The organism is Paenibacillus sp. FSL P4-0176, assembly GCF_037975265.1.
Lineage (GTDB): Bacteria > Bacillota > Bacilli > Paenibacillales > Paenibacillaceae > Paenibacillus > Paenibacillus amylolyticus.
The window spans coordinates 2,076,178-2,133,848 of sequence record NZ_CP150242.1; the positions used below are offsets into that span (position 1 = coordinate 2,076,178).

The window sequence follows — 57,671 nt, forward strand, 5'->3', positions numbered from 1 at the left end:
TCTGATTCGGTTATATCCATGCGGAATGACCGGGCGGTTAGCTATTGATCCCGAATACAGCAAGAGACAAGGCTTAGAAGAATCGAATCATTCTTTTAAGCCTTGTCTCTTGTTATTTCGAGGATGAAGCAATAGAAAAAGCCTCTCCGGAGAGAGGCTTGGCCTTTACAAGCCTTTTGTTTTGTCATTGTTGTAGGATGAAGTGAGAATGCCTGTAATGAAGAGAGTCAATACGATTGCAATAATCCAGAATGTCAGTGAAAATGACATGCCCTTCGCACCTCCTGCACAAGCTCATTTTCTTCTATTATAACCATTATAGGTAGAAAAGAAATGCTTCACCCTATTATTTGTAAAATAAAAAGTGTGTGGGCACCGGTCTGAGGCTGCCATCTGAAGGGTTATTTACAACCCGATTATTCAGAATAAGCGAGGATGATCCACCGCCATCCAGATTATAGGCGTCAATCACCCCAAGCTTGTACAACCGTCCTTGCAACTCTTCAAGGGTAGCACCGGAACTTCCGCCCTCATTATATCCGTCGACCACAATGATTAATAACTGATCATCCTTATAATTGCCAATGACTGTACGTGGTGCTCGTTTGGGTGATACTTTCCATTTGGCAGGAATTGTGGTTTTACGCCCATTCTGTAGCAGCACCGGAACAAACGTAGCCCCAAATTGTGGTTGCAGGCGATCCAGTGAGTTTTTGTCGGAGAACTTGCCTCCGACCAGTTTACCGGCATCGTTAAGTCCTACAAAAAAGAGATCTTTGAAACTGGCCTGGAAACCGTTCACGTACTTCCCGTCCATGACGGTTGTGCTAAGTGGATAACGTTTGCCGCCACTGTCAGCAAATCCACCTGCGTTAATCCCGGCAATTGCGCCGTTACGCTTCACAGCCTGCATGGTCGTCTCAGAACGCCCAGGTTCACTGTCTAGAGCCATCTGCATGGCAGTAGGGTCTTTTAGCTTGATCTTCATGGCATAGCCCTTATAGCTGCCAGGATTCACTCTGTACATTTCAATCGTTAGCCGGTCACTGTCTACCCGTTCAAATGGAACGCCAAGCTTGGATGAAATCCGTTTGTTGTAGATCGTTTCCGGACGATCCGCCTGGGTGGAAGCCTTCTGCACAAGTGTAGACATCGTACTAGTTGTTTTATTATAGAGCTGTGTCGTTCTTTTAATAGAAGAAGAAGTCTGGACAGCAGCATCTTTTGCCCCCGCAAGCTCTTGGCTAATTGCTTGGGTCCGGGGTGTAATCGTATCCTCTGACAGTTCGGTAGGCATCAAACCTCCGGGTTCAAGTGGAGGACGAAGCAGCAGCAGGCATAATATCAATCCAACAAAAGGAGCGAGTGCAAGCATAAAAAAACGATTAACCTGTTTGACGGGTGTAATCATTTGAGCAGGTCCATCTTTTTCTGGAGTGTCTCCAGTTGTTTTTTGACTTCGCTCAGCTGGGTATACAGTTTGTTGCTGTTATCCGTTTTGTCACTTGCATTATCCTTGGTGAAAGTCAGCAATTCATTGAAGGATTGAACCTGTCCCTGCAGGTCTTCTACTTCCTTTGATATCGTTGTTAGCTGATTTTCATAGTCGGTTTTTAGCGCTGCAATCTGCTGCTGATTATGGGCTTGAAGCTGGTTAATCATCTGTTGCTGGAGATGGTTACTATAATAGTAGGTTCCAACGACTCCTAGTGCAATGAGAACAATCCACATTACCAGAAACAGTTTGATTGAAGATCCAGCCTTGCCTTTGGCGCTCCGGGTGTGATGGATGTCAGAGGACGGGTCAGATGGTTTCATATCATCACTCCTGGTCATTTATAGGTACAAAAAAATTTCCAGTCCTCATTCTATCATGCCCCTATTGATTACGCAAAAATGAAATTCTTTACTTAATAGAGTAAAAAGAGATTGCATCGGAAGGAAGTCCTAGGATACAATTTCTTATAGATGCAATAAGTAGGAACTTTGGGCAGGTTTTTCGACTTTTTTAGATAGAAATGCAGGAAATTTATACTATATTTTGACCTTTCCGGGGATGGAAAGATGGACGTCATGGTGTTTTTATAACAAAATACAGTGGAAATAGAGCTTTTTTATCGGCTTCCTCCTGTATTTTTCTGTTTTTCGACATAATCCGACCTATGCTTCTTCTATACTCGGATTGTCGCATAGACGATGAAATCATCATGACAGAATTTAAAAGTTATTTGTCCAATACATAACAGGGGGAACAACAATGAAAAAAGTATGGCAGGTGGTCATCATAGATATCCACCCCACCAGCATGCTCGGTACAAAATTGATTTTGGAAGAGCAGCAAGATCTGACGGTACGTGGCATGACTTCGACCGGAACAGAAGGGCTCGATCTGGTGAATATTCACCAGCCTGATCTGATTCTGATGGATTATCGTCTTCCGGAGGGTCAGGCAGATCAATATATTGCCCAGATGAAGAATCTGTCAGCTCACAGTCACATCATTATTTTGACGGATGAAGACAATGTGAAGCTGTTTCGTCATCTGATGAGCCTTGGTGCAAGCGGCATGTTATCCAAACAGGCTTCCCCTAGCCAGCTGATTCATCTGATCTCTGGATTGCGTGAGGGCCATGTGTCCATTCCATTGTCGTGGTTAAACAGTGCGGAGTGGGCGCAACCTGTGGAGTCTCCGACAGAAGCACGTGTCATTGAATTAACAGAAACCGAAACTTTTATCATGGAAAGAATTGTTCAGGGTGTAACCTATGATAAAATAGCGAATGAGATCAACGTTAGCAGACGTTCCATTGATAATTACCTGCGTAAAATATACGTGAAGCTGGAAGTGAGCAGTAGAGCACAGGCCATTGAACGTTATGCCTTGCATGCAAGACAAGTGAAGACGGGATCCTGACGAAACAGGTCTGTTCTTCCCATGATCACAACAGTTCGGTATGCATCCGGTCATATTCGATGGCGAGCAGGAATAGGTTGTAGGGCTGCGGACTGCGAGTACAGTTTCGGAATAGGGACGAAAGGGGAACGGATCGATGAAATATTTCTTTGCTTCCCGTACCAACAGGCTTTTGTCATCACCACTGAGGGATATACGTGAGATGTCTGGCAGGGATTATTTCATTTCTCTGGCGGAAGAATTGCCTGCGGAGGAGTTGTTTCCTTTCAAATTGTTGGAAGAAGCAGCGGTGTCTGTCTTTAGTTCAGGCCCCTCCGCATTGCAATATGGAGAGCCAGCAGGCTACACACCCCTAAGAGAGTGGTTGAACAAAGACTGGAATGCACGCAAAGGCATACGAACGGTACCCGAGCAGATTCTGTTGACTACTGGTACCCAGCAGGCCATCGATCTGGTGATGCGTCTATTGCTTGAGCCAGGAGATTCTGTACTGGTTGAACATCCCACATCTCCAGGCTGTCTTGAGGTTCTGGAGATGCAAGGAGCCAAGATTGTGCCCGTAATGGGTGATCGGGACGGCATACTGCCAGACCTTTTAGAGCATCACATGCAGCAGGTTAGACCGAAGCTGCTTTTTGCTGCACCCAGTTTCTCGAATCCGACCGGTGCTTTGTGGAGTATGGAGCGGCGGGAGGCAGTCCTTGAGCTGTGTTCGCGCTATGGTGTACTGCTTGTGGAAGATGATTCTTACGGAGAGCTCCATTTCGATGGCCTTGAGCCAACGGAATTCTATCGTAAATATCCTTCACTCTTTGCACTGGATACTGCCGATCAGGGTGGACATGTTCTCTACATTGGTTCATTCAGCAAAACGGTAGCGCCCGCTCTTCGAACCGGATGGGCCGCTGGACATCCTGCGCTGATTCAGGCAATGGCCTCGGTTAAACGAATTGCAGATGGTCAGTCCAGTCCGATGAATCAGCGGCTGTTGTATCAATTGCTTGCCCATTCCCCATTTCGTTGGAGTGATCACCTATCGATGTTGAATCGGGAGTATAAGACAAGACTCAAACTGATGCTTGAACTGTTGAAGAGGCCGGGCTGGAAAGGGTGTCAGTACAACATCCCTGAGGGCGGAATGTATCTGTGGGTACAGTTGCCGGAAGGATTGGATAGTGGCGCTCTGCTTAAGGCGGCTTTGCCCAAAGGTGTATCCTTTCTTCCTGGATCACTATGCTCCACAGGTGTACAGGATCAACGTTACATCCGATTGAACTTTAGCCACCCGGGCCGGGATGAATTGCTGCTTGGCATGAACCTGATCAGTGAAGCCATTTCCGAATTTACGGCTCGTAGCTAAGTCAGATCAAAAATAGATTTTGTAGCAAAAATTAAAATTGGTTCATGACCAAAGTGATTACGTTATTGCATCCACTAACATTTTTATATATAATATGAATTAATGAGTTGTTGGTTTCTTTATATAAGCTACAATGGTGGCCAGTTCAGGAAAAGCACTCATATATTTTATTTAACGGGGGAAAATTCAACATGTCTAATATTTTATTTGTTAAAGCAAATGACCGTCCTGCAGATCAAGCAGTCAGCGTTAAATTGTACGATGCATTCTTGAGCGCATACAAAGAGTCCCACCCAGGTGACACAGTTACTGAGTTGGATCTCTACAATACAGAATTCCCATTCTATGGTAACACTGCTATCACAGGTACTTACAAAGCAGCAAACGGTTTTGAACTGACAGCTGACGAGCAAAAAGCAGCTTCACTTGCAGCACAATTGCAAGATCAATTCCTGGCAGCTGACAAAGTTGTATTTGCATTCCCACTGTGGAACTTCACTGTTCCAGCTCCATTGGTAAACTACATTGCTTACCTGAGCCAAGCTGGTAAAACATTCAAATACACTGCTGAAGGTCCTGTAGGACTTGCTGGCGACAAAAAAGTAGCTTTGCTTAACGCACGTGGTGGCGTTTATTCCGAAGGCCCAATGGCAGCTGCTGAAATGTCCCTGAACTTCCTGAAAACAGTTCTCGGCTTGTGGGGCATTCAAAACCCTGAAGTGGTTATCGTTGAAGGACATAATGCTTCTGCTGATCGTGCTGAAGAAATCGTTACTGCAGGTCTGAAATTGGCTTCCGAAGTAGCAGTAAAATTCTAATAACAATCTTCTATATAGAACACATCAAAACACCTGTAGTCTCCAGTGGAGATTACAGGTGTTTTTTTGCCTTCTCATTTTTTTTCACATCCGTTACTTCAGATGATTCCATATCAGATATGGCCTGTATTTTTTAAGTACTGCTCCGCTGTTTCAGCGATGTGTGCAAGGTCGTCCTTATTTTCACCAGATACAGAATACGTTACATCGAGTTCATTAATGGTTCGTTCAATCATATCATTATCCTCAAGCATGTGTGCATGCTCGGTTAACGCCTGTACTCCCTTAATCGTCAGAATATACTTTCCACGGGAGAGGCGTTCAAACCAGCCATAATAATTTTTTTGCAGAATTGCTGCGGCAGAACCTACGCCTGTCTGTCTGGCAAGGTTGGCTGGAGAGGCTTCTCCGTTCGTCCGTAGAGCGGATGCGACACGCAAAGCCTTCTCACGATATGCTGTGACCAGCTGTCTTCGTGTACTGCCTCCCGTATTGTAGTCTCCGCTGCGTTCGTCGAATTCCTTGAGCAATCGCTTCCGCCGAACACCGCTTTTACGGGCAACCTGATTGGGGCCAGTGAGGGGGATCAGGGCGGAGGGCTCGCACAATACATCAATCAGGGGAGCTTTGGTTTTGTAAAATGTGACAGTCAGCAGCCCCAGACCGAGCTGTCTGCATAGTGCGGTCAGTTCGCTCCAGCGTTGGTTCACGGCTCCGCGTTTACTGCGATTGCGCTCGACGGCCAGATACACGAACGGGCTAAGTTTCAAGCGCTGCATGCCCTGCAGCAACAGGGAGAGATTAAATGTTTTTTTCATCTCCACAATGAGTGGTTCGTCCTGGTCTGATCTGACTCCGACGAGGTCACAATGTCTGATTTCCGCCTTGACGTCGAAGCCACGCTGCTCGAAGAAAGCCTTCACAGGCGAATATAATTCGGTTTCGTATTTCACTGCCATCGTCCGTGCTCCTTTCCAGAAGTGGCCTGTCTCTGACCATGTGTTGTCCGGTTTCCTGAATTTAGAACCCTCATTATATCATATTCGTTCTTTTTTTTCTGAAGGCACAAGATGTCTGATAGAACAGGGAAAAGCCAAAATTCGAAGTGGTTGATTGAAAAAAAGAGGTCAACTTATCCGAATTGCCGCATAGGTATGTAATACACTTTTCACAACAAAACAAGACGTTTGGACAGAGGGTGGCGGGACTACACAGGACCGCAAGATTGGTATTCAAGCAGGAGCCGCAATTCTATTGATTTCTTCATACCATTCGGAATGGTTGACAATCACACTAAAGGAGCCATGGGAGGTACCAAGCATGAATATTTTTGAACGCGTTGCGGAACATCGGGCAGAGAGTGACCGTTTGACATGGAACGGAACATTTGAAGATTATATTGCACTGCTGAGAGAGGACCCGACTCCGGCAATGACGGCTCACGCCAGAGTGTATGAGATGATTGAATCGTTTGGGGTGGAAGAAGTAGGTGGGCATAAGCGGTACAAGTTTTTTGAACAGGAGATCTTTGGGCTGGACCGTTCGATTGAAAAGTTGGTTGAAGAATACTTTCACTCGGCAGCACGCCGTCTGGATGTACGGAAGCGGATCTTGCTCCTGATGGGTCCCGTAAGTGGAGGGAAATCGACGCTGGTGACGCTGCTGAAGCGTGGGCTTGAACAGTTCTCGCGGACAGAGAAAGGTGCCATATACGCCATTGATGGATGCCCGATGCATGAGGAACCGCTGCATTTGATTCCGCTGGAGCTTCGTCCTGAAGTGGAAAAGGAAATTGGAGTCCGTATTGAGGGTAACCTTTGCCCATCCTGCCAGATGAGACTCCGTACCGAATATGGTGGTGATATCAGCAAGGTACCGGTGGAACGGGTCATTGTTTCCGAAGATAATCGCGTGGGAATAGGAACGTTCAGTCCATCCGATCCGAAATCACAGGATATTGCCGATCTGACGGGGAGTATCGACTTCTCCACCATTACGGAGTTTGGTTCCGAATCCGATCCACGTGCCTATCGTTTTGATGGGGAGTTGAACAAGGCGAACCGTGGGTTAATGGAGTTCCAGGAGATGTTGAAATGTGATGAGAAATTCCTATGGAATCTCCTGTCGCTCACGCAGGAAGGAAATTTCAAAGCAGGACGTTTTGCCTTAATCAGTGCGGATGAAATGATTGTGGCGCATACGAATGAATCGGAGTATAAGTCTTTTATCTCCAACAAGAAGAATGAGGCACTGCAATCCCGGATGATTGTCATGCCGATTCCGTACAACTTGAAGGTATCCGAGGAAGAGAAAATCTATGCCAAGCTCATTCAGCAAAGTGACATGAAGCATGTTCATATTGCACCGCATGCACTGCGGACTGCAGCCATTTTTTCCATACTTACCCGCTTGAAGGAAACGAAGAAACAAGGCATGGATCTCGTTAAAAAAATGCGCATGTATGATGGTGAAGAAGTGGAAGGATACAAAGAAGCTGATCTGCGCGAGATGCAAAATGAGTATCTGGATGAAGGGATGTCCGGCATTGATCCACGGTATGTCATTAACCGGATCTCCAGTGCTTTGATTAAGCAAAATCTTCAGTGCATTAACGCGCTGGATATTCTGCGGGCGATCAAGGACGGTCTGGACCAGCATGCTTCAATTACAAAGGAAGAGCGGGAGCGTTATCTGAACTTCATTGCTCTTGCACGCAAGGAGTATGATGAACTGGCCAAGAAGGAAGTGCAGAAAGCATTTGTTTACTCATTCGAGGAATCCGCAAGAACGTTATTCGAGAATTACCTCGATAACATTGAAGCATTTTGCAACTGGTCCAAGATGCGTGACCCGCTCACGGATGAAGAGATGGACCCGGATGAGCGTCTGATGCGATCCATAGAGGAACAGATCGGGATCTCCGAGAATGCAAAGAAAGCGTTCAGAGAAGAGATTCTGATCCGAATCTCGGCATACTCCCGCAAGGAGCGCAAGTTCGAATACAGCAGCCATGACCGTTTGCGTGAAGCGATTGAGAAAAAGTTGTTCACCGATCTGAAAGATATTGTCAAGATCACAACCTCAACCAAAACACCGGATGCAACACAATTGAAACGTATGAATGAAGTCATTAAACGTTTAATTGAGGAACATGGATACACCGCAGCCAGCGCGAATGAACTGTTACGTTATGTGGGTAGTCTGCTTAATCGCTAATCGGCAACGAACCATTCCGGATCAGGCTCCTGATGCCTGTTGTGAGGCTCCTTCACAGCAGGGTCAGGGCCTTTTTAATTACATGAAGGTCATATCAGTCTAAAAAGCTGACAAATAAGGTTAATTTTAAAGAGAATTAGTTCTAATGGTATATGTATATTTAGGTATTTTAGTCTATAATCAATACATATATTTACAATTTAAAGTAATTTAGTGTTTATTAAGGAGCTGACTGAACCAGATATGAGCAGTATTTCCGCAACAAGACAGAAGCAACTTGATTACATGGGATTAACCGCAGGGGATCTAAAACTGCTTGCCGATCATCGGCCTGTTTTTAAAAAAGTCGTTAATGAAGTGGTGGATCATTTCTACAATCATGTGGGGAATTATCCTGAATTGGTAGATCTGATCGCTCGATTCTCTACCATTGATCGTCTAAAAGAAACACAGAAGATGTACTGGTTATCAATGACGGATGGAATCGTGGACGACGCATATATTGAGCAACGGATTGCGATTGGACTTGTGCATTCACGGATTGGTCTGTCTGAAGATTATTATCTGGGTACCTATATGGTCTACCTGGATATTGCAACGAGCATATTCCAACAGGTTATCCCTGATTCCTGGCATCTTGTCATTCAAGCGCTCAGCAAAATGTTTAATCTGGATTCACAGCTTGTCCTTGAAGCCTATGAGAAGAAAGAAAAAGAAAAGTTACATCAGCTTGCCGATGACCAACAACATACATTACAGGCAATTACGCAGATTACCCAAGAGCTTACAGGCATGATTAGTGAATTAAATGAAAGTGCAATGGCGATATCAAGTGTAGCCAAAGAAACAGCGGCTTCTCAGGATCAGGCTCAGGTTATGCTTACCGAATTAACAGGAGAGATCCAGCAGATCGGAAAAATGGGTGAACTCATTCGCGAGATATCGGATCAGAGTCATCTTGTCGGCCTGAACGCAGCGATTGAAGCTGCTCATGCAGGAGAGTTTGGACGTGGCTTCGAAGTAGTCGCTAGTGAGGTGCGCAAGCTTGCAGCCAGTTCCCGGGATGCCCAGGGTAAAATTCAGTCTAATCTGGAGCAGATCATGAAGAAACTGAGCAGTGTGCAGCAGGAGTCGGATCATACTTCCAGAGGGGCACGTAGCCAAGCTTCACGCTCGGCTGAACTCGCTGTATTTGCAACAACAATGGAGAAACTGTCTCTGGATTTGAAGAAACTGGAACAGCAGGAATAGAGCTTAAAAGCATTAGGAACCTTCCATACCGTTTCAGGCTGTTTTAAGCTATAATGGGTAGACAAACCTGCCGATGTTATAGAAAATGCAGCCGGAGACAGGGGATTCGAAAGAGGTTGAGGTGATCAGATGGCTTCTATCCATGATGTAGCCAAGGAAGCGGGAGTATCTGTTGCAACCGTTTCCAAAGTGATAAACGATTATCCTGATGTAAGTGAAAAAACACGCAAAAAAGTCAATATAGCCATCGAATTATTGAAATATCAACCCAATGTGGTCGCACGTGGACTTGTCAAACGCCGTTCATGGACGGTGGGAGTACTGTTAACGGTTCCGTTTACGAACCCTTTTGTGTCCGAGTTGCTGGAAGGGATCAAGACAGCGCTGGAGAACAGTGGATATGACCTGGTCCGGTTGTCTACTCGATTCGATGATCCGGCGTACTCGTTCATCAAACATTGCCGCAGTCGTAATGTGGATGGCGTAGTAGTATTCGGGGAAGGCAGAGAAAACGCGAGTATTCAGGAACTGGTGGATGCAGAGATTCCAACGATGTTTGTTGATACGGACATGTTGGGCAAACGTGCCGGTTACATTACTACGGATAACGCGAACGGGATCTCGATGGGTGTCAAACATCTGCATGAGCTTGGGCACCGCAAAATTGCCTATATCTCAGGGACACTTGGACCTGCTGTAGCCAATCTGCGATTGGAAGGATATCGGGAAGGGCTGCGAGAATGCGGCATCCCGTATTCTACGGTATATCTGGAGATCTGCGATTATTCCTTCGACGGGGGAAGCAAGGCTGCCCGACGATTGCTGGCACTTCAGGATCAACCAACGGGAATTGTCTGTGCATCAGACATGTCTGCTTTTGGTGCGATTCATGAAATTGAAAAGCATGGACTGAGTGTACCAGAAGATATCTCGGTTGTCGGGTTCGATAACACGTATTATGCTGAGGTATTCAAACCGGGGTTGACCACGGTGAATCAGAATATCTATTCCATTGGCATTAAGTCCATTGAATATCTGATTGCCATGATCGAGAATCCATCTTATTCTCCTCCTGTGGTGACGGAACCTTCCAATCTGGTTATCCGTCAGACGACAGCACCTTTAAAAGCTTAAAAGCTTAAAAGCTTAAAAGCTTAAAAACGTAAATAGTAAAGATGTTTACACGAAGCACAGCTAATAAGCTGTGCTTTTTGTCGTTATATATCTCATTTGGAAACATATGGATTAGGGAGTGGTACAAGTCCTATAGTTTAACGGGTAAACAAAGTTTACTGGCAATCGTATAATGAAAGTGCTTACAATTTTCTGTCCATTTGCATCTATCCATCCTGTATAACGATCTTGTAAAGGGCTGGCACATGGCAGAGCAAAGGTTATTCTTCACAAACAACGAACCAAGGAGGAGATCGGATGCATTTGAGAAAATGGTGGAGCTTGTGCTTGTCGGCTGTATTGATCTTCAGTTTGTTCCCAAGTGTGGGAACAGGAGGGACACGTGCTTCGGCAGCGGACGTTAAGACTGGCGATGATGAAGTACTGTTCAAGGCTGATTTTGAAGATGGTGTGTTGGGACAATGGCGTCCACGTGCAAGTGAAAAGCTTGATATCGTAACGCAAGTAGGTCATGACAGTACACGCAGCCTGAGAACCTCTTCACGTACCGAAACGTTCCATGGACCCTTAATTGAGATGCTGGATCATGTACAGAAGGGCAGCACAGTTCATATTTCATTTTGGGCCATGTACGATGAAGGGCCGGACAGTCAGGTCCTTAACGGTGCACTCGAGAAAGAATACAATAAAGACGCTTCGAGTCTTGAATATGCTACCTTTGCCTCCGCTACCTTGAATAAAGGACAGTGGAAAAAAGTCGAGGCCGATGTGGTGATTCCCGAAGAAAATAGTGGTATCACCGGATTCCGCATGTATGTGGAGACACCATGGAAGACGTCAGCGGAAGTGACGCCGGCAGATACGATTTCATTTTACGTGGATGATGTTCTGATTACGGCTGCTCAGAAAATTGAAATAGAGAAGGATATTCCGAATCTGGTCGATATGGTGGGACAAAATTACGCAATGGGAGCTGCCATCAACCAGTCTGCACTAGACGCGGAAAACCAGCATTCCCAGTTGTTGACGAAACACTTTAATAGTATTACAGCGGACAATTTTATGAAAATGGATGCGATGCAGCCCAAGGAAGGAGAGTTTGTCTGGTCAGAGACAGATCGCCTGGTGAAGTTTGCCGAAGCAAATGACATGGAAATCAGAGGTCATACGCTGTTATGGCATAGTCAGGTGCCGAATTGGTTCTTTACTGATCCGAATGATGCATCGAAACCTGCCACGCGGGAACAGTTGCTTGCACGGATGAAAACCCATATTCAAACCATCGTGACCCGGTACAAAGGAAAGGTTCATACATGGGATGTCGTCAATGAAGTCATCTCAGACGGAGGCGGCTTGCGGAATGAGGCCAGTAATTCCAAGTGGAGAGATATTATTGGGGATGTGGATGGCGACGGAGATGACAGTGATTACATTGAGTTGGCTTTCCGTTATGCACGTGAGGCTGACCCCGATGCTGTACTGGTGATTAATGACTATGGAATGGAGGGCAATGGAAACAAGGTGAATGATATGGTGAAGCTTGTAGAGAAGTTGCTTGCCAAAGGAACACCGATTGATGCGGTTGGATTCCAGATGCATGTATCCATGTACGGACCGGATGTAAAGCTCATTCGTGAGGCTTTTGAGAAAGTGATCGCTCTTGGTGTGAATGTACAGGTTACAGAGCTGGACGTTTCGATCTATTCAAGTAATTCTGAACTGGAGATGCCTGTCACAGATGAATTAATGCTGCAACAAGCTTACCGTTATCGTGAACTGTTCGACCTGTTCGACGAGTTGGGAAAACGCGGTGTAATGGACAGCGTTACAGTCTGGGGACTTGCGGATGATGGTACATGGCTTGATAATCATCCAGTCAAAGGACGCAAAGATGCACCATTGTTATTTGATCGTAAATTAAAAGCAAAACCGGCATTTTGGGCACTGGTGGACCCTACCACCCTTCCGATCTATCGTAATGAATGGACAGCATTGAAGGCCAGCCCTTCTTTCCCGAATCACAAAGGACAGGAAGATATTCTTTGGGGTGCTGTGAAAGGACTCGAAATTAATCATCTGGCAGATGGTACATCTGCGGTTACGGGTGAGGCTCGTATGATGTGGGATGCCAAAAAGGTGAATTTACGAGTGGAAGTGAAGGATACCACACGTCGCAAAGGGGATCAGGTGCAGGTTTTCCTCGCGGAAGAAGTCAAGGGGACAGGCGCTGCAACTTCTGAAGCTGATCTGTCTGCCAAGAAGAAAAATCCGCCGTCTGCAAATGGTCAATATACATTTAAACGGGATGGCGCTAAAGGCAAAGATAAAAATACTTACAACGTACAGGAGACAAAAACCGGGTATGTTGTATACGCATCACTGCCTATGTCAGCTGCTTTACTTACCGAAGGCCAGGTCTTGTCTCTGGATTTTCGGATTACGGATGAACATGCTGCTGGAAAGACAGCGACCATTGTTTGGAATGATATTTCCAATCAACAGCCCGACAAACCAGCCAACCGGGGCAAACTGAAGCTCGGTTCTGTCTTGAAACAAACCAAGGTCACTTATGGCAAACCTGTCATTGATGCAAAAAAGGATAACGTCTGGAAAAAAGCTGCATCTGTTAAAACGGATGTCTGGGTGGTCGGAAACGCCGGTGCAACGGCGACTGCACAGCTGTTATGGGATGAGAAATACCTGTACGTATTGGCAGATGTGAAAGATCCATTGCGAAGCAAATTAAGTTCTAATGCACATGAGCAGGATTCGATCGAGATTTTTATCGACCCTAGCAAAGATCAGACGACATTCTATCAGGAGGATGATGCCCAGTACCGGGTCAATTTTGATAATGAGGCTTCTTTTGGTGGAAATGCACGGAAAGAAAGTTTCAAATCAGCTACCCGATTAACAAGCGGAGGGTATACAGTTGAAGTGGCAATCCCACTAGACAGCGTTCGTGCTGAAGGGCAAAGATGGATTGGGTTTGATCTTCAAGTTAATGATGATGGCGCGGGAGATGGCAAGCGAAGCAGTGTGTCCATCTGGAGTGATTCATCAGGTAATTCTTATCAAGATACTTCCGGTTTTGGCAGTCTGTTACTGACTCGTAAATAGAATATTTAGTTGTGAATTAGAATATGAGAATGTTAGTTATTCAATATTGTATATCTGGAAATAAGTGTTGATTTTAAAGGCTGGGACGTTTAGACTATATACATTCATATAAACGGGTTCCAATGTATGACAACGGCTTCAACTAAGTCTGTTGTCACGAGTCAAATGATGCGGAGGGAGTGCCTGTCATCCAGACAGCGCACTCGCTTCTTTTTTACATTTTTGCATACATACAAGGCATTTCCCGGTTGAAAGGACAGAGTGAGTGGAGCACCTACATGGCACGTACAACTTAGAACTTGTTATTTTATCCTATATTATTGCATCGTTAGCTTCATACGCTGCCCTTGACCTTGCAGGCCGTGTAAGTCAGGCTAGCGGGATGGCGCGGAATGTATGGCTTACCTGCGGTGCAGTATCGATGGGGCTGGGAATCTGGTCCATGCATTTCGTAGGTATGCTGGCTTTTGTTCTGCCTACGCAAGTCTCCTATTCCACCGGTAAGGTTGTTTTATCTGTTCTACTTGCTATTGTCGCATCGGGGGTGGCCTTGAACATTGCGGGTAGACAATCGGGCAGGATAAGCAAACTCATGATTGCTGGAGTACTGATGACCGCGGGGATCAGCTCGATGCATTATGTGGGAATGGCAGCGATGTCAATTCCGGTTACGTATGAACCAGGCAGAGTGGTGTTATCTATTCTGATTGCAGCGCTTGCTTCATTTGCGGCATTGTGGCTCATGTTTTTCTTCCGTTATCATCAATCAAGACATACTTGGGTTTACAAGATGGGCAGCGGTCTCATTATGGGTATTGGAATCTCTGGCATGCATTATACCGGGATGTCAGCGGCACATTTCCATCATTCACATGGCTCGATGGTAAGTTCAGGTATGCAGATTGAGCCAGGTATTCTCGCCTACTTGATCGCATCGGGCACATTTATTGCTTTGGGTTTGACGTTGTTTGGCATATTTATCAATCAGCGAATGTCACAGAAAGATCGACGGATTCATGAGAATGAGCAATGGTATCAGGCCCTGTATCATAACCATTCGGATGCTATTATTTCAGTGAACAAGGAAGGTATTGTTAAAGGGATTAATGCTGCTGTAACAACAATCACCGGATATCCTGAAAAAGAGGTCATGGATCGTTCCATTGATGAGATCGCTCAGCAAATCGATATAGAGTGGATAAGTGAATTTGATTCCATCGATTGGGATGATCATGGGCTGGAGCAGGCGCACTACATGGCCAAAATGAGAGATGTACAGGGTGAACTTCTGGACCTTAGTATTGTTGTAGTTCCTGTTGTCATTGATGGCAGACATGTGGGAAGTCACATTTTGATCAAAGACGTAACGGAGGAGAAGCAGGCTCAGGAGAAGATTCGTCACCAAGCTTTGCATGATCCGTTGACGGGGCTGCCCAATCGGCGCAAGTTGGATGATGTGCTGGCTTGTACGATTAACGATTCAGCAGAAAAAGGGAACTCTTTTGCCGTTATGGTGATGGATATAGATCGTTTCAAGATGATTAATGACTCGCTGGGACATTCCATTGGAGATGTATTTCTAAGAGAAGTGAGCAACCGGATCATGAAAGCCATAGAAGCTTCTGATCCCTTGGCTATGGAGAATGTCATGCTGGCCCGGATGGGCGGGGACGAGTTCACACTCGTTGTGACCCAGGGTCAAGCGACAGAAGTAAGAGTGGCAGAACTTGCAAAACAGATTGTTGAAGCCATTCAGTTACCTTATCGACTGAAGGAGAATGACTTTTACGTAACCGCCAGCATTGGAATTGCGATGTATCCGGATCATGGAGTGGGCGTGGATGCTTTGTTGAAACATGCGGACTCCGCCATGTATGAAGTGAAGAAAAACGGCAAAAATGGTTTCCAATTCTACACTGCCCAACTGGATTCGGAACTATATGAACGTATTGAGCTGGAGGGTTATCTTCGTAAAGCTTTGGAACGCGATGAGATGGTCCTGTACTATCAACCACAGATTCGTACTGAGGATAGCCGCATGATTGGTGTGGAGGCTCTTATACGTTGGAACCATCCACTCAAAGGTCTGCTCGCACCCAATGTGTTTATCCCGCTTGCAGAAGAGACAGGCATGATCTATGAGATTGGCAATTGGACGCTCCGGGAAGCATGCAGGCAGATGAAACTCTGGCATGCCAGTGGCGGACCACTCATTCCGGTATCGGTTAACTTGTCCAGCCAGCAGTTCCACCAATCCAACTTGGTAGAACAGGTCAAGAATGCACTCTTGGAGACAGGGCTGGATGCTCGATATCTGGAGCTGGAAATAACAGAGAGCATGATGATGGATGCAGCCGTATCCACGGCGATCCTGAATGAACTGACAGCACTGGGTGTCAAGATCAGCCTGGATGATTTTGGTACGGGATACAGTTCACTCAGTTATCTGAAGCATTTCCCGATTCACAAGCTCAAGATTGATCGTTCGTTTGTGACGGACATTACAGAGAGTCACAGCGATCAAGCCATTGTGGCGACCATTATATCGATGGCACAGAATCTCAAGATGGAAGTCATTGCGGAAGGCATTGAGACGAAAGGCCAACTGGATATACTGATGCAGAATGATTGCCGGGAGATTCAGGGCTATTATTTCAGTCGCCCACTGCCGGCAAGTGAAGTGGAGCATGATTTTTTTGTGCCGCTGCGATTGCAGGGTAATGGTACACCACCGGCACCATCCTAATTTTATGTATGCCAAGCAGCAAGTCCCCGTGTATGTCGGGAACTTGCTGCTTTTTTATTTCTTATGTTAGTCAGTTATACTTTTGAGGAAAAGTTAGATCCAATATTTAAGAAAATTCATTATATATTCCGAAAAAAAAGCATTTTAGTTAAATTAAATCGGAGGATGTCAGATGAGTTCCCTCCAATTCTGATAGGGGTTATCTGGTATCATCCCGACAAGAGACAAATTGATTGAAACGACAAAGCGTTGGATATGATGGAAATACAAAGGAGTGACAATAAATGACCATGTTATTCACTATGCTGCTTATTTTTTCGTGCTACCTTGTTTATCTGTGTTACAAACAAAAACAAATGTTAGATGAGTACAGCAGTGATGCCTCTGATACTTTGTCAGTGCATAAACATATGAAGGAGACTCTTCGAATCGGTTTGTATAACCGCTTTAAACGAGACCTGGAAGAGGAGAAAGAAGAAAATCCATTATTGTTCGAACGTTTTGTAGCAGAGATCATGTCATCTGTTCGAGGCGGTAACACATACGTGACGAAGAGCTCAGGAGACTTCGGCATCGATATTGAAGAGCAAACTGACGAAGGACTATACCTAGGTCAAGTGAAATGTTATAACGATATGAATTTAGTCGGTTTTGGTCCGATTGCGATAATTCACTCTCAGATGGTTAAGCAAGATGCTATTGGTGGTTATGTGATAACGACGAGCGACTTTACGAGTAACGCCCGTAACTATGCTGAAGGATTGGATATCGATCTGATTAATGGCACACAGTTGGTGGAGTTATGGTTGGAACATTTGGAGACTAAGAGTGAACGTGTTATAGTGCTGAATCCTGTTCCGCAAATGTAATCGACAAAAAGTAATGGTTTCATGGCTGGGCTGAGATGTCACCTAGTTGTATGCTATAATTCAGGTAAAAGTATGATTCACCAAATTTAGCGATATCATCAAAGGAGGTTGCGAAGGATGAACTTTAGTCTTAAGGCTCCTGATGGCACTGTCATTGAATCCTATGAGAAGGATCATAAGGAATTCATTCGTATTGCCGGTCTGGAATATGAAGTCTATAACCCGGTGGATGAGCTAGACTCCGATCCGGAGATACGGCAAATGATTGAAGCTTCTGAGAAAGACATAAAACAAGGCAAGCTGTATTCAACAGATGACTTGATTGAACTGGTGAAGCGTGGTGAGCTGTAATTGATGGTTCAATGGACCGCCACGGCAATGAACCGACTTCGCCAGATCAAAAGCGAACATTTTACAGATCAAGAAACGATGGAATACAAAATGAATCTCATTCGCCGTGTTGAAGAGAAGATCGTTACTATGGGAACAATGTTGCCGTCTCGTGAGTACCGCAACACGTACTACTGTTTCGTGGATCGATACGTTGTATCTTACAAGCTGTTGGACAACGGTGAGCGATATGTAATCACTTCATTTAAGCATGGTGCAATGAAACGTAATTTTAAATATTAATTATGAAATGCCAAGCGGCAAGTCCCCGTGTATGTCGGGGACTTGCCGCTTTTTTTATGTCTTATCTTTTATTAATCATTAAACTCATCCATGATAAGCACATTTATATTTTCGTTTCCTATAATGATAATCGAAAACCTTACATAAACTTGCGGTGGTGTTTCTTGCCATCATACGTAAACCAGATCGGTTTATCCTCGACACGTGTCTCCACATGCACGGTACGTCCCCAGAGGCGATACAGATAAGGCAGAGTGCGTTCCATATATTTCAGATCCAACTCAATGCCTTCATATTGATGCTTGAGCACGAGTTCCCCTGTCCGCAGATAATCAGCATCTTGCACGACCAAGTAAGGGGAGCCACCGTTGACACGTGAAAATACGAGCTGATCCCGTATGTTCTCCCAGGACTTGTCGGTGATTTTCCAGTCCGGGCCTTTTTTCTCAAATACGTAGAGGTCCAGATCCTCAGTTAATTGCTTGGTCATGTAATTGCGGATAAAGGAGGTATCGGAATCGAATTCACGCACCTCGAACATTTTGGCACGACCTTGGCCTGGTTTGCGGCCCCAACGTTCCTGTTCTTCACGGGTTGGGTTATCCCAGCGCCGTTCAATATCCTCAAAGATCTTCAGTCCCAAATAATATGGATTCAGACTTTGTTTGGATGGCTGCACCACGGAGGAGTTGAGTTTGGCAAATTCGATCGTATCCTCACTGTTCAGATCAAGTTCACGGATAATGCGTTGATGCCAGTAGGATGCCCAGCCTTCGTTCATGATTTTGGTTTCCATCTGTGGCCAGAAATATAACATCTCTTCACGCATCATACTCATGATATCCCGTTGCCAGTCGGTCAACACTTCCGAGAATTCCTGAATAAACCACATGACATCCTTCTCCGGTTCAGGCGGAAAATGATGAACCTGAATACCTTCAGCGGGTGCTTCTTCGGTCTGCACGTCATCAAGTGACCACAGATCATCATAGCGGCCTTCCGGCCGTGGTTTTTTCTCACCGCGCTGCTCCCGCATTTTCATCTCCATGTAGCGTTGTTTGTCCAAATGCCGGGGTTTAATCAGCTGTGGGTCCACATGTTCCTGAATTGCGATCACGGCATCGATAAATGCTTCAACCGCTTCCGTTCCGTATTCCATCTCATAATTGCTGATCCGATCCGCCGTAGCGGCCATGCTTTCGACCATATTACGGTTGGATTTAGAGAAGCGGGCATTGTTTTTGAAAAAATCGCAGTGTGCCAATACGTGGGCTACGATCAATTTGTTCTGAATCAGGGAATTTCCATCCAGCAAGAAGGCATAACAAGGGTTGGAGTTGATGACAAGCTCATAAATTTTGCTGAGTCCAAAATCGTATTGCATTTTCATCTTATGAAATGTTTTGCCAAAGCTCCAGTGGCTGAATCTGGTCGGCATGCCGTAGGCTCCAAATGTATAAATAATATCCGATGGGCAGATTTCGTACCGCATGGGGTAATAGTCCAGACCAAAACCATTGGCAATCTCCATAATCTCGGCAATAGCGTATTCTAGGTCGCGGATCTCATCTGTCATCTAACGCTGCCTCCTTCCCGTTTCTGGAAAAAGCTGCGCAAAGCTTTGTACACTTCGCCTTTTTCTTTGATCACATAATACATGAACTGATCCATCTTGATATGACGGTAAGCCGACATCAGTGTGCTGCTGCGGTTGTACTGATTCACTTCGCCGTATCCAAACATATTGCTACGTTTCATTAACTCGCCGATCAGCTTCACACACCGTTCGTTATCCGAGGTCAGATTATCCCCGTCAGAGAAGTGAAAAGGGTAGATGTTGTAGCTGGAAGGTGGATACCTACTGTCAATAATATCCAGTGCCTTCATATATACAGAGGAGCAGATGGTGCCTCCGCTCTCGCCACGGGTAAAGAACTCTTCTTCGGTTACTTCCTTGGCTTCCGTATGATGGGCGAGGAAAACAATCTCAACTTTCTCATACTGACGGCGTAGAAAACGGGTCATCCAGAAGAAAAAGCTGCGCGCGCAGTATTTCTCAAACGAACCCATGGACCCGGATGTATCCATCATGGCAATGATAACGGCATTGGATTGTGGAATGATTTTGTCTTCCCATGTCTTGTAGCGCAGGTCGTCTGGACTGATGTGGTGGATGCCTGGGTTACCAGTCGTTGCATTGCGACGCAGATTCTCCAGAATGGTACGTTTCTTGTCAATATTGGACTGCATGCCTTTTTTGCGAATATCGTTGAAAACTACCGTATGTGTCTCAATCAGGTCTTTGTCTTTCTGCTTCAGATCGGGTAATTCCAGCTCAGCGAAGAGCATATCTTCCAATTCCTCAATACTAACTTCGGCTTCCACAATATCATGACCAGGCTGATCACCAGCTTTTTCTCCTTTGCCGGGTTTCTGCGAAGCAGAGGGATCCCGACCGATGACGTCTCCGACCTGACTGTCACCGTCTCCTTGACCGACATGTTTTTGCTTCTGGTAGTTATACACAAAACGGTACTCATCCAGACTGCGGATTGGTACCTTGATGATTTGTTTTCCATCAGACATGATGATGTTTTCTTCCGTAATCAGATCAGGCAGATTCTGCTTGATGACATCTTTCACCTTTTGCTGATGGCGCTGTTGGTCCTGGTACCCTTTGCGGTGAAGCGACCAATCTTCCTTCGACACAACGAACGAGTAAGGCTGGTGTGAATTTGACATGTAGGCACCCCCCATTGATTACGCGGCACAGTTTGGCCTGTCGGTAATTAAGTATATTCACGGGCGAGGACGATATGTGATGAGAGTGGATATAAAATGATACAATTACGCAAGTTCACCTCAGAGGTAAGGTGAGTCGTAAGAACAGAACTGCACCATTTTTTACAGAAATAGTGAACAAGTGTGATATCCTTCCTTTACAATAGGAGAAAGACATCGATCTGGCATCTAATAGAGGTTGTTCAAAAAGTCCACTTAGACTTGTTGAACTCGCACTAATATAGAGATGCATGTAAAGGAAGGATTTATGTGAATAAAAAGGCGATCAAGGCTTGGATTATGTATGATTGGGCCAACTCGGCTTATGCAACAACAGTACTGGCCGCAGTACTGCCTGTATTCTATGCTTCGGTGGCTGCAGCAACACTGGATACGGACACCGCCGCCTCCTACCTGGCCTATACACACTCCATTGGCATGTTGTGCGTAGCTCTGCTAACACCGTTGCTAGGCACGCTAGCTGATTTGTCAGGACGGAAGGGCGACTTCCTGCGTGTATTTGCAATTATAGGCGTCCTTGCCACATTGGGATTCAGCGCAATCGGTGAAGGGGACTGGTTCCTTGCTTCCGCGTTGCTGGTCATATCTACGATTGGTTTTGCAGGTGGTAATACCTTTTACGATGCAATGCTGCCAGATCTGGTACCTGTGGAACGAAGAGACATGATATCCTCCAAAGGTTATGCCTATGGTTATATTGGAGGAGGTTTGCTGCTTGCGGTGAACCTGCTGATGATTCAGCAACCGGGCTGGTTCGGGATGAGCAGTACACTGGCAGGCACAAGACTTGCTTTTATCTCCGTCTCGTTGTGGTGGTTGCTGTTCTCGATACCGATCTTCCGCCATGCTCCGAGACGGCCTGCATCACCGGAGCTGCCCGGAACGTGGACAGGGTATGCTGCGGTGGGCGTGCGCAGACTGCGGCAAACCTTTCGTCAGATGCGGCGTTTTCCCCAGTTAATCCGCATGTTGGTGGCTTTCTGGTTTTTTAATGACGGCATTAATACCATCATTCTAATGGCTACGATCTATGGGACAAGTATAGGCATAGGCACAGCCGACCTGATGCTCGCGCTACTGTTAACCCAGTTCATCGGGTTCCCGTGTACATTGTTACTGGGAGCATGGGCACAGCGTTGGGGAGCAAAGCAGGTATTAATCGTTAGCTTATCGGTCTACATATGTATTGTGATTCTCGGTTATTTCATGACACAAGCGATCCACTTCTATGTGCTCGCCGGGCTGGTTGGTGTCGTGCAGGGTGTGAGTCAATCCACAGCGCGTTCCCTGTTTAGCAATCTGATGCCAGCAGGCAGAACAGGAGAGTATTTTGGTTTTGTGAATATTACAGGCAAATTCTCTTCAATCTTTGGTCCATTTGTGTTTGGTTATGTTGGGCAGATCACGGGTTCCACGCGTTGGGGCATTCTGTCGCTGATCTTCTTTTTCATCGCGGGCATTGCTGTATTGTTAACCGTGAAGGTACAGAGGGGGATGCAGGATGTTACACGGGCAGATCAGGAAGAAGAGCGAAATGGGAGCGTCGGAGCTCCTGGGAAAAGTTCGAATGTAAGGTTTACCTGATGGTTGTTCACCCGTTTTCATATTAAGTTTCTCAACGGATTACGTATGGCTTCAGGCATTGTTCCTCACAGAACATGTCTGGAGCTTATTCGCGTTTGTGCAATCAGAACATAATTGATCCATGAATAAGTGCTTAAATGACAGACAGCAGAATACAGTGAAAGAGTATCAATTTATGAAAAGGTGAAAATAAAAGATTGACATGATACATTTTGTATCATAGAGTAAAACTATAAATACATATTGTATCTGAGAGTTGTCGAATGTAATCATGTGTTTTGCTTCATTCCCGGGTGAACTTCCGACGGAATATTGCAAAATGCTGACCTATAGCGTGCATATTACTCGTTTTGCCAAACACAAAGGTAGAGTCTGGTCTATCCCAGCTACACATTTATACTAATGAACAGAGGAGAGGCTGCCATTGATCGATGCTCAAGGTAACGGACTTGTTTTCTTACTATGTGTTCCCCGTAGTGGTAGTTCCTTATCCACCGTAATGCTGCAAAATCATAGTCGTATATTTGCCACCCAGGAAATGTGGTTTCTGATGAATCTTGTCGATTTACCCAAGGCTGATTCACGTGCTTACGGTGGCAGCTCCATCATGCGCCAGTTCTACAATGCCATGGTATCTGAGGATGTCTTCGAGAAGGCGTGCAACAGTTTTGCTCTTGAAATCTACAATGGATTCCTGGAGGGGAGCGGAGCAGACTTCGTCGTTGATAAATCTCCGCGTTATTATTACATGCTGGAATGGCTGGATCGTCTGTTCCCACAGTCCAAGCGCATTCATCTCCAGCGTAATCCTCTGGCCGTAGCAGCATCATTCAAAAAGGTAAACCGCCATACAGGAGAAGGATTCGACCTGATTCATAGTCTGCAGAGTCCCAAATTAAATATGAAATCCGTAGATCTCACACTTGGGATGCTCCGCTTGAATGATTATTTTGCCAAACCCCACTCCAATGCGTATGAATTGCAATATGAACGATTGGTTTCCAATCCGCAAGAAGAACTTGAGAAACTATGTGCGTTTCTGGGAATTCGATATGAACAGGGAATGGAGCAGTATGGACAGTTTCTGGACAGTGCCAAGTCTGACATGTTCTACAGTATGGGCGTGGGTGATCCTTTCCTCTCTTCGCATCAAGAGGCACATCAGGGTTCTGTTAACAACTGGAAAAACATATTAGAACGACATGAAGTTGAACTGTATTGCCGTGTGATGGGGGCAGATCTGTTCCACCAGATGGGATACAGTGAACAGCTCGCAGAAGCCGAACAATGGACGGGTGTACATTATGATGCAAGTCCGGATCAAGAGGTCATTGACCGAATCACGCATCAGTTGACAGCAGCGACCGGTTGCCAGTGGCAACCACAATACCGAATGCAACCGGCAGATTCTGTCGTTCATGATCCGGTTGGGAATCGTAATGACCCAGTTGTCGAAGAACCGGAAAAGACAGACCCGACGCTAGCTGCACTGGTAACGATCAGACAGCTGCAAGCCGCATTACGTGCAGCAGATCATCGTCTGGAACGGGGTTACAGTGAGCGAGAACGCTTGAAAGTCCAGCTGGCTTCTGCTCAAAGCAAAATACAGCGTATCAAATCATGGGTACCATTTGGTCATCAGATCAGCGCATGGGCTTCACAGCGCAAGATTCTACGGGGAGGCAAGTCATGAGCGCCATAGCAGGAATTGTTCACAACGATGGTCAGCAGGCGCTATGGGAAGACAGCTGGCGTCTGTACGCAAGCCTGGGGCATGTCCCTGCGGATACAACAGGAGTGTGGAAAGGCAATGAGGCGTTCCTCAGCTGTCATGCCCAATGGATTACACCAGAATCGGTTAGCGAGAAGTTGCCTTTATATGATGAGGAAAGTGGTCTGACCATCACGGCAGATGCCATTCTGGATAACCGGGAACAACTGGCAGATCAATTACAAATATCTAGAGCTGAACTGGCTATGTTGGCGGATAGTGAATTGATCTTGCGTGCCTATCAGCGCTGGGGAGACGATGTAGCCGTCCGATTGCTGGGGGATTTTGTATTCGCGATATGGGATGAGCGGAATCGAAAACTGTATGCAGCGAGAGACATTACAGGCATGAGAGCTTTTTATTACCGACATGATGGTTCACGTTTTGCTTTCTGCACACTGATGAATCCGTTGCTCGGGCTTGAAGGGGTACATAAAGAACTTGATGAGACCTGGCTGTCCGAATTCCTTGCCATTCCTGACATGCATGATTCAGCAGATATCAATTCAACTGTATATCGGGGAATAAGCCAGCTGCCTTCTGCACATACACTTGTCTTCCGGGATGGGAGACTGGAGCTGAAGCAATATCATCGCTGGAATGAAGTGGAACCTCTAAGGCTTAAATCCGATGGCGAGTATGTAGAAGCGTTTCGGGAGGTCTTTGGGCAGGCGGTTGGATCACGATTGCGAACGCACAGACAGGTGGCTGCTGCATTAAGTGGCGGACTGGACTCGGGAGCCGTGGTTGGTTTTGCTTCCGGAACACTGAGAAGTCAGGGCAAACGGCTGCAGGCCTATAGTTATGTTCCCGTACCCGATTTCACAGATTATACGTCGAAAACGTTGCTCGCAGACGAACGGCCCTTCATACGTTCCACGATTAATCATGTCGGCAATATCACAGAGAACTACCTCGATTTTGAAGGCAGAAGTCCACTCAGTGAAGTAGATACCTGGCTCGACATTATGGAAATGCCCTATAAATACTTTGAAAATTCATTCTGGATTCGCGGATTCTATGAAAAAGCGAGCCAGCAAGATGCAGGCATCCTGCTCACAGGGGCACGTGGTAATTTCACCATCTCCTGGGGACCGGCTCTGGATTATTACGCCAGTCTACTGAAAAGTGGCCGCTGGTACCGCTGGTTCCGTGAGATGCAGCAGTATAGTGAACGAACGGGCATGCCTTTCTCACGTATAGCCAAGATCACCGGGAAAAAGGCATATCCGGATTGGTTCAAGGCTCAGTCCAAAGGAGCCAGCCAGGCCGCATCCGTACAATTGATCCATCCTGACTTTGCGCAGAGAACGGGTGTACTGGAAAGACTCAAATCCATTATTGTTCTGCAGGGCGGTGCCCAGGCTGATGCACTCAAAGTACGTGCCGAGAAATTCAATAACCTGGCCATCGCCAACAAAAACGGTGCTGTAGCTACGAAATGTTCTCTGCGTTACCGCGCTTGGGAACGTGATCCGACAAGTGATGCCAGAGTCATCCGGTTCTGTCTGTCCGTTCCGATTGAACAATATGTGAAACAAGGGACGGATCGTTCATTGATTCGCCGGGCTACTTCACCGGAGTTGCCTGACAAGGTCAGACTGAATCAGCGGGTACGGGGTGTGCAGCCTGCAGATTGGTTACATCGTATCATTCCGAATTGGGATGCCTTTACCGCTGAGTTACGTGCTTTGTGTTCTGACAGCAAGGTCGCTGGCATATTAAACACGGAGCGTATCAAATCCGCCCTGGCCAACTTTCCAAGTCCGAGACCAGAGCTTGCTTCACATCCAGATCTGCGATTGATGATGCATAGTCTGATCGTCTATCGGTTCATTCGGAAATTCTGATATAGCCCGGTGAACTGTGGGCCCGGATTTTTCTTACAATTGACTCATGATAGGAGGTGAATACGATGCAAATGGAAAAAAAGGAATGGCAAGAACCAGCACTGGAAATATTGGAAGTCAACCAAACAATGGCGGGCACAGGTTACAAACATATCGACTGGGTTACGGTTCACGATGCGGATCTCTACGGAACTAGTTAGAAAGCTTTACCATATGCCATCATACTTAGAAGTGCGAAAAGGAGGTGAATACGATGCAAATGGAAAAAAAGGAATGGCAAGCACCAGCTCTTGAAGTGTTGGAAGTCAATCAAACAATGGCCGGTACTGGCTACAGACAAATTGACTGGATCACGGTTCACGATGCGGATCTGTACGATCCAACTTCCTAAGTTGTTTAGTTTTATGAAGTGTCATCATACTTAAAGGGCGGAAATGCAACAAATCCAGCTTTTCGCCTCCGCCCTTATATTGAGCAACATGAATATAAGGGCTTTTTTTACATTTTATTACGAAGGAGGCGTCGTTCATTGTTGCCTGTGCATTATGTGGCGTATGGTCTGCGCTGGTCGAGTCAAATTCGAATGCCTGAACTACAGATCGCACCCAAGGATGCAGAGACTGATTTTGATGTCGTGGATGTGCACATCGAGTCTTCAGATCTGACCCTATTGTGGGAGGGTTGGGATGTAGGCAACGACAACTTTGTGGCACGAGAGGGCAGTCTTTTTTTCAAAATCGAAGATACAGGTCTGTTTCTAATGGAACAAGGAAAGCGCATTGTTGTATCCCCTCAGCCAGGAGCGGATGAGAAAAAGGTCAGATTATTCATCCTGGGCACCTGTATGGCGGTCATTATGATGCAGCGTGGCATCCTTCCATTGCATGGCAGTGCAGTGGTTATTGATGGCTGGGCTTACGCATTTGTCGGACATTCGGGAGCAGGCAAATCGACGTTGTCGGCTGCACTGGCATCACGCGGATATCCGCTTCTCACCGATGATGTTGTTGCACTGACCTGGGATGCCGGAGGAAGAGCTATTGTATCACCTGGTTACCCGCAACAGAAGTTATGGCAACCCAGTCTGGACGGCTTCGGCATGAAGGAGCAGGATTATGCAACGGTTCACGCGGAGATTACAAAGTATGCGATACCTGTTCAGCACTATTTTCATGAGATGGCCGTACCACTAGGTGGAATATTCGAACTTGCTCCACAACCGGAGGCAAACCATACATCTGTTCAACTGGTGGAAGTGACGGGGCTAGAACGACTGCATCTGTTATGCTCGCATACGTTCCGTGGTGGACTCGTTGCAAGACAGGGGCTGGCACAATGGTTGTTTGAGACGGCTTCAAGACTTTCAGCAAGTGTGGAGATTGGCAGATTGGTCAGAACGGGTGCTGAGTTTACAGCATTTGAGATGGTGGATCGGATCACAGATCATATACGTAAAGGAGTGCATACAGGACAATGACAGCAACTACGCCGATGAATGTGGAAGACCGGGTAACCCGGAAGGAAGGCAATCTGGTCAGTGATATGGGCAGTGAGAAAGTCATGATGAGCATTAGCTCTGGAAAATACTATAATCTCGGGAGTACCGGTGGACGAATCTGGGACCTGATCGCAGAAGAACGCACGCTGGGTGAAGTTGTTGAGGTACTTGCTGCGGAGTATGAGATTGAGCCAGATGTATGTCGTGAGCAGGTGGTGCAATTCCTGGAACATCTGTCCCGTGAAGGTTTAATCGACGTTACTCGCGGAGTGTAGAAACATGTTGCGAAAAATAAAGGCTTATCTCTCGCTCCCGCGGTCGATGCGTCGACTGGTATGGGAGGCCTATATCCTCCTTGGCTGGGCACGCATACAGAAGGCTATGCCATTCGCTAAAATCGCGCCAGGGCTGGGTACGCCTATGGTAGAAACACCGATGACAGGACTCGAACGCAGCGAGGTCATCACTATACGGAATATTTCCAAAGCAATTTCGCTCGCCAGCAAATATACGTTATGGGAAAGCCGCTGCCTTGTAATGGCGATTGCCGGGATGAAGATGCTTGAGCGACGCAAGATAGAGAGTACGTTATATATGGGGACTGCACGGAATAAGCAAGGACATATGATGGCTCATGCCTGGCTGCGAAGTGGTAAATTGATCGTGACCGGAGCTGATACTATGGACCAATATACGGTTGTCGGTGTGTTTGGCAAACGGTGTCCGGAGAAGGGATCTGGGGAGATTGTCTATGATACATGAAAGTGAACTCTATTCATCAGGGTTTCCGAAGGAGCTTAAGCTGATTTTGAGCATGATTAGAGGTGATCTGACGGCTCTATCCCCTGAAGAACTCAAGGCGGGTTTGCAAGGAACCGATTGGCAACTTTTTCTGCGGCTTGTCTATCATCACCGTTTATACTCTGTCCTTTATGTGAAAATGAAAGAATTCAACTCTGCAATCATTCCTGCAGATGTTATGGAGAGTCTGAGACAACAATATACGGTCAATACGTTCCGCATGTTACATCTAACAGCTGAAATGGAGCAGGTGTGTGGTGCTTTTCGTGAACGCGGTATCCGCAATATTACACTAAAGGGACCAGCGCTCGCCCATGATCTCTATGGCGATGTATCGATGCGAACCTCCAAAGACCTGGATATCCTGATTCCGTTTGATGATGTGGAAGCGGCTGAAGGCATTCTGGCTACCCTCGGATATGTATCCAAGGAAGGGGAGCGGGCACCTACGGTGCGCAGCTGGAAATGGCGGGAACATCATATCTGTTACATCCATCCGGTCAAAAGGACTCAAGTGGAGATCCATTGGCGCTTGAACCCGGATTCGGGCAAAGAAACCGATTTTGAATTGCTGTGGAAACGCAGCCGGTTCAGTTCATACACACAGACACCTGTCCGTATGCTCGAACAAGAAGACCTATGGGCTTATCTCGTAACCCATGGTGCACGACACGGCTGGTTCAGACTGCGCTGGTTACTGGATATCGACCAGATGATCCGCAGCATGCCACTTGATGTGAAGAAATTAGAGAGACGTCTGAAAGCGGAGGGGCGTTTATCGATCGGTTCGCAGGCTCTTCACTTAGCCTCAGATCTGTTGAATACGCCGCTGGATGTAGAGTACAGGTCCTTGATGTCCTTAAGTGACCGTACAGGCAAGCGATTAGCCAACGAAGGCGCAAAGTTCATGAACGACATGCTGGAAAGTCCGGCTGATATGAAGTCTTATCAATCGTATTTGTTTAAACTTCGAAGTACAAAACAGAAATGGTTTTTCTTTATTGAACGTTTATATCCAAGTACATGGGATGTGGATCAATTGCCACTTCCACGTTCTTTGTTTTTTCTATACTTTCCGTTACGTCCGTTTCTCTGGTTCTGGCGGCGAATTAAAAGGTATACGGTGACGGAAAGGGGTAAAGTATGATCTCGGAATTAAGGTATTTCATGCGAAAGTTGCATCATGTCACGGGGCCCATCTTATATTGGAATCTGCTAGGGATGATCTGTATCAGTCTCATGGAAGGGATCGGTATCTACATGCTTGTTCCGATGCTGAGTCTGATTGGCATATTTGAGATGGGCTCCACAGGCTTAAACATTCCCTGGATTGGCGAAGTACTGAATCGTTTTTCTGAAAATAGCCAATTGTTACTCGTATTGTTCACCTTTGTGTTGATTGTCTCCGGACAGGCCTGGATGCAGCGTCTCCAGACGATCCGTAATACTCGAATCCAACAGCAATTTGTACGAACGCTGCGCATGGAAACCTATGGTGCTATTATTATGGCGCAATGGTCATTTTTTCTCCAAAAACGAAAATCCGATTTTAACCATATATTAACGACTGAACTTGCACGTGTGAGCCAGGGAACGAGCATTATGCTGCAAATGGCAGCCTCTCTGATCTTTACGGGCATTCAGATCGGTCTTGCTTTCTGGTTATCCGCCAAGCTGACGGCACTTGTGCTGGTCTGTGGATTGGTATTATTTATCGTCTTACGAAAATTCGTCAAGCGCGCCAAGCAGATCGGGGACCAGACCTCTGAATTCTCGCAAAGTTATTATAACGGCATTACCGAGCATTTCAACGGCATTAAGGATATTAAGAGCAACATGCTTGAGCGCTCCCACATGAACTGGTTTGAGCGCATGTGCAGACAGATAGAACGCAATGTCATTCAATTTAGCCAATTGAACAGTGGAACACAGCTAATTCACCGGATGTCCGCGGCAATCATTATTGCGGCATTCATCTATCTTTCTCTCCGTGTAATGACGGTGCCACCCGCAAGCCTGCTGCTCATCATCCTAATCTTTTCCCGCTTATGGCCAAGGTTTACGGCAATTCAGTCCAATCTGGAGTACATCAGCTCCATGCTGCCTGCATTTCGGGTAGTCAGAGAATTACAAGCGCAGACGGCGAAGAGTCGTGAGATTAGTGAAGAGATTGCTTCGGCAGGAGACGTTGGAACTGATGGGATTCAACCTATGGAACTGAAGGGATCTATCACCTGTGAGGATGTCTGCTATCGCTATGAGGGAAGTGATGCTTACTCATTGAGAAATGTGCAATCTTCGATTCCAGCAAGGGGTATGACCGCAATTGTGGGGAAATCCGGAGCAGGCAAAAGCACGCTGATAGATCTGATTATGGGCCTTGTGAGGCCTGAAACTGGTCGTATTTTGATTGACGGTGTTCCTCTGTCAGAAGAACGATTATTGAGCTGGCGAAGTTCCATCGGATATGTCTCCCAAGATCCATTCCTGTTTCACACAAGTATTCGTGAGAATCTGCGTCTGGTTGATCCAAATGCAAGTGAAGAACAGATGTGGCAGGCTTTGCAATTTTCCTCCTCTGCGGCATTTGTACGGAAGCTGCCTCAAGGTCTGGATACGATTATTGGTGATCGGGGCATTCGTCTATCCGGGGGCGAACGTCAGCGATTGGTGCTTGCCCGGGCTATGTTGCGTAATCCTTCTGTATTGGTACTGGATGAAGCAACGAGTGCGCTGGATAGTGAGAATGAACAGTACATTCATGAGGCGCTGGAACGGTTAAAAGGACATGTGACCATTATTGTGATTGCACACCGATTGTCTACGATTCGGACGGCAGATCGTGTAATTGTACTTGATGAAGGTCGGGTGATTCAAGAGGGCGGGTACCAGCAGTTATCTACTGATCCGGTAGGGACGTTCAGCAAACTTTTGAACATGCAAGCAGGTGTTGTGGGGCAGTAAGTCGGTTATGACATAACGTAAAGAGGCGCGCCACGATGGGCGCGCCTTTCATGTAAGTAGTTAGTATAATGAGCAAGAATTAATGAACGAGGGCTGTTTTCGTAGGAAGTGGCAGTTGAAGAGCACCGATCTGCTCCAAATGCTGTACGATCTCTTGCACGGCTTCCTCAATGGACCATTGCTCTGTATCGATGATAAATGAAGGAGATTTGGGTACATCATAGGGGGCGGAAATGCCTGTGAAATGCGGGATGTCACCATTGCGTGCTTTTTTGTATAGACCCTTGGGATCACGACGCTCACATTCTTGAATTGAACAGCGCACATAGATTTCAATGAAATCATCTGGTTCAAATAACTGTCTAACCATCTCCCGATCCTGTTCATGAGGAGAGATAAAAGCCGAAAGTACAAACAACCCGGCATCTACCATTAACTTTGATACTTCACCAATTCGCCGCAGATTTTCTTGACGATCCCCTGCTGTAAAACCGAGATCACGGTTCAGTCCATGACGTACATTATCCCCGTCCAGAACATAACAGCGTACGCCTTGATCGTAGAGATACTGCTCCAGGGCAAATGCAAGGGATGACTTTCCTGCACCTGATAACCCGGTAAACCATATGGCACGACTATGGTGCCCATTATGCTTCTCCCGGTCTTGCCTGTTGATGCTGGATGATTGCCAGGTTATGTTGCGCTCTTCCTTCGACATGAGTATCCCGCCTTTTCCCTACCATGATATGTATAATATTTTAACATATTTACAAGATTATAGCACCTTACAGATTTCTTCAAAATAAGCGTGAATCGACAAAATATCGGGTATAGATGTAGTACATACATAAGCATTATGCATATATCCAAGGAGTATTTTGAATCGAATGATGCAAAATGCTCACATAGCAGGAGGAACAATGTCATGAACAAAAACATACAAAACATACAAGTTGGGTTCAAATGCCCGGATTGCCAGCAGGATATCCGAGCGGAATTTATAGATGAACAGGTCAGCACGGTTCGTTGTAAAGGTTGTGACAGAGCGTATACACTTTTGAAGCCAACCATCGGTGATGAGATTCTACTGGATTGGGAGCAGGAGGCTTTGTATCACAAGCTGAGGGCAGAGCGGTCTGAACTGGATAATCACAATATGTCGGCCTTGATTATCAAAGTTATCGAGTTGCTTACATGGCGTGATCGGGGAGATGGACAGACCCGTGCCATACAGACCGTGAGGGAATGGCTTGCTTCCAGTGGCGAACCTCAGACCTTACTTGAATTGTTCCATCAATCTCCGCCACAACCTGAAAATAAACGTTTCGATCGTTAATGATTTACATACATTAGCCGTTCCTGTGGCATATTACCTGAAGGTGTTCGTGTGTGCAAACGACTAACCGAATTTTTCAGGAACAGGAGCGGATAGAATGAAGCGAATGGTTCTATATATACTGTTGGGACTGTTATCCATCAGTATGGTACCGGCACAGACTGAAGCATCACCGGTTACCGGAGCGTATCACTTTGGCTTCAAAAAAAGTCAAAACGGTCAACTGCCCTCCATTGATCAGGAAGGCTTCAAATCAATCTTACAACATAACGATGCCATTTTCCTGGGGGATACAAAACAGAAGGAATTGTATCTCACGTTTGATAACGGGTATGAGAATGGATTCACACCTGCCATACTGGATGTTTTGCGTACCAAGAAGGTGCCAGCTGCTTTCTTTGTGACAGGTCATTATCTGAAAGATCAGCCTGAGTTGGTCAAACGTATGGCGGCTGAAGGTCATATTGTCGGTAATCATTCATGGAGTCATCCGGATATGACCCGCATCTCCAATGAAAAGCTTAGAGAGGAACTTGAGAAGGTCAAGACGGAGGTCAACCGGCTGACCGGTCAACAAGCGACCTTTTTACGGCCACCGCGTGGAATTTTTAACAATCGTACGCTTGCAGAGAGTCATGCCCAAGGGTATGTGAATGTGTTCTGGTCTGTTGCTTATAAAGATTGGGATACCAATGTGCAGCGTGGCGCACAATATGCTCATCAACAGGTGTTGAAACAACTCCATCCGGGCGCTGTCATTTTGCTTCATTCAGTATCCAAAGATAACACGGAGGCTCTGGGTTCCATTATTGATGAGGCCCGCAAGCAAGGATATGCATTCAAAAGTCTGGATGATCTGCGGACCAAAAGTTATTGATCCATTATCATAATGAGCAATGGACCAAGTGTAGGTCATTCAAAAGTTTAGCAAAAATATTAAAGGGCATCCTGAGCGATTAAGCTCGGAATGCCCTTTTTAGTTTATAACGGTATGCCAGTCCAAGTATTGGATGTACCACATACAGATCCAGAAGAAAGGATTGGATTGGGTAATACGATACGATGTAACGTGTAATACTATAAAACAGTATTATAGATGATTCCAATCGTTTTCGGGCCGCAATGACTGCATACTACACAACCAGCAGTGGTTAGTTCAACTCGGGCACCCGTCTGTTCCTGTAAAGACTTCTTCAAGTCAAGCGCATCCTCTTCAGCCATGGTGTGCACAACAATCAGCAGGTCTGGATCGATCTGATCCTTCTGGCTGAGCGTATTATTCAGCATTTGTTCCAGAGCTTTCTCCCGTTTGCCGCGCACTTTATAAGCAGGTGCCATCTTGCCATCTGTTACCCGGATGACAGGACGAATCTTCAACAGGCTTCCAATCAGGTTCTGCATGCCCGAACAGCGTCCGCCTTTATGCAGATACTCTAGTGTATCGATAACAAACTCCGTGCGTACATTTGATTTCATCGCCTCAATCAGGTGTGTAATCTGAGTCAGGTTTTGTCCTTTATCAGCAGCATGAACAGCTTTCATCACCATCAGTGCAATTCCTGATGAGAGATTCTGTGAGTCAATGACCGATATTCGACCTTCCGGGAACTCGGAACTCGCTAGTCGTGCATTTTGATAGGTAGAGGAAAGTTCAGAAGATAAGCTGATATATAAAATCTCATCCCCTTGATCTATGTAAGGTTGAAATGCCGTTATGAAATCAGCAGGGGAAGGTGCAGCTGTTTTGGGAAGACGCCCATCTTGGCTAACACGTTCATATAGCTGTTCAGGCTTAATCTCAGCACCGTCTTTCAGTGATTCTTCACCGAACACGACATATAAAGGGATGATACCGATATCGTGCTGCTGGATCCATTCTGGAGCCAGATCACTTGTGCTGTCCGCAAAAATTTTGATTCGTGACATGTCAATCTCCTTTGAAAACAATGATTTTGGCAAAAAATATAGATTGTACTTATGTGTAAACCCATTCATTTTATTATAAGGAAACATGACGCTGATGCAAAGCGTTACATCAGCGTCATGCCTACCAAGATAAGTCCAACGAATAACAGAATCATGATCCCATTTAATATGGTTCCGATAATGGCAAAAACTTTCTTTCGATTCTTGAGGACAAGACCAATAATTCCGACGATGCCTCCGGCCAGATTGAGAATCAGGCAGACCAGAATGGCTAATGAAGCCAGAACCACTGCTGGATGCAAGGCGATCTCTTCTGTCTGCAACGGGGTGAGAACTCCGATGGACTCGTTTACAGCCATGGTGGCAATAAAGAATATCAAAATATAACCCAAGATTGCAACCAATCCAATGACAAAGCTGGCGATCCCAGGTCCGGAATGTTTCAGTGGTATCATTGGTTGCCTTTCATCATCTGGCGGGTATGCTTCATACCCATTGTTATTGTATGGATCTGCATGGCCAGGATTCTGATCCGTGTTGTTATAACCTGAATTATAGGAATCGCGATTATCCATAATGTTGACTTGCCTCCCTTAATCATCGTACTGAGTGTTATTAACCTAATCGATGAGTAATGATTCTCCTTTTAAAATACAACGATTACATACCTGTTTACTTTTCCATAATTATCGATAAAAATCAAGGATTTACGCCAGTTTTCTACGATATTTAGGGCAGGGATAGGATTGTTAAGTATAAACAGACATATGATCTTTGAAGCTCCGTCCAGACTGGTAAAGAAGGAGTGGATTCGCTACAATAATAGGTGTGAAGTGTAGTTGAATTAAGGGAGAGAACTTATATGCAACGTAGATGGATGATGCTTGGAGCTGTAATGACCATGCTGTCGGTGGCGATTGGTGCGTTTGGTGCTCACATGCTCAAGGATACGATTGGGCCGGCGGCCATAGCTACATATGAGACAGGTGTGCAATATCACATGATTCATGCATTGGCCTTGCTCATTATTGGCTTGACGGCTGGTCAACTTGGAGCATCGACAAAACTGAAGTGGGCAGCGCGTCTGTTGTTTATCGGAATTATCGTGTTCTCGGGCAGTTTGTATGTGCTTAGTATTTCTGGCATCAAGATTCTGGGTGCCATCACACCGATTGGTGGGGTAGCCTTCATTGCCGGATGGTTGTTATTGGCATTAGATGTATGGCAGCGAGGTAAGGATCGCTCCTGATCGGTCCAAATAAATCTCGGAGGGTTCAATCCTACATGAACCATTGAACTAAAAAAGCAACTTGCGTTAGAATGTCCCGTCATTCTAACGCAAGTTGCTTTTTGTTTTAATCTGATGAAGTTAGTTACAGAAACTCATCGATTTCATTGGTACGGAACGTATACACCTGTTTTTCATCGACATGGTAGATGCTCACAATACTGGTATCACGATCAAAATTCAGAATACGGCAAGGAATGCTCTGATGTTTACCGTTTTTGTTATTGACAACAATACGGGTGAGTTTATTCTCTTTAATGAGCGTGTCAATCCACGCGTCAAACGAGTTTCCATCGGATACATTGGATGTTTGGGTGGCAGGCTTTTTCTCGCTAACCGGTTGTTCTTGTTGATTCTGTGTTTTGACTGGAGCAGGTGAGGCAGGTGTCTGAGCTGCAGTGGACGCCTTCTGTGCTGCGTTGGCTTTTTTGCGTTCGTTGTGAAGTGTGACGAAAGAGTCCTTCTTGGACTGGAGTGTCGCTTCAATAATTTTGCCTAGCTCTATGCCGGATTGAATCCGAAAGTCCGCAATTTGTTCTTCATTGTTTATGAACTCCAACAGGGACTGCAGTGCCAATGCATTTGAGCGGCTCTTAATAAGTATATCGACATTAAATAAAAAGCCGATGTCCTCTTGATTGGATAAGGTTTCTTTCATTCATCCCAGCCCCGTTAAAAATTATGTCAGCTCAAAAAAACGCTTCAATTCACTATATCATTAAAAAGGAAATTATCATAGTGCTAGAGACGCAGAAATATGCCGATTCGAGATGTATCTAGTCCCGGAGTGCCCCTTAAATTCTCTCCAGAATAGAACAAATATTCTTCTTTTTTCATCCCCTGATCGTCCTGTTTGCCTGCGCCAGTCGTGCGGGTCTACTCTATAATTTATTTAATCAGGACAGGAAGCAACAGGGGGAATCGGGAATGGGCAATGCATATCAGGATCGATTGAGATACGTTTATAAAATTACATCTTCCAGAATTAGAAAAGCGGATTATGATCTGCATCTTACTTATCAAGAAGCGACAGTAAATGGAGAAGTGGCATCTATTGGAAACCATCAGGTGTTTCGTTTTATAGATCGTATTCGAGGCACCAAGGAGAGGGAACAAGATCTGGCTAGAATCAAGCTGGAAATAGAGCGATTAAAAGCCTTGAAAACCAATGCTGAACATAAAAGAACAATGAAGAAATTGCATGAAGAACTGAAAAACCTGAAATTTGCCGATGATTACTTGCTGGTGGTCATTGAAAATAATAAAGACTATGATCGGCTGAATTCATCGAAAGCTTTCTCCATCAACGGCAAGAAATACAAGCGGTTATTGGCTACGACAGGTGGAGCCAAAAGTTCGACGGTCATCTATGTGAGTAAGGATATTCATTCGCTGTTGGAGAAAAGATTGAATAACGGCAGAGATCCCAATAAAGAGCTGGTTCCTGCCAAACTGGAGGCATATAAGGCCTTGGCTTGCAGTACAAGCACGCCTGTGTCACATCCCGAGCGGGTATTGGTTGTTCATGATTGTATAACTGAATTTGGTGCAGACATCATTCAGATTGATGATACCGAGACAGAATACCCTCGCATAGAGAGTAGGAAAAATGAGCCTATTCAGATGAATATGAGTGATGGGTTCGGTCTTATCTCTCCTGCACTTAGTGAACGATGGGCAACCGAGCTGGGACATGCATATATCCCGAGTGGATTTTGTATTCGTAATAGCTTCTGTAAAGGGATGGTCTTTACATTTGATTATCACGAATTTGCAGATCGAGTTGCAGGCAATGATATGGTGGACGATGCCTGGGGTAATCCTGTGGATATTCGAGAGGTAGACCTGATCATCACAACGTCCATGCTCAAACTATGGAGCTCATACAACAGTATCGACGATTACCTGTTATGTTGCGGTTATTATGGCTACACGTTCAGCGTAACGAAGGTTACACCCGAAGAACTGGAGGATGAGCGTCATTTAAATTACCAGTTTATTCAGTCACTCCAATTGGATGATAACGAGATTGGTGAACTTATTCGTCCCACAGTAGACTCGATTAAAGATGTGCTAGGTGAAGACTATCGCAAGGCACTGTTATTTCTCAAAGGAATTCACATCCATGAGAATGACTACAGCAATAGTCCAGATGATTATATCAAAGGGTTGATGGTAGACCCGCGACTTATAGATGATCCTTTTGTGCGCAACAAAATTCATACCTTAATACGTAAGCGAATGAATGAAGCCAAGATCGGAGTTCTAAGAGTGAAAGGCAATTTCAGCATTATATCTGGCGATCCCTATACATTGTGTCAGAGCATTTTTGGCTTGCCTTTAACAGGATTGCTGAGCTCGGGTGAGTTCTACTCCAGATATTGGAATGAACACCATGTGGACCGCGTAGCTTGCTTCAGAGCTCCGATGACTTGTCATAACAATATCAAGGTGCTTCGTTTTCAAAATACAGATGAGATGCAGCATTGGTATCGCTATATGAACACGGTCACGATCTTAAATTCATGGGATACGACGACACATTCCTTAAATGGTGCAGATATGGATAGTGATCAGGTCTTAACTACAGACAACCACACAATTCTTGGGGCAATTCAGGAGCTTGATGCGATTGTATGTGTACAGAAAACCTCAGCCCAAAAAATTCCGGATGAGAAGGATCTGATTCAGGCTAACAAAGACAGCTTTGGTGATCTGATCGGTTTTACAACGAACAAAATCACGTCGATGTTTGATGTATTAGCCAATTATGAGGAGCATAGTGCAGAATATCAGGAAATGATGTACCGAATTCAATGTGGTCAGCATTATCAACAAAATGCCATTGATCAGGCTAAAGGTATTGAATGTAAAAAAATGCCGAAGCACTGGTATGATATTCGCGCTGCGGTAACGGACGAGTCTGCCTTGAAAATGGTAGCACACAAGAAGCCTTATTTTTTCATATACAATGACCCGGAGCAGAAAAAAGAATATACCACCTATGTAGAAAAAACGAGTCAGAAGTGCTTGCAGTTATTTGGCATGACTGTGGATGAGTTGTATTCGAAGAAGGAGCTATCTCCGGATCAGGAACAGTTCCTGGCACAGTATGAACAGAGAATGCCTGTATCCACGGCACCATCTGTGATGAACCGGTTATGCCATCAAGTGGAAGATGAGTTCAACAAGTTAAAGCTAAAACAGTCCGAGAGTCCATTTGATCATACGATATTGATGAGTACCAAAAAATACTCACAAGCTCGTTACAAAGAGATTCAACGTTTATATCAGATGCATAACGAAGAGCTACGTAGCTATATGACTAACTTGCGCAAGAGTAAGGTGAAAAAGGAAGAAAGATCTGCCCGATGGCAGTTGTTTGTTTCACGTTTCAAGGAGCAGGCGCTGGAGATCTGCAATAACGAAGAAGATTTGTGCAATATGATTGTGGACATGTGTTATCGAAATGCGGAGAAATCAAAGCAATTTGTATGGGATGTCTCCGGGGATCAGATTATTCGCAATCTATTGCTCCGCAATGATCACATCATCCATTATCCGGTTAGAGACCGGGACGGCGATATTGAGTACGCGGGAAAAACCTTTAAAATGACCCAAATGCATGTGAAGGAGTAGCGCCCTTGAAAATCATTCTGAATGAACGTCATCATGCCGAGCAAGCAATTGCACATGGGAAAATGGATAAGAAGCCAACCAAAACGTTGATTTGTTTAGCTAAATACGGGCTTCAACAAGGGAAGAACGCCGAAGATGCATATGTGTTGTTAAATCAGTTTATGACCAAGTATTATCCAGACTACAATGCTGTCCAGTGGGATACATTTCTCAATCGTATCATTAAGCAGTCTCAGAAGTATATCAAGATAAGGGAGGAGGCAAGCAAGAGCACGTTAATCGAGATTGATCATGTACCTGTAACGCACGAAGAACTTCAAAAGATCAAACAACTTAAAAGTAAACGACTCGAGAAATTGGCCTTTGTTTTACTGGTCTACAGCAAGATTAATAATCGAATCAATGAAAATGATACGTACTGGATTAATCATGAATGGAAAGAAATCTACGGTGATAGTCAAATGGCCGTAAGCAAAAAAGATCAGGGGTTATTGGTGCACAAACTTATTCAGTTAGGGTATCTCAAAGAAAGTAAACGCGTCGATTCAACTAATGTACAGGTTTTGTTCGCTGCGGAGCATGGTGAGGTTGCCTTCCAGTTAGTTCGCTTCGATGACTTTGTGCTGGAGTACTCTCGCTGGAAAGGAGAAAATATTAAAAATTGTACCGTATGCGGAAAACGGATGCTTGCAAAATCGAATCGAATGAAATACTGCAAGGAGTGCAAAAAAGCTGGCATTAGTCCAATTAGAAAACTTCTCTAAAGCCAGACACAGCAATGTTTTGCATGGTTGTTCAAGAATTTCTTTAATGATAAGCCAGAGACAGGTTTCCTAGTTATGGGGGAGGTATCAACTTGGAAGCCGTCTTATAAAGAAAATACGCTACATAACGCTTAGGTAGGTGAATTATGTCAAATGGGATAACTTTAGCACATGTAGAGTCTTTAATTAGAGAAGCGGTGAAACATAGCGGTCCCGGGCAGCCAGGAGATCCTGGCGAAACTGAACTCGCTATCAAGCGGGCACTGGAGGCTGCTGGGGAAGCCTTACAGGCTGCCGGAAAAGCAAAAGAGGCTTATCAGACGACTCGACTTGTGTATCAGAGTCCAGTTGCTGATTCTGAGGAGCTAAGTATGAAGTACCCTTCTCCTGAAATAGGCTGGACGGTACAGACGTATAAGGATGGTAAAAGATATCGTTTTGATGGACAGACATGGGTAGAGATTGATGTATTTGGTCAAAACCTTCAGGTCGTTAATTCCGATATGGATGGGCTCATGAGTACAGCTGAACACCTGAAATTAAATGAGATTCCGTTGGAAGTACAGGATCGGGTTATAGTCTTTTGCAAAGAATCACGGGTGTACCCGGAAGTACTGGGGATTTTAGCCCCATTTCCATTCGATGGCGAGATTTTACATGTAAAGGGCTACTGTGGAGTTTCTGGAGATACCGCGACTGAAATAAGAATTGAACGATCCAAGGATCTCATTCACTGGCAGGATGTGATGGGGAGTCCACTGAAATTTGAAGCATTTCAACATCAAGATGATGGTGAGGCTACATTTGAGGTGAGAAAAGTGGAGGCTGGAGATATCTTCAGAATCAACATCGTCGAAGCCGGTTCAAACATTCAACATCTTACGATTCAATTAACGATCAGAACATAAAAAAGGAGATGGATTATAATGACACAACCAATTATTTCATGGATGGATGCTACACATAGTAATGAGATTATTACCCCTTTTGACTACAAGGTTATTGATGCGGATAGCAAAAGTGATATTTTTATTTTCAATGTATGGAACAATAAGAATGGTGCTTCGGACGTATCTAAAATGGAAGATTGCACGATTACGACGCGAGATATGACTGGTGGTACTGGTGACACGGAGGCTCATGATGTAGAAGTGGTGAAGAATAACTGGTTCCACGTTCAGGTTGATTCCTTGGGGGAGACAGACCTGGAAGAAGAAAGTTCACGTATTGGTAAGGATTACTCGAAACCCATCGGAACAACAGGCAAGACAACCAAAGATCATACGGGAACTGCTTATGCAACACCATTTGCACCGGGACCGAAAGAAATCCTGGGCGTTAGTAACAATGGAAATCCTCAAGATGCGGCTGGTAACTATGTAACTCTATCCATTCAATGTGTAGTGCCGCTGAACGCGAAAAGTGGCAAGCAACAGTTCAAGAAACGTATTTCCTACCGTTACGTGTAAAAAAAGAAACAGTTATGGGACAGGCTATTGCAGCCTGTCCTTTTTATTAAAAGGGGGGAGTCCTATGATTCTAGGTAATACACAATTTACACGCTCACCTGTATCTCAAGCTTATGTATGGATTGCTGATTACTATGATGGTACTTATTTAAGCGAATTCGATTTGCAGACACAACAATCAAACAGTTTTTATACAATTAACAAGGAAAAGTTGGTCTCTTTTGGATTGATCGGGCAAGGATCTCACGTGTATCACAACGTTGCCAACGGTGTATTTCATATTAATGCAGATAGGTACTCTATATCATACATATGTGAAGAACAAGAATACCCGCTAACGGGTAGGACCTTTCTATACAGTGACATCATTCAATTCAAGAATGTTTCTTCAGATGTGAATATGAGTGGACATTCAGGTCCTGGGAGTTCGGGTGCTTTCTATAATACGATTGAATGTTTTAACTTCGGGTACAAAAAAATGATGAATTTGAACGATGTGCAGATTAATTTTCAATGTGTGTGTTCCCTGCCGTTGAAAGAAACTGCGTTTCTCCAAATTAAAATTACCTCAGATCAGGACCTGCCTGGGCAATTAGTTATTCGTAAAAATGGCTTTGTCATAGATCAAATCGTAGCCCCTCTGAAGGCAAATCATGCAGGAATCATAAACTGGGACATTTGTTGAGTTGGATTTTGAGATGAGATAGGTGGTGAAAGTATGGCGATTCAAGAAATAGCACTGGATTTAGATCTATCTGTTGGTGTTTTCAAAGATACGATATATCAGGCCCAGAAGTTGAAACTAAGAGAGTTGAGCCAAGATGCGGACGGGAATTCAATCTATCCTGGTAATGGATCTTGGGAGTCCACTCCCTTTCGAATTCAGGACAAAATCGCTTCGTTTAAAGGTGTGGCTGCAAGCGTAGATATTGCGGGTGGCGCAGCATACAAGATCTACTGGAGTACATCTGAGGATGGGTTTGAGTGGGGGGCGTATGAGGAAATTTTAGCAGATGTGACTGCTCCTAAGTCTCCAGCAAAGTATGCAAAAGTGAAAATTGAGATTGTTGCTGAGAAAGAATATTCGAATTTCTACATAGACGAATTTAATCAGAAGGGGAAATACAGTAATCCCTTTATTGAAAGTGAATCTGGTTCACTAGGCTTAAAGAAAATATATCAATTGAACATGGAACGAGCATCGGACACTCCAACAGGGATGGTATTACGTCAGAAGGTTGAAAATACGAAATTCAAGAAATTAGATAGAATTAGAGTAAGTAAGGGGTGATTTTATGACAGCTCCAGCGACTACAGGGCAGTTGAGAGCAAATATAGGAGATATGGAGATTGGCGATTATATTTCATGTAGTGCTATACGTTTAGGAACAATAAGCGCATCAACAGCATTTTATGATCTTGGTTATCCCAATTCAAATGAAGTAGCTTTGACTGGATTTGATGCAACCACTCAACAAACTGGAGTTTTTTATCTTGTCAAAGTTAATAAAGGCACTCTTGTGGCTGACCGAGTTGTTTTTAATATGGTAAGTTGGGATTCGCTTAATGCAAGAGGGCTGATAGAAGGTTATGCGAATTGGAATCCATTCGTTTTAACTCCAAAGATGACTAGCAATATTGCTCCTCATGGGGAAGCAAGTGCAAGTTCAGAAATAAGTACAAGGCAAGCTTACCAAGCTTTTGACAAAGTATATACTGGAAATAAATTTTGGCAAGCAAATGCAGCTACAGGGTGGATTCAATATAAATTTTTAGAAGGAAAAAGAGTGTCTAAGTATAGTTTGACTGGAATTGATACAGGACAATTCTCTTTACAAATCAATCCTAAAGATTGGACGCTTGAAGGTTCAAATGATGGTTCTAATTGGACAGTTTTGGATACAAGAGTTGACGAAAGTTTTACAACATTAGAGAAAAAAATATGCACCTTTAATAACACCGAAAAATTTACTCACTACCGTTTAAATATAACCAAGAATAATGGTATGGCTGGCTATGTTGCTCTAACTGAATTAGAGTTGATGGATAATATTGTTGGAACATTTCGAAGTCTTACAGGTGGAATTGCTTTTGCTGATTCGGATGGTAAAAAGTCTGCTTCAAAAACAGATTTGAATTTTGGCGCTTGGCCTAAAATCAACGAATGGGACAAGTACATTGTTAATTTCCCTATGGGTAAAATTCAAGCTGGCAAAACTTTAGACGATGTTTTTCACTGGAAAAACGTTTATTCATTTACACAGGACACTCCAGAGTTGAATATATCTTTCAGTGTTTCTAATTACAGAATGCCAAGAGGATCGAGTACACCTCAAGGTACCTTAATATTATCTGCGGCATCAATCCATACAATATATGGGTATCGTCCTGTATTTGAGTATAAGGAGGTGTAATGATGGCAACTGTAGGACAGCAATTACCAACGCCCCAAACAGGATGGAAAAGATCCAATGCAATTTCCTCAGCAATTTCTTATGTAGGAACTTGGGAGAGATTTGAAACAACTATAGGCTCCTATCAGTTTACTGATAATGTTGGTATGTTCTCTATCACAGCAAACGATACAATGAAATTTAACTTTACTGGTAAAAAACTTATTTTGAAAGCATATGGAAATAATGATACAAGTGGATTTGTACTAATACTTGATGGAGTGAATCAGGGGAACATTAAGACTGCTTACGGAACTCCATCTACTGTGGTCGTTTATGAAAAAGACGATTTGGAAGATCGTGAACATAGCGTTGAAATAAAAGTCTTACCCTATACATCCGTTTCAGGGGCAACTAGGACAAGACTTTTGTTTGACTCCATTGATATCGATCAAGATAGGGATCTTGGATTGGTAAGACCAGTGGTAGGATCTCGATTAACAGCGCCAGAATCAGGATGGAAGAGATATGATGACAATATTTCCTCAATTAAATATGTTGGAAGTTTCACTAATGGTGCTGGTACAGGTGCATACAACGGATACTCTAATTACACTTCAATGATAGGCGACAAAATTGTCTTTGATTTTGAAGGAACTAAGCTAAGAATTATTGGAGCACGTTATACCAATCGAAGTGATTTAATTGATATTTACGTTGATGGAAAGTTGCATGGAACTCATTCACAACTAGGGTCGGAGCTTGCACAAGTACTTCAGGTTGAAATTGTTGGATTACCCGAAGCAAGACATCGAGTAGAAATGGTTAATAAATCCAGTCGATCAACGACAACTTTTATGGCTCTTGATGCAATCGACATCGATTCCGATGGTCGTTTATTTCATCCAGAGGAAGTAGAAGATGTCTCTAAGCTCACTATTGGCAAGCGAATCAGGTGTAATTATGCTGTGACTTCAAACGGTGGAGAAGGTGTGTTCAGTGGTCTTGGGAAAGAAACAGACGACTTCATTAGAACTTCTCCTACTGTCCCTGCAATCAATAAAGGTGACTTTTACTTTATTATGGCAGATGAATTCAACAACAAGAATATTCTGATTGCGGATAGACACATCCAAAGCTTTGTTTCGTGGGATCAATTAAATAGTTATGGTAGAGTTTTCGGTATTCCAGTTGATATGGGCATGGTAGAATTTAATTTCGTTGCACGTCTTTTGACAGGTAGTATAACATCTAATGATGATTATAGTGAATGGTATAAATACATTGTAACATCTACGTTAAATAACACTACTTCGCCAGGAGATAATAGTGTTTGGAATTGGAACAGTAGTAGTGCGTATAGTTGGACAACAACAACTGCATCAGCCAATTCAACTTATAGGGCAAGGAAAGGTTTAAGTACAGTCAATGCGTTCAATGCTCCTGCTAGTAGTAATGCAACTTCAAACACTGGATATAGACCTTTGTTTGAAGTTGAAGTGCTTCCAATGAACAGATCGTTTATTAATCATAAAGGGGCGTATAAAAGGTTTGACGCTGGAACTCCTGAAATACCTGAAACGCATGCAACCACGGATAGTGTTCCACCAATGATATCAAAATCTTCTCCTTCTGGATTCGCGAGTGCAAGCGCGTATTTTAGTACATATGACGCTTGGCAAGCTTTTAGCGATGCACCTTCGGGTAACATGGCGTGGATATGTACTGCAAGGACCGGTTGGATCTGCTATAGATTTGATATACCAAAAGTCATAACAAAATATACTATATTACCACCTTCAGATAATACGTCTGTCCTAACAAGAAGTCCAAAAGATTGGATTATAGAAGGTAGTAATGATAGCACAAACGGTTCTGATGGAACGTGGGTTACAATTGACACTGTAATAGGTGTTACAGGTTGGGAAATGAATAAGAAGAAAAAGTTCACCTGCTCCAATATTAACAGTTATCTTTCCTATCGCATAAGAATTACATTAAATAGTGGAGACACCTCATACGTTTCAATTTGGCAGATCGAATTGATGGAAAGAATAACTGCTGTTCCTGCAATTCCTTCAATGTGGAATACAATTTCCGAAACTCTACCATCAGTAGACACATTTATTAATGACGGAATGGATGATCTATCTGTTGTAGATAGAAAAAACGAAAATTTCGTTCAGATTATGACTGTAAAGGGATCACTAGGATCAGGTAAGTTTTTCAAAGGAAGAATCGAACTGAAAAAATATTATGAAGTAACAAGTGTAAATGTGAAGTAGAGTAAAATGCTCTACTTCTTTTTGTTTATAGAACAATAATTTTAATTAGAAAGGGGATGGTTAAATGGCAGTTGGGGATGTATTGGCTAATCCAGCTACAGGATTCTTGCGTATTGATGAACGTGACACAAACATTACTTATTTTAATATAGGTACACAATCAACCAATTCAAATAACCATGGAGGAACCTATTCAACAATTCAAACTAATACAGAAATTAGATTTAATTTTGTAGGAAGTTCTCTCAAATTAATTGGTGGATCAATAGGAAGCACACTTTCTTTTAAAGTTTTTATTGACTCAGAACAAGATGGAAAAACATATACATGTCCAGTTAATAACAATAATAAGGTAGTATATTTTGAGATTGATGGACTCAGGGAAAGTGAGCACTCTATCATACTCAAGGATTTTAATGTAACTTTTAGAATAGATGCAGTTGACATACTTACGGGTGAAAGTTTAATGCCGTATAGAATAACAATTCAAAATAAATTATTACTTTCATCAGGTGATAAGTTTTATTCTCTATTAAATGATGGCATTCAAGAAACGACCTCTATACCTAAAATGACGAGTAATACAACTCCAGAAGGCGAGGTGCTTGTCAGTAACACGCCTTCTGGAAATATGACTTGGGGGTGGGAAGCATTCGATGGTAATAAAAGTTCGAATTGGGGTGGTAACACTCTCCCAGGTTCATTGCCAAGATGGTTAGGTTATAAATTTACAAAACCAAAAGTGATAGCAAAGTACAAGCTTTATGTTACAAGTGCAACATATTATCCTCGCAACTATGAATTCCAAGGAAGTAATGATGGTGTTAACTATGACACTCTTCATTCAATTGTTGGAGGAACTAGTGGTGTATTAGATTATGTTATTCCGAATAGAAAATCTTATACTCATTATAGACTCTATATAACTTCATTAAGCTCAGGTGTAACTTTACCAGCTATATATGAACTTGAAATGTTCGAAATAAAACCATCTTATCTAGTTCAAATGGAATCCGCAACCGAATCGGATTTTCTGGATCGAGGTGTTGGAGATATAAACTATTTCAATCAAATTTTAGAAACAATGAAAAATTTAATAAAAGGAAATACTGTGCTTGGATCAGGAAAAACCTTTGAACACATAATTGATATGTCAAAACGCCGAGTAGATAAAATTACCCTCGGTTAATCGAGAACACCTTTATAAGATGTGTTCTATTTATTTTTGGGAAGGAGATGCTCCGTTTATGGAAACAATCCCAGTTACATTAAACCCAAACGATATGGGTTCAGGGTTCACTTTTTCTAATGGTAACCTTACCGTAGTTACCTCAACTGATTATCGTGCTATTCGTGCTACACACGGTAAGTCAAATGGAAAATGGTATTGGGAGGTTAAATATGATGCTGGAGTAAAAAACGTTCATATTGGAGTATCCAACAAATCATTCTTTTTAACAGGGAATATTGTTGCAGATAGCTCAATGTGGAGAACTTATTATGGTAATAGCGGGAACAAGTATCCGGAAAATACAGCATACAGTACAGTCTGGGATATTGGGACAGTTGTGGGTGTCGCACTTGATCTTGACAATGGAACATTAGAGTTTTTTAAGAATGGTGTTAGTATGGGCATTAGTCACACTAATGTAAAGGAATTAGGAGAAGTTTATCCTACTCTAGGCTCATTTAGTTCAAACAGTAAAACAGTCACAATTAACTTTGGTGTAAGACCCTTTGTACAAAATGTTCCTTCTGGATTTAAAGCTTACAACTTAGTGTACTCTAATAAAATTTTATTTTCATCAGAAGACAAGCACTATAGCATTACAAATAAATACAAAGATAATGCTATTCCTGCAATGACATCTAACACTACTCCATCAGGTGTTGTTGATGCAAGTTCGACTTACACAACATTTTATCCTTGGAAAGCATTTGATAGAATTGTTGATCCAAATGGATGGGTTGCAGCTAGTGGAATTTTGGTCGGATGGTTAAGCTATGAGTTTCCGCAGGCCAAATTAATAACTGCGTATTCTATTAAGTCTGGAACAACCCCAGTCAACAGACCTCCAAAAACCTGGACATTTGAGGGATGGGAAGGAACGAAATGGATTATCCTTGACACCAGAATAAATGAGCCTAACTTTACTGTAGAAGAGTTCCGTCTCTACGGGTTTAAGAATAAAGTTGGGTTCAAGAAATATAGAATTAATGTTACTGCCAACCAAGGCGCTGGAGACTTCTTGGCGATTGGTGATTTTGGCATGTATGAATCCGAAAGGTACATAACTTCCGTGGAATGTTCGGAAGTAAGTATTCTAGAACATGGGATGAACAAAGGAATGATTATTGATTTGGAGGATGAATTCAGCGAAAGAAGGTCATTGGTTAAAGATAGTGAAAAAATCGGTTCAGGAAAAGTCTTCAAACAAAAGATTAATACTAACAAAGTATCAATCAAAAAAGCATCAATTATTTAAATCAGTTAGATGAAATTGTTTTATTTATATTTAGAAAGGAGATGGGATTATGGCAAAGCTTGTGAATATCGTACCACCTATGACATCGTATACTTCACCTTCAGGGGTAGTAAGCTACAATGGTCAAAATGGTGCATATCACGCTTATAAAGCCTTTGATAGAAGTCAAGGTACGTTCTACGGAACCTATCGTGTCACTAATACATGGGTTTCTTACAGGTTTCCAACCTCTATAAAATTGGCAGGGTACTCGATATATTGCTTGGAAAACAACTCGCCACCTCGATCTTGGGTTCTGGAAGCAAGTAATGATGCAGTTACATGGGATCTAATTGACACAAGAAATGATTATGTAGTCGCATCATGGACAAACAATAGAAAAGTCACTTTCAATATCGCTCCCACTAAAGCCTATCTCAACTATAGAGTACGGGTAACAAGAAATAACACCTCTGAAGTAATCAATATCCATGAGATTGAATTTATGGATTGGGTCTATGACAATAAGTATTTAGTGCAAAATAGCTCAACCTATAAGTATTACGCAAGTGGACAATGGCAAGTGATTTCAGGTTCACCCACCGAGCAGGACTATTTAAACTATGGTATGGACGACATCTCCATCATACCTGAATCCGCATGGTCACAACTTCAAGGTGAAGTAGAACTATGTTACTACACGGACGACCCAACCAAAACAGAAGCATCTTTCAATATCGAAACTGATCCTTTCACTTTAGCCGAAGAGTGGGAAGACAAAGAGATCAAAATCATCGAATACACCGATGACCCAAATCAAACCGAATCAACGATTACAATCGAAACCGAACCATTTACCCTCTACGACGAGTTGGGTGATAGTGTGGATGTTCTATACTACACAGATGATCCATCCAAAACTTCAGCAGAACTAAATATCACGGCTAACTACTCCCCATTGGATGAACTTGAGGGAGATTTTGACGTGGTTACGTGGACGAATGATGAAGAGGTTATTGCCGGTAATCGGGACATGATGCTGACGTATAACGCGCTACCGTTTGAGCAATTAATTGTGCAACCAAAAGACATAGCGTTATATGGAGACGTGAAAAAGGTTGTCGCTACGAAAGTAACGGAGAACAGTCCGGAAGGTATATTAAGAATGGCTGCTTCGTTCGACTCAGGGCTCACATGGAAGACATACCGTTTCAACAAGTGGCTTGATATGGATATCCAGGATACAACGTTATTCAAAAGAAAAGGAATGAACCTGGACACACTCAACGCCATCCCTGAAAAGGATCTAATAGCTTTAACTCGAATTGCCTACTACTTCGATAGCAGTAAGCATTATGAAAACAGCTATTCGCTTGACGAAGTGAAAATGGTCGTTGATGCACCGCGACATGCAGTGGAGTTTAGAGATATGTCACTGCAACTGTTAAACACCACAGCCACAATCGACCTGACCTTCTCTGGTAACAAACTTACAGGTGTGCTGGATGATGCAGATCAAGGCAAGGTTAAATACCGCGTCTTGTTGAACGGTAAAACGTATTATCCGGCGGATGGCAATTTTACACGACTAGCAGCATCTCCATTCAATATTGAACTCAATATTGACGAGAGAAATGTTAATTTTGGCGTAGAGAATACATTGAAGGTTGAATTTCAGGATTATTGGGGTGCCGTGGACTCCCGGGAAATCAAGTTTATCGGATCGTATTCAGGATTAATGTTTATGGATGAGTCTGGAGATTTTCTTTCAGATACCTTTGGTGGTATTTTGAAACAACTTGATTATGGGGTGATCATTGCCGGACAGACGACGTTAACAAAGAAAGTCAGAATCAAAAACTTGCTTGGGTATGCTGTGGATCATGTTTACCTGGAGATGGATAAGAAATTCGAAACGGATGGTGTTGACGTCCAATTGTCCAGACAGGCCGATCCGTTTCTTCCAATCGATTATCTGACCTATGGTCTGATTCAACCGGAGGATAGCATCGATTTTTATATTCGTATCGCAACGGATATTCATGCCAAGCCGAACCCGAATGGTAATTTTGAAATGAAGGTCACAGCAGACCGGGTGTAGCTCTCAATACAATGAGACAGGAAGTGAGTGGAATTAATAACGGGGAGACTTCATTAGATAGTTATATACATATTAAAAGTCCGGAAAATCGTTTTACAGCAAAGTATATTCTGTACAATCAGGTGGATGAAGAACTGTCTTCAACCCTAATAGCTGCTACAAGAAAAGTGTCCGAGATCGTCTCTAGTGTATCCGTACGTATCAGACGGTCAGAGGAATTGAGCAATTCGCTATATGTGATGTATAGATCGCAAGGAGATCTGGGCGCAACCATTCAAGCGGCATCCAAAGTTGATCTTGAAGGCATGTTGTACGTTCGCCCACATAACCGTGCACACGGCAAATATGAATTACTGGAAGCACCGCGTGTAACTGTTAATCTTAAGCCTGTTGCTGATGCGACCACACGAAGCCAAACTCACCTGCAGACGCTCAACTTTGGTGATACACAGCGTATGATGATCGGTAGAGACGAGATAGAGCAATTCGAATCGTTTATACATTTCGGTGATTTGGATACTAGAATACCTGATCTGTTATATCTGGAAGACGCTAAATTGAGGTTATATTACACAGGAAACCTGGCACCTGGAGCACACATTGAGCTGCATCAGCCTGATACGTTGTGGCGTGAGTACGGGATTACGTATGCGAACAGACCTCGGTCCATTCAGCTCTTATCGTCCAGCTATATCATAGATACAACTGAACGTTATGTTGAGTTTGATATGATGGCATTACTGAAAATGTGGAGAGAAGGTATTCATTCGAATGTTGGAATGATTATTCAGTCTAGCGGCAACACGCCGATTTATTTCAACACTCGCGAGTCTTCCAAACCACCTGTTTTGCAGATTAAATATATCACTTCTAAAGTCTATTCCATCGGTCGAACCGAAATTGAAAGCGAAGTTTTTATTTATGGTGTAGGCCACAAGGACATAGCTTCAACGTTAGTTGTACACAGTGATATTGGGCTAGATTGGCTCAAATCTCAGTTGTACGTCCACCGCTATGAAGATCACATGCATCATGATATACCTCAAGTAATCGCGCTCAGCCGTCCGGACGTGGATGTAGATCTGATAGTAGCTAAACGTATAGATGCAGAACTGGATTCGAACATTTCTATTGCTGAAAGTAGGACAGAAGAGAAGGAAACATGGGTTTCTATTTCTAAGCCCGAGCTTCATTCGCAGTTCATTACCGCCATACGAACAACTAAGGATACAGACGGTAATCTTGCCGTTAGAACAGGTCTGGACGATGAAAAAACTGTAGAAATCGCAGTGTCTCATCCTGACTTGCTTTCAGTCATTACGGTAGATAGACAAATGTCTCTAGTTAGTACGTTAACGATATCACAACTGCTCGATGATGGACGGGATACGAGTCTAATTGTATCCGTACCAGATCTTCATGCTTCATTGGAAGTCTCCAATTATATAAAAGCAACTTCAACGTTGGGGTCTTTGCTTACGGTCATGTACGATGGTGATTCGACTGTGATTTCGGAGATTAAGGTTAATAAGCCTGATCTGAATAGTGTTCTTCAAGTCAGAGCATTAAATCATGATGAGAGGGCAGGCAGTCTTGAGATTCCTTATTTGGAAGAACAGCTTGGGCAATTATATATCTCAAGACCTGATGTGCTTTCCAGCATTGAGGTCAAGTATATGGATGTTTTGGATGCACACATTAGTATCAAGGAAAGAGAATACTTGGATAGCTATCTTCAGGTGCGAGAGTGGAAGGATATGCAGTCTACAGTAGATGTGAGACAGATTGTCGATATGGCTACTGAAATGACAATTTCCAAGCCTGATCTGGCTGCGTATATCCGACCAAGAGTTATTGCAAATGAAGAATTGGATTCGATCACAAGTATCCGTAAACGGGATGCCGGTGATTTAGTGACCACAGTAATTGTGAAGAGTCCAGGAAATCAAGCGTATTTTTACATTTTATAAAATGAGTACATCATCAAAGAGGGCGTTGGCCCTCTTTTTTTTGCGTTTAGGCTCATGTCCATCCCTAAGCATCTGTACTTTATTGTGTAACAGTCGTCTTCTCGTTATGATACAATGTGTTCATCACACATTAAGGAATGAAGACCATGCATCAAGAGGACAGTGTATTTGAACAGATTATGAAGCAGAAAAGATTGAAGCCTATCAAGCCTGAAACTACAAAAGTTCAAGTTAAACCAATACATAAAAAGAAACTAGCTCAGGAGCAATTAAGTGATTTGGATGTCCAGTTCAAAAAGTCGGTAGCTGAATCAATAGATCGAAGTGTACTTCATAGACGTGTACTGGGGATTAGAAGAGAGTTAATGGAGATAAGACGATTAAAGAATGATGAGCATATGTTTTAAGGTAGGCTGGACACAATGACATACAGTTTTCACGGCTCAAATATGATTAGTGTACCTAAAAAGCATGTTGTTCAACATACTACCTGTTAAATTAAACCGAGTATAGGACTACTAAGTTTACTGCATAATTGCAGATTAAGTTTATGTTTTTGCTTAAAAACGACCTCTTTCAAATTCTAATATAGGTGCTAGTCACCGTCATTGTGACGGAGAACTTTAATTATCTCACGACAATCTTATCCAACGAGATTCGTCTTATATAAATATTGAAACTCTAATGTTAATCTGAGAACAGGTATTCTTTTGTTAACTTTATGAAATCTACCTGAAAGTAATCGGACTCAAAAGTAACAACGAATGTATACTTTTAAATCCGAGTTGAGCTTACTATGGGTATAACCACAGGAATCATTTTTTTAATAAATAAATCAACTGCAATTATCCTTTTTATAAATGTCCTTGAAAGCGTGAGGAGGACATTTGAGAGAAATAAATTCAAGATCTCTTTTTCAAGCTATATCAGTAAAGATGTACATAATTGCTAGTATTACTATGACAGCAAGAACGGCCCATAGTAGGGTATATTTTTTCATATTATCCTCCACCTTCTTGATGATAATTTAGTATAACTGTTTCAAATCACCTAATTAATGGTAACATATATAAATCACCATGCCAATACTAATATATTAACCAAATGGGAGGAAATGATTCAATGTTAAGGAAATTCTCAAAGAGTGCTCTTGCACTAATTCTAGTAACAACGATATTTGCATCCATGGCATCTGCGAAAGATACTCCTGAACCTGAAGTATATACACCTGAGCAATATACAGAGTATTTGATACAACTTATTAATGATGGGGATACTGGAGCTACTCAGACATTAGAGCAGTTTAATAGTTTACCAACAACTAAACAAAAAGCTTTCTTAAGTTTTATTTTTTCAGAAGAATATGTAAATGCAATGAGCGAAATGTTGTCTGGTAACGAAACTTCATCGTATAAAAGCTCTAATCAAGAAATACCAATTGAAATAGAGTCCAGTTCTACTGATCAAGTTCAAGCAAATCAATTATCAGCTGGCGCTTTTGCGGCTAGAGCTAATCAAGCGGCATCGGTGAGCAGGTCAGAGAAATTGAGCATATTTGGTGTAGATACATCCACAATAACTTTGACAGTTAGTTGGGAGCACAATGGAAATGCAGCTGTTAAGCCTCTTCAAGTAATCCAAGGACATCTAAATCGGAATCCAGGATTCACTCTAAGTGAGACATCAAATAATAGTCCGGGGTACATTTCAGAGGGATACTTTAATGCCACAGGGACTTGGACTATGCGAGCAACCGCATCTTTAGGTTTTGTTAGTGATACATTAGGAATTAACATTAAAGCTTCAACACCGTCTAATAAGTATTACTATACAACTTCTACTAAAAAAAATATGAATGCCACCAATGGTTGGGTGAAGTATTAATCATAGTTAAAATTTTTGGTATGGTGATGCGCAAGGGGGGGAGTGCTCCCCTTGTATAATTTAAATTTATACTATCATCAAAAAATGATTGATCATGCTGTACGACATCAAGTCTTATTATTTAGAGGTTACAGTTAAACCTCAGGGTTTACTTTGCTTCCTCCTAGTCCTCTGGCCGCGGGCTTCCAATGAAAATCTGAATGGCTTGCTTCAGGAGTTTTTCACGAAAGGCACCGCTCTCTCAAATGGAGGATACAGATCTCGCCGGTTCACTGTTTCTTTAAAGTTTGGATATTTCCCTATGAAATTTCCCCATTCATTTTGAGCCATTTTATAGTCCGATAATCATGCTCATTCCCACTTTTAGGTAATACTTGGCAGTCAAAATATCAATTCCTCCATATTCTTCTATAATGTATCATGACCAACATTGTATCTGAACTGTAAGTACCTACATTTTCTCAAACACGGCAGGTGTCCACACGACAATCCAGAATGAGGCATACAATTATCGTGACCTGTGGAAGAGGAGGTGGATCGGGAAATTATGGTGACGATGGAGCCTATTGTAGTTGGAGAACATGTATTAGTTGGGGTAGAAGTCAAGCTGCCCAAAACAACGTTGCTGACCATTAACACATCCAAAGGATATATCATGTGCGGAGCAACTACCGTACCCCTTTTTGGAATAGAGTCGCAAAGTACTGGTACACGTCATGAACCCATATTGGACAAGCTTTCATTCGTTTTCAAAAGTGTTTAAAAGGACTTGGAAAATGCTCAAAAAAATCAATTATGACTCATTTTTGTGACGCTTTTTGTGACGCTTGAGAAATGGGGCAAGCCCTTGACTGGTATGCATTTGCGAGACGAACAAATATATTTTTGTGACGGTTATTATACGTATTTTAGAAGTGCTCAACCTCATGGTATAATATTCCTATAACTATCGAGGAGATGAATAACATACGCGAAATTAAATTTGGTGCAATCAAATTGGATGCAATCAAATACCTATTTATACTTGGAGTCGCAGCAATTGCGATCTTACTATACAAATATGTTCCAAGCTTTAATGAACTAACTCTAATATCATGGAATGGTCTAGCCGATCTGACTGAATCAATTTGGGCAAGTTGGATGGTTGATGCTGGATACTTCAAACCCGATTTCTCAAATACAGCCCCTTAGAGGGCTTTTTTATTTACCCTCACAGATTGTACATCCTACTCTCAAAACTTCAAGAGAGCTAATCCACTATGTTTGAGTAGGGAAATTAGAATATCATTCAATATTATGGTATTATTATCCTATGTAATTGGTTTTATAAGCCTATATTAGGGAGTGGTATTATGTCTTTAGTCCAAGTTTTTGAGAAGAAAGAAATGCTTGATCAACTTGAAGCGAGTACTTACAAAAAAGCTCAAGTATACTTTTATCAATTGGTAGAGAATATTAACGCAATGATTAGACACTCAGAAATTTCACCAAAGGTAGGGATTTCTACGTCTTCTTCCAAAAAGTTCAGCTTTGAAACATCTGATATGAAGTTCTTTCTTGTTTTACATGATAAAGTCGCTGTATCTCATTTCAATGAGGGAGAATACATTGACGATTTGACGCAAGTATTGACTGATTCCAATTATAAATCTCGTTTTACTGGAAGAGTATCGTTTTATTTCAAAGGCGAAGATACAGGATATGTGACACTATTTGATTTACTTGTGAATGCAGACGGGAACTTTTATTTGAATAAAGAAGTAGGATGGACTGATCAATTGAGTGTTCAACGAACTCACGATGAGTTTACAGAGACTGCATCGGAATTAATTGTATCTAGTGTGAAGAGTGCTTTCTTTACAATTAAACAGTGGAATTACGAACAACAGTTTCAAACGGAAGAACAAATTTTAGAATCCAAGAAACAAATAGGATTCACCGTATGAGAAAGATTGCACAGATAGAGGACTCGGTTTTTGTTTTCAATGTAGAGGAAGTTAAAGGTGTTCACGCTGCTGTGCCTAGCGAAGTACGAATAGACGCAACGATACTAGGAGAGGAACGAGGAATAATCTTAGGAGTAACATCTAAGTCAGATAATGAGGATTTCACACGAGTATTCGGTGTAGCGTTTTCTTTAGATGCACATAGGAAATCGCTTGAATGTTTAGCTAGAGGGGGAACAGTTCATTTTACATCTTATGATGGTGAAGATATATTCAGAAAACCTATTTCTGGTGTAGAGTTCCAGTATTTAATGATTAAACATGGAGGTGTACAACAACACCTTGATCCTTTTGTTAGATCCTTGGTTAATGAATGCTTAAAAGTTGAAAGTTAACAGCAAAAAGACCTCATTGCAGGTCTTTTTTTGAGTCAAAATCTGCTCTTAACTCTTTAATCATTTCTTCCAATTCTTTAAGCTTCTCATCACGTATGCTATCATAGAATTCTTGAGTTTCCTCAGCACTTAAATTATCCATCAACCGACCCTTCCATTCACTTCCTCTTATCAACCAATCAGTAGAAACATCAAAAAAATCAGATAGTGCCAATATGAGATCCATGTTTGGTTTGTGCTTATCATTTTCTAAATTACTTATTGTGCCAGATGTCACTGGCTTGCTCCCTAATACATCCCCTGTGGTTTTATCTAACACAGGTAACAAGATTTTATTTGCTAACTGCTCCATTGTTAAATTGACACTATTTCTAAGAAATCTAACCCTATAACCTATGCTATACATAGAAACACCTCTAACTAAGTTATGTACTTGAGTCTATTATAACAGTTAAATTTGAGAAATATACGGTTACTTA

At 43.3% G+C, this 57,671-nt stretch carries 51 protein-coding genes and 1 pseudogene (1 of these 52 running past the window's edge); 42 read left to right on the forward strand and 10 right to left on the reverse strand.

Going from position 1 to position 57,671, the window contains the following annotated elements; genetic code table 11:
• On the forward strand, positions 1 to 48 hold the 3' end of the coding sequence (locus MKY95_RS09690) for a LacI family DNA-binding transcriptional regulator (protein WP_076318321.1). It extends 969 nt beyond the left edge of the window; the window shows 48 of its 1,017 coding nt (coding positions 970-1,017); its start codon lies off the left edge, out of view; the stop codon is at positions 46 to 48.
• A gap of 298 nt (positions 49 to 346) precedes the next feature.
• Here MKY95_RS09690 and MKY95_RS09695 read toward each other — a convergent pair whose 3' ends face one another.
• Positions 347 to 1,411, reverse strand: coding sequence for a phosphodiester glycosidase family protein (locus MKY95_RS09695; protein ID WP_036669840.1), 1,065 nt, complete (start codon positions 1,409 to 1,411; stop codon positions 347 to 349).
• Positions 1,408 to 1,818, reverse strand: a complete 411-nt coding sequence (locus MKY95_RS09700; RefSeq protein ID WP_051447152.1) for a uroporphyrinogen-III C-methyltransferase — start codon at positions 1,816 to 1,818, stop codon at positions 1,408 to 1,410. Before MKY95_RS09700 ends, MKY95_RS09695 begins: the two co-directional genes overlap by 4 nt.
• A 439-nt stretch (positions 1,819 to 2,257) precedes the next feature.
• Here MKY95_RS09700 and MKY95_RS09705 point away from each other — a divergent pair, with 439 nt between their 5' ends.
• From MKY95_RS09705 to MKY95_RS09715, 3 genes are all read left to right on the forward strand, one after another.
• Positions 2,258 to 2,914 (forward strand): response regulator transcription factor, encoded by a 657-nt coding sequence (locus tag MKY95_RS09705; RefSeq protein WP_017689577.1) that lies wholly within the window; start codon positions 2,258 to 2,260, stop codon positions 2,912 to 2,914.
• Positions 2,915 to 3,050: 136 nt separating this feature from the next.
• Positions 3,051 to 4,274, forward strand: coding sequence for a PLP-dependent aminotransferase family protein (locus tag MKY95_RS09710; protein WP_036610015.1), 1,224 nt, complete (start codon positions 3,051 to 3,053; stop codon positions 4,272 to 4,274).
• A 191-nt stretch (positions 4,275 to 4,465) separates the two neighbouring features.
• A complete protein-coding gene (locus MKY95_RS09715; protein WP_036610012.1) occupies positions 4,466 to 5,092 on the forward strand; it encodes an FMN-dependent NADH-azoreductase in 627 nt (208 codons plus the stop codon).
• A 113-nt stretch (positions 5,093 to 5,205) separates the two neighbouring features.
• Here MKY95_RS09715 and MKY95_RS09720 read toward each other — a convergent pair whose 3' ends face one another.
• Positions 5,206 to 6,051: a DUF2161 family putative PD-(D/E)XK-type phosphodiesterase gene (locus MKY95_RS09720; protein WP_076318322.1), complete on the reverse strand. Its 846-nt coding sequence runs from the start codon at positions 6,049 to 6,051 to the stop codon at positions 5,206 to 5,208.
• A 361-nt stretch (positions 6,052 to 6,412) separates the two neighbouring features.
• Between MKY95_RS09720 and MKY95_RS09725 the strand changes: the two genes are divergently transcribed.
• The 8 genes from MKY95_RS09725 to MKY95_RS09760 all read left to right on the forward strand — a co-directional run bounded on the left by MKY95_RS09725 (position 6,413) and on the right by MKY95_RS09760 (position 18,061).
• Complete coding sequence (locus MKY95_RS09725; protein WP_036669848.1) at positions 6,413 to 8,308, forward strand: PrkA family serine protein kinase; 1,896 nt, start codon at positions 6,413 to 6,415, stop codon at positions 8,306 to 8,308.
• A 243-nt stretch (positions 8,309 to 8,551) separates the two neighbouring features.
• Positions 8,552 to 9,559 carry a globin-coupled sensor protein gene (locus MKY95_RS09730; protein ID WP_076318323.1) on the forward strand — a complete coding sequence of 336 codons (1,008 nt, stop codon included), beginning with the start codon at positions 8,552 to 8,554 and terminating at the stop codon, positions 9,557 to 9,559.
• Between the two features lie 129 nt (positions 9,560 to 9,688).
• On the forward strand, positions 9,689 to 10,693 hold the full coding sequence (locus MKY95_RS09735) for a LacI family DNA-binding transcriptional regulator (protein WP_017689571.1): 1,005 nt from the start codon (positions 9,689 to 9,691) through the stop codon (positions 10,691 to 10,693).
• 297 nt (positions 10,694 to 10,990) lie between these two features.
• A complete protein-coding gene (locus MKY95_RS09740; RefSeq protein ID WP_076318324.1) occupies positions 10,991 to 13,813 on the forward strand; it encodes an endo-1,4-beta-xylanase in 2,823 nt (940 codons plus the stop codon).
• Positions 13,814 to 14,078: 265 nt separating this feature from the next.
• Complete coding sequence (locus tag MKY95_RS09745) at positions 14,079 to 16,559, forward strand: EAL domain-containing protein (protein ID WP_036610003.1); 2,481 nt, start codon at positions 14,079 to 14,081, stop codon at positions 16,557 to 16,559.
• A gap of 410 nt (positions 16,560 to 16,969) precedes the next feature.
• Positions 16,970 to 17,428 carry a restriction endonuclease gene (locus MKY95_RS09750; protein ID WP_053061672.1) on the forward strand — a complete coding sequence of 153 codons (459 nt, stop codon included), beginning with the start codon at positions 16,970 to 16,972 and terminating at the stop codon, positions 17,426 to 17,428.
• 117 nt (positions 17,429 to 17,545) lie between these two features.
• The gene (locus MKY95_RS09755) at positions 17,546 to 17,779 is read left to right on the forward strand and encodes a hypothetical protein (protein ID WP_047842290.1); all 234 of its coding nucleotides are present in this window, start codon (positions 17,546 to 17,548) and stop codon (positions 17,777 to 17,779) included.
• Between the two features lie 3 nt (positions 17,780 to 17,782).
• Positions 17,783 to 18,061, forward strand: coding sequence for a type II toxin-antitoxin system RelE/ParE family toxin (locus tag MKY95_RS09760; RefSeq protein WP_047842291.1), 279 nt, complete (start codon positions 17,783 to 17,785; stop codon positions 18,059 to 18,061).
• Positions 18,062 to 18,200: 139 nt separating this feature from the next.
• On the opposite strand, the gene MKY95_RS09765 is transcribed toward MKY95_RS09760, so the two are convergent.
• Together MKY95_RS09765 and yhbH are read right to left on the reverse strand one after the other, a co-directional pair.
• Positions 18,201 to 19,637: a SpoVR family protein gene (locus tag MKY95_RS09765; protein WP_076252399.1), complete on the reverse strand. Its 1,437-nt coding sequence runs from the start codon at positions 19,635 to 19,637 to the stop codon at positions 18,201 to 18,203.
• On the reverse strand, positions 19,634 to 20,803 hold the full coding sequence (gene yhbH, locus MKY95_RS09770; RefSeq protein ID WP_076318326.1) for a sporulation protein YhbH: 1,170 nt from the start codon (positions 20,801 to 20,803) through the stop codon (positions 19,634 to 19,636). Before yhbH ends, MKY95_RS09765 begins: the two co-directional genes overlap by 4 nt.
• Positions 20,804 to 21,112: 309 nt before the next feature.
• Between yhbH and MKY95_RS09775 the strand changes: the two genes are divergently transcribed.
• The 10 genes from MKY95_RS09775 to MKY95_RS09820 all read left to right on the forward strand — a co-directional run bounded on the left by MKY95_RS09775 (position 21,113) and on the right by MKY95_RS09820 (position 31,331).
• Positions 21,113 to 22,447, forward strand: coding sequence for an MFS transporter (locus MKY95_RS09775; RefSeq protein WP_076318327.1), 1,335 nt, complete (start codon positions 21,113 to 21,115; stop codon positions 22,445 to 22,447).
• 424 nt (positions 22,448 to 22,871) lie between these two features.
• Positions 22,872 to 24,140, forward strand: a complete 1,269-nt coding sequence (locus MKY95_RS09780; protein ID WP_076318328.1) for a sulfotransferase — start codon at positions 22,872 to 22,874, stop codon at positions 24,138 to 24,140.
• Positions 24,137 to 26,068 (forward strand): asparagine synthase-related protein, encoded by a 1,932-nt coding sequence (locus MKY95_RS09785; protein ID WP_036609989.1) that lies wholly within the window; start codon positions 24,137 to 24,139, stop codon positions 26,066 to 26,068. Before MKY95_RS09780 ends, MKY95_RS09785 begins: the two co-directional genes overlap by 4 nt.
• A gap of 65 nt (positions 26,069 to 26,133) precedes the next feature.
• Positions 26,134 to 26,268, forward strand: coding sequence for a paeninodin family lasso peptide (locus tag MKY95_RS09790; RefSeq protein WP_179088635.1), 135 nt, complete (start codon positions 26,134 to 26,136; stop codon positions 26,266 to 26,268).
• A 53-nt stretch (positions 26,269 to 26,321) separates the two neighbouring features.
• A complete protein-coding gene (locus MKY95_RS09795; protein WP_174806426.1) occupies positions 26,322 to 26,459 on the forward strand; it encodes a paeninodin family lasso peptide in 138 nt (45 codons plus the stop codon).
• A 138-nt stretch (positions 26,460 to 26,597) separates the two neighbouring features.
• Positions 26,598 to 27,545: a hypothetical protein gene (locus tag MKY95_RS09800; protein ID WP_053061507.1), complete on the forward strand. Its 948-nt coding sequence runs from the start codon at positions 26,598 to 26,600 to the stop codon at positions 27,543 to 27,545.
• Positions 27,542 to 27,841 carry a lasso peptide biosynthesis PqqD family chaperone gene (locus MKY95_RS09805; protein WP_017689560.1) on the forward strand — a complete coding sequence of 100 codons (300 nt, stop codon included), beginning with the start codon at positions 27,542 to 27,544 and terminating at the stop codon, positions 27,839 to 27,841. Before MKY95_RS09800 ends, MKY95_RS09805 begins: the two co-directional genes overlap by 4 nt.
• A gap of 4 nt (positions 27,842 to 27,845) precedes the next feature.
• Positions 27,846 to 28,328 (forward strand): lasso peptide biosynthesis B2 protein, encoded by a 483-nt coding sequence (locus MKY95_RS09810; RefSeq protein WP_017689559.1) that lies wholly within the window; start codon positions 27,846 to 27,848, stop codon positions 28,326 to 28,328.
• Between the two features lie 52 nt (positions 28,329 to 28,380).
• Positions 28,381 to 29,514: a nucleotidyltransferase family protein gene (locus tag MKY95_RS09815; protein WP_256721285.1), complete on the forward strand. Its 1,134-nt coding sequence runs from the start codon at positions 28,381 to 28,383 to the stop codon at positions 29,512 to 29,514.
• Complete coding sequence (locus MKY95_RS09820; RefSeq protein ID WP_179088658.1) at positions 29,514 to 31,331, forward strand: ABC transporter ATP-binding protein; 1,818 nt, start codon at positions 29,514 to 29,516, stop codon at positions 31,329 to 31,331. Before MKY95_RS09815 ends, MKY95_RS09820 begins: the two co-directional genes overlap by 1 nt.
• 79 nt (positions 31,332 to 31,410) lie before the next feature.
• Here MKY95_RS09820 and cysC read toward each other — a convergent pair whose 3' ends face one another.
• Positions 31,411 to 32,049 (reverse strand): adenylyl-sulfate kinase, encoded by a 639-nt coding sequence (cysC, locus tag MKY95_RS09825; RefSeq protein ID WP_017689556.1) that lies wholly within the window; start codon positions 32,047 to 32,049, stop codon positions 31,411 to 31,413.
• A 207-nt stretch (positions 32,050 to 32,256) separates the two neighbouring features.
• On the opposite strand from cysC, the gene MKY95_RS09830 reads away from it, so the two are divergent.
• A complete protein-coding gene (locus MKY95_RS09830) occupies positions 32,257 to 32,667 on the forward strand; it encodes a hypothetical protein (RefSeq protein WP_339198440.1) in 411 nt (136 codons plus the stop codon).
• Between the two features lie 97 nt (positions 32,668 to 32,764).
• Entirely contained in the window at positions 32,765 to 33,544 is a 780-nt protein-coding gene (pdaA, locus tag MKY95_RS09835; RefSeq protein WP_036669871.1) for a delta-lactam-biosynthetic de-N-acetylase, read from the forward strand.
• Positions 33,545 to 33,744: 200 nt separating this feature from the next.
• On the opposite strand, the gene MKY95_RS09840 is transcribed toward pdaA, so the two are convergent.
• Together MKY95_RS09840 and MKY95_RS09845 are read right to left on the reverse strand one after the other, a co-directional pair.
• Positions 33,745 to 34,593 carry a DegV family protein gene (locus MKY95_RS09840; protein ID WP_076318333.1) on the reverse strand — a complete coding sequence of 283 codons (849 nt, stop codon included), beginning with the start codon at positions 34,591 to 34,593 and terminating at the stop codon, positions 33,745 to 33,747.
• Between the two features lie 104 nt (positions 34,594 to 34,697).
• A complete protein-coding gene (locus MKY95_RS09845) occupies positions 34,698 to 35,168 on the reverse strand; it encodes a hypothetical protein (RefSeq protein WP_339198443.1) in 471 nt (156 codons plus the stop codon).
• A 287-nt stretch (positions 35,169 to 35,455) separates the two neighbouring features.
• Here MKY95_RS09845 and MKY95_RS09850 point away from each other — a divergent pair, with 287 nt between their 5' ends.
• Positions 35,456 to 35,842: a DUF423 domain-containing protein gene (locus MKY95_RS09850; protein WP_017689551.1), complete on the forward strand. Its 387-nt coding sequence runs from the start codon at positions 35,456 to 35,458 to the stop codon at positions 35,840 to 35,842.
• A gap of 124 nt (positions 35,843 to 35,966) precedes the next feature.
• Here MKY95_RS09850 and MKY95_RS09855 read toward each other — a convergent pair whose 3' ends face one another.
• Entirely contained in the window at positions 35,967 to 36,539 is a 573-nt protein-coding gene (locus tag MKY95_RS09855) for a hypothetical protein (RefSeq protein ID WP_036609959.1), read from the reverse strand.
• 269 nt (positions 36,540 to 36,808) lie between these two features.
• Here MKY95_RS09855 and MKY95_RS09860 point away from each other — a divergent pair, with 269 nt between their 5' ends.
• From MKY95_RS09860 to MKY95_RS09940, 17 genes and pseudogenes are all read left to right on the forward strand, one after another.
• Complete coding sequence (locus MKY95_RS09860; protein ID WP_339198446.1) at positions 36,809 to 39,520, forward strand: hypothetical protein; 2,712 nt, start codon at positions 36,809 to 36,811, stop codon at positions 39,518 to 39,520.
• Positions 39,521 to 39,525: 5 nt separating this feature from the next.
• Complete coding sequence (locus MKY95_RS09865; RefSeq protein ID WP_339198449.1) at positions 39,526 to 40,284, forward strand: hypothetical protein; 759 nt, start codon at positions 39,526 to 39,528, stop codon at positions 40,282 to 40,284.
• A gap of 146 nt (positions 40,285 to 40,430) precedes the next feature.
• A complete protein-coding gene (locus MKY95_RS09870) occupies positions 40,431 to 41,192 on the forward strand; it encodes a hypothetical protein (RefSeq protein ID WP_076318336.1) in 762 nt (253 codons plus the stop codon).
• Between the two features lie 18 nt (positions 41,193 to 41,210).
• The gene (locus tag MKY95_RS09875) at positions 41,211 to 41,753 is read left to right on the forward strand and encodes a hypothetical protein (protein WP_076318337.1); all 543 of its coding nucleotides are present in this window, start codon (positions 41,211 to 41,213) and stop codon (positions 41,751 to 41,753) included.
• A gap of 64 nt (positions 41,754 to 41,817) precedes the next feature.
• A complete protein-coding gene (locus tag MKY95_RS09880; protein WP_076318338.1) occupies positions 41,818 to 42,438 on the forward strand; it encodes a hypothetical protein in 621 nt (206 codons plus the stop codon).
• Positions 42,439 to 42,471: 33 nt separating this feature from the next.
• Positions 42,472 to 43,044, forward strand: coding sequence for a hypothetical protein (locus MKY95_RS09885; RefSeq protein ID WP_076318339.1), 573 nt, complete (start codon positions 42,472 to 42,474; stop codon positions 43,042 to 43,044).
• 4 nt (positions 43,045 to 43,048) lie between these two features.
• A complete protein-coding gene (locus tag MKY95_RS09890; protein ID WP_076318340.1) occupies positions 43,049 to 44,167 on the forward strand; it encodes a discoidin domain-containing protein in 1,119 nt (372 codons plus the stop codon).
• Positions 44,167 to 46,431 carry a hypothetical protein gene (locus MKY95_RS09895; RefSeq protein WP_179088637.1) on the forward strand — a complete coding sequence of 755 codons (2,265 nt, stop codon included), beginning with the start codon at positions 44,167 to 44,169 and terminating at the stop codon, positions 46,429 to 46,431. Before MKY95_RS09890 ends, MKY95_RS09895 begins: the two co-directional genes overlap by 1 nt.
• A 64-nt stretch (positions 46,432 to 46,495) precedes the next feature.
• Positions 46,496 to 47,620: a discoidin domain-containing protein gene (locus MKY95_RS09900; protein ID WP_339198454.1), complete on the forward strand. Its 1,125-nt coding sequence runs from the start codon at positions 46,496 to 46,498 to the stop codon at positions 47,618 to 47,620.
• A 58-nt stretch (positions 47,621 to 47,678) separates the two neighbouring features.
• Positions 47,679 to 48,917 (forward strand): SPRY domain-containing protein, encoded by a 1,239-nt coding sequence (locus MKY95_RS09905; protein WP_076318343.1) that lies wholly within the window; start codon positions 47,679 to 47,681, stop codon positions 48,915 to 48,917.
• Positions 48,918 to 48,966: 49 nt separating this feature from the next.
• Positions 48,967 to 50,997: a hypothetical protein gene (locus tag MKY95_RS09910; RefSeq protein ID WP_076318344.1), complete on the forward strand. Its 2,031-nt coding sequence runs from the start codon at positions 48,967 to 48,969 to the stop codon at positions 50,995 to 50,997.
• 11 nt (positions 50,998 to 51,008) lie between these two features.
• Positions 51,009 to 52,967 (forward strand): DNRLRE domain-containing protein, encoded by a 1,959-nt coding sequence (locus tag MKY95_RS09915; RefSeq protein WP_076318345.1) that lies wholly within the window; start codon positions 51,009 to 51,011, stop codon positions 52,965 to 52,967.
• A gap of 146 nt (positions 52,968 to 53,113) precedes the next feature.
• Positions 53,114 to 53,374 (forward strand): hypothetical protein, encoded by a 261-nt coding sequence (locus MKY95_RS09920; protein WP_076318346.1) that lies wholly within the window; start codon positions 53,114 to 53,116, stop codon positions 53,372 to 53,374.
• A gap of 715 nt (positions 53,375 to 54,089) precedes the next feature.
• Positions 54,090 to 54,851 (forward strand): hypothetical protein, encoded by a 762-nt coding sequence (locus tag MKY95_RS09925; RefSeq protein WP_076318347.1) that lies wholly within the window; start codon positions 54,090 to 54,092, stop codon positions 54,849 to 54,851.
• 547 nt (positions 54,852 to 55,398) lie between these two features.
• Positions 55,399 to 55,518 (forward strand): annotated as a pseudogene (locus tag MKY95_RS09930) (DUF1805 domain-containing protein); the annotation flags it as partial.
• A 685-nt stretch (positions 55,519 to 56,203) separates the two neighbouring features.
• Complete coding sequence (locus tag MKY95_RS09935) at positions 56,204 to 56,797, forward strand: hypothetical protein (protein WP_339198458.1); 594 nt, start codon at positions 56,204 to 56,206, stop codon at positions 56,795 to 56,797.
• Positions 56,794 to 57,192: a hypothetical protein gene (locus MKY95_RS09940; RefSeq protein ID WP_339198461.1), complete on the forward strand. Its 399-nt coding sequence runs from the start codon at positions 56,794 to 56,796 to the stop codon at positions 57,190 to 57,192. The genes MKY95_RS09935 and MKY95_RS09940 overlap by 4 nt, the downstream gene beginning before the upstream one ends.
• Positions 57,193 to 57,205: 13 nt before the next feature.
• Here the strand turns inward: MKY95_RS09940 and MKY95_RS09945 are convergent, their stop codons facing one another.
• On the reverse strand, positions 57,206 to 57,598 hold the full coding sequence (locus tag MKY95_RS09945; RefSeq protein WP_339198464.1) for a helix-turn-helix transcriptional regulator: 393 nt from the start codon (positions 57,596 to 57,598) through the stop codon (positions 57,206 to 57,208).
• Positions 57,599 to 57,671 lie beyond the last annotated feature (73 nt).

What these genes read in the sequence shown, in the direction of transcription:
- MKY95_RS09890 (WP_076318340.1), top strand. Translation starts at nt 43,049, where the DNA reads ATGACAGCTCCAGCGACTACAGGGCAGTTGAGAGCAAATATAGGAGAT.
- MKY95_RS09925 (WP_076318347.1), top strand. Translation starts at nt 54,090, where the DNA reads ATGTTAAGGAAATTCTCAAAGAGTGCTCTTGCACTAATTCTAGTAACA.
- MKY95_RS09870 (WP_076318336.1), top strand. Translation starts at nt 40,431, where the DNA reads ATGTCAAATGGGATAACTTTAGCACATGTAGAGTCTTTAATTAGAGAA.
- MKY95_RS09855 (WP_036609959.1), bottom strand. Translation starts at nt 36,539, where the DNA reads ATGAAAGAAACCTTATCCAATCAAGAGGACATCGGCTTTTTATTTAAT.
- MKY95_RS09815 (WP_256721285.1), top strand. Translation starts at nt 28,381, where the DNA reads ATGATTAGAGGTGATCTGACGGCTCTATCCCCTGAAGAACTCAAGGCG.
- MKY95_RS09710 (WP_036610015.1), top strand. Translation starts at nt 3,051, where the DNA reads ATGAAATATTTCTTTGCTTCCCGTACCAACAGGCTTTTGTCATCACCA.
- MKY95_RS09755 (WP_047842290.1), top strand. Translation starts at nt 17,546, where the DNA reads ATGAACTTTAGTCTTAAGGCTCCTGATGGCACTGTCATTGAATCCTAT.
- MKY95_RS09840 (WP_076318333.1), bottom strand. Translation starts at nt 34,593, where the DNA reads ATGTCACGAATCAAAATTTTTGCGGACAGCACAAGTGATCTGGCTCCA.
- MKY95_RS09700 (WP_051447152.1), bottom strand. Translation starts at nt 1,818, where the DNA reads ATGAAACCATCTGACCCGTCCTCTGACATCCATCACACCCGGAGCGCC.
- MKY95_RS09810 (WP_017689559.1), top strand. Translation starts at nt 27,846, where the DNA reads ATGTTGCGAAAAATAAAGGCTTATCTCTCGCTCCCGCGGTCGATGCGT.
- MKY95_RS09715 (WP_036610012.1), top strand. Translation starts at nt 4,466, where the DNA reads ATGTCTAATATTTTATTTGTTAAAGCAAATGACCGTCCTGCAGATCAA.
- MKY95_RS09705 (WP_017689577.1), top strand. Translation starts at nt 2,258, where the DNA reads ATGAAAAAAGTATGGCAGGTGGTCATCATAGATATCCACCCCACCAGC.
- MKY95_RS09790 (WP_179088635.1), top strand. Translation starts at nt 26,134, where the DNA reads ATGCAAATGGAAAAAAAGGAATGGCAAGAACCAGCACTGGAAATATTG.
- MKY95_RS09830 (WP_339198440.1), top strand. Translation starts at nt 32,257, where the DNA reads ATGAACAAAAACATACAAAACATACAAGTTGGGTTCAAATGCCCGGAT.
- MKY95_RS09735 (WP_017689571.1), top strand. Translation starts at nt 9,689, where the DNA reads ATGGCTTCTATCCATGATGTAGCCAAGGAAGCGGGAGTATCTGTTGCA.
- MKY95_RS09695 (WP_036669840.1), bottom strand. Translation starts at nt 1,411, where the DNA reads ATGATTACACCCGTCAAACAGGTTAATCGTTTTTTTATGCTTGCACTC.
- MKY95_RS09740 (WP_076318324.1), top strand. Translation starts at nt 10,991, where the DNA reads ATGCATTTGAGAAAATGGTGGAGCTTGTGCTTGTCGGCTGTATTGATC.
- MKY95_RS09940 (WP_339198461.1), top strand. Translation starts at nt 56,794, where the DNA reads ATGAGAAAGATTGCACAGATAGAGGACTCGGTTTTTGTTTTCAATGTA.
- MKY95_RS09860 (WP_339198446.1), top strand. Translation starts at nt 36,809, where the DNA reads ATGGGCAATGCATATCAGGATCGATTGAGATACGTTTATAAAATTACA.
- yhbH (WP_076318326.1), bottom strand. Translation starts at nt 20,803, where the DNA reads ATGTCAAATTCACACCAGCCTTACTCGTTCGTTGTGTCGAAGGAAGAT.
- MKY95_RS09910 (WP_076318344.1), top strand. Translation starts at nt 48,967, where the DNA reads ATGGCAAAGCTTGTGAATATCGTACCACCTATGACATCGTATACTTCA.
- MKY95_RS09725 (WP_036669848.1), top strand. Translation starts at nt 6,413, where the DNA reads ATGAATATTTTTGAACGCGTTGCGGAACATCGGGCAGAGAGTGACCGT.
- MKY95_RS09920 (WP_076318346.1), top strand. Translation starts at nt 53,114, where the DNA reads ATGCATCAAGAGGACAGTGTATTTGAACAGATTATGAAGCAGAAAAGA.
- MKY95_RS09750 (WP_053061672.1), top strand. Translation starts at nt 16,970, where the DNA reads ATGAAGGAGACTCTTCGAATCGGTTTGTATAACCGCTTTAAACGAGAC.
- pdaA (WP_036669871.1), top strand. Translation starts at nt 32,765, where the DNA reads ATGAAGCGAATGGTTCTATATATACTGTTGGGACTGTTATCCATCAGT.
- MKY95_RS09785 (WP_036609989.1), top strand. Translation starts at nt 24,137, where the DNA reads ATGAGCGCCATAGCAGGAATTGTTCACAACGATGGTCAGCAGGCGCTA.
- MKY95_RS09850 (WP_017689551.1), top strand. Translation starts at nt 35,456, where the DNA reads ATGCAACGTAGATGGATGATGCTTGGAGCTGTAATGACCATGCTGTCG.
- cysC (WP_017689556.1), bottom strand. Translation starts at nt 32,049, where the DNA reads ATGTCGAAGGAAGAGCGCAACATAACCTGGCAATCATCCAGCATCAAC.
- MKY95_RS09760 (WP_047842291.1), top strand. Translation starts at nt 17,783, where the DNA reads ATGGTTCAATGGACCGCCACGGCAATGAACCGACTTCGCCAGATCAAA.
- MKY95_RS09845 (WP_339198443.1), bottom strand. Translation starts at nt 35,168, where the DNA reads ATGGATAATCGCGATTCCTATAATTCAGGTTATAACAACACGGATCAG.
- MKY95_RS09915 (WP_076318345.1), top strand. Translation starts at nt 51,009, where the DNA reads ATGAGACAGGAAGTGAGTGGAATTAATAACGGGGAGACTTCATTAGAT.
- MKY95_RS09765 (WP_076252399.1), bottom strand. Translation starts at nt 19,637, where the DNA reads ATGACAGATGAGATCCGCGACCTAGAATACGCTATTGCCGAGATTATG.
- MKY95_RS09730 (WP_076318323.1), top strand. Translation starts at nt 8,552, where the DNA reads ATGAGCAGTATTTCCGCAACAAGACAGAAGCAACTTGATTACATGGGA.
- MKY95_RS09935 (WP_339198458.1), top strand. Translation starts at nt 56,204, where the DNA reads ATGTCTTTAGTCCAAGTTTTTGAGAAGAAAGAAATGCTTGATCAACTT.
- MKY95_RS09895 (WP_179088637.1), top strand. Translation starts at nt 44,167, where the DNA reads ATGATGGCAACTGTAGGACAGCAATTACCAACGCCCCAAACAGGATGG.
- MKY95_RS09880 (WP_076318338.1), top strand. Translation starts at nt 41,818, where the DNA reads ATGATTCTAGGTAATACACAATTTACACGCTCACCTGTATCTCAAGCT.
- MKY95_RS09720 (WP_076318322.1), bottom strand. Translation starts at nt 6,051, where the DNA reads ATGGCAGTGAAATACGAAACCGAATTATATTCGCCTGTGAAGGCTTTC.
- MKY95_RS09795 (WP_174806426.1), top strand. Translation starts at nt 26,322, where the DNA reads ATGCAAATGGAAAAAAAGGAATGGCAAGCACCAGCTCTTGAAGTGTTG.
- MKY95_RS09875 (WP_076318337.1), top strand. Translation starts at nt 41,211, where the DNA reads ATGACACAACCAATTATTTCATGGATGGATGCTACACATAGTAATGAG.
- MKY95_RS09945 (WP_339198464.1), bottom strand. Translation starts at nt 57,598, where the DNA reads ATGTATAGCATAGGTTATAGGGTTAGATTTCTTAGAAATAGTGTCAAT.
- MKY95_RS09805 (WP_017689560.1), top strand. Translation starts at nt 27,542, where the DNA reads ATGACAGCAACTACGCCGATGAATGTGGAAGACCGGGTAACCCGGAAG.
- MKY95_RS09900 (WP_339198454.1), top strand. Translation starts at nt 46,496, where the DNA reads ATGGCAGTTGGGGATGTATTGGCTAATCCAGCTACAGGATTCTTGCGT.
- MKY95_RS09905 (WP_076318343.1), top strand. Translation starts at nt 47,679, where the DNA reads ATGGAAACAATCCCAGTTACATTAAACCCAAACGATATGGGTTCAGGG.
- MKY95_RS09885 (WP_076318339.1), top strand. Translation starts at nt 42,472, where the DNA reads ATGGCGATTCAAGAAATAGCACTGGATTTAGATCTATCTGTTGGTGTT.